The organism is Massilia cellulosiltytica (assembly GCF_047325105.1).
Classification (GTDB): Bacteria; Pseudomonadota; Gammaproteobacteria; order Burkholderiales; family Burkholderiaceae_D; genus Telluria; species Telluria orientalis.
In genome coordinates this window covers 1,137,184-1,194,854 of the sequence record NZ_CP168562.1, presented here as the reverse complement: position 1 = coordinate 1,194,854, position 57,671 = coordinate 1,137,184, and the positions used below count along the sequence as shown (strand labels likewise).

The following is a 57,671-nucleotide window of genomic DNA, read 5'->3' as shown; positions in this document are numbered from 1 at the left end:
CGTCAGGCGGGAGACGGCGACGCGTTTCGCGTCCGGGCTGTCCGACCGCTCCAGGCTCTGCACCTGCAGCTTCAGGGCGGCGAGCGGCGTGCGCAGCTCGTGCGCGGCGTCGGCGACGAAATGCTGCTGGGCGTCGAACGCCGTGCGCACGCGGCCGAACAGCAAATTCAATTCCTGCACGAGCGGGCGCACCTCGTCCGGCAGGCCCGCCTCGGACACGGGCGACAGATCGTCCGCCTGGCGCGACGCCACCTGCTTGCGCACGCGCGCGACGGGTTCCAGCGAGCCGCTGACGACCCACCACACGACCAGCATCAGGATCGGCATCATGACGGCGATCGGCCCCAGCGTGCGCAGCGCGAGATTACTGGCCATGCTGCGCCGCACGGCGAGATCCTGCGCGACCTGCACGGTCTGGTTATCGGTCTGGATCGAGAAGATGCGGTACGTGGTGCCGTTCGCGCGCACGTTGGAAAAGCCCAGCACGGCGCGCTGCGGCAGGTGCGCGTGCGACGCGCTGCGGAACACGCGCACGCCGTCCGGCGACCACACCTGCACGACGAGGTCGTCGTTGCCGCTGATCGGGGTGTCGGCGTCGGCGGTCTCGGTGCTCGTCAGCGGCACGCGCGAACGCAGCGACAGCGCCATCTGCTGCATGTGGTAGTCGAAGATCTGGTCGGCGTCGTTGAGGGCCGTGCGATACGCGATGGACGCCTGCGCGACGGCCGCGATGGTGATCGCCGCCAGCAGGAACCACAGCAATCGCCCGCGCAGGGAATGCGTGACCCGGACTTTCATAAGGATGCCTTCACACCTTCGGGACCATGTAGCCCACGCCGCGCACGTTCTGGATCAAGTCGCTGCCCAGCTTCTTGCGCAGGCCGTGGATATAGACCTCGACCGCATTGCTGGACACTTCGTCGCGCCAGCTGTACAGCTTTTCCTCGAGCTGGGCGCGCGACAGCACGGCGCCGGGACGCGCGACGAGCGCTTCCAGCACGGCCCATTCGCGCGCCGACAGCACGACCGGCTGGCCGTCGACCAGCACTTCGCGCGTGGCGGGATTCACGGCGATGTTCTTGTACTCGAAAATGGGTTCGGCGCGCCCGGCGGCACGCCGCAGCAGCGCGCGGATGCGCGCCAGCAGTTCGTCGAGATCGTAGGGTTTGAGGACGTAGTCGTCCGCGCCGGCATCGAGCCCGGCGATACGCTGGGAGACGGCGTCGCGCGCCGTGGCGACCAGCACCGGCGTGCGGTCCTTGCGGGCGCGCATCGCACGCAAGACCTCGAGCCCGTCCTTGCGGGGCAGGCCCAGGTCGAGCACGACGAGGTCGTAGTTCTGGTTCTGCATGAGGGCCGTGTCGGCCATCTCGCCATCCTTGACCCAGTCGACGGCGTAGTGCTCGGCCCTCAGCAGGTCGAGCACTACTTCGCCGATCATCGTATCGTCTTCCACCAGCAGCAGCCGCATCCAATCCCCCGATTCTTTGAAACCAGTGCCGATATCAGACGTTACGATCCATCAGCTGATCGGCACCGGGATGAAGATCTTCTCATCCCCGCGCTGAACCAGCAAGGCCACCGACTTGGCGGACTTCTTCACCACGTCGCGCACCTGGGCCACCGACGCCACCGGCTTGCCGTTCACGGCCAGCACGACGTCACCCGGCTGCACCCCGGCCACGGCTGCCGCGCCGCCCGCATCCTCGACCACGAGACCTGCCGCGACGCCGACCTGGCTGCGCTCGGCGGGATCCAGCGGACGCAGGGCCAGGCCCAGCTTGGCGCCGCCGTCGATGCCGGCGAGGTTGTCGCGGCTGGCCGGATCCGCCTTGGCGCTGGCCAGCGTCGCGGTCACCTGCATCTCCTTGCCTTCGCGCCAGACGTCCATCGCCAGCCTGTCGCCCGGCTTGGCGATCGCCACGATGGCCGACAGGTCGCCGCCCGAGATCAGGGCCTGGCCGTTGACCTTGCGGATCACGTCGCCCGCCTTGAGGCCGGCCTTCTCGGCCGCGCTGCCGCGCTCCACGTTCGCCACGAGCGCGCCGTCCGGCGACTGCAGCTTGAACGCGTCGGCGAAGCTCTGGCCGACGTCCTGCAGGCTGACGCCCAGCTTCGCGTGCTGCACCTTGCCGGTCGCGACGATCTGGTCCTTGATGCGCACGGCGACGTCGATCGGGATCGCGAACGACAGGCCCTGGTAGCCGCCCGTCTGGCTGAAGATCTGCGAGTTGATGCCGACGACCTCGCCGCGCGTGTTGAACAGCGGGCCGCCCGAGTTACCCGGGTTGACCGCGACGTCCGTCTGGATGAACTGCACGCCGTTGTTGTCGATGGTGCGGCCTTTCGCGCTCACGACGCCGGCCGTCACGGTCGACTCCAGGCCGAACGGCGAACCGATCGCCAGCACCCATTCGCCGACCTGCAGGTTGCGCGTGTTCCCGAGCGGGACGACGGGCAGGTTTTTCGCATCGATCTTCAGCACGGCGACGTCGGTGCGCGGGTCGGAGCCGAGGACTTTCGCGCGGTATTCGCGGCGGTCCTGCATCTTGACCGTGACTTCGTCGGCATCGCGCACCACGTGCGCATTCGTCAGGATGACGCCGTCCGGGCTGACGATGAAGCCCGATCCGGCGCCGTAAACGAGTTCCCCGCGCCCGTTGCCGCCGCGCGGTTGCTGCGGCTGGAAGCGGCGGAAGAATTCGAAGAACGGATCGTCCTCGTCGAACTGCGGCATCTGGCGCTGCGACACCTTGGTCGTACCGACGACGCGGATGTTCACGACGGCCGGGCCGTTGTGCGAGACGATCTTGGTAAAGTCCGGCAGGGCCACGCTGGCAGGATTGCCGGCCACGGGTGCCGGCGTGGCCGCCACGGGAGCCGGGGTGACGGCGGGGTTGGGTGTGCCAGTGGCGGCCGCTGCGGCGGCGGCCAAGGCGTTATTGTGTTCGACTGCGATCGCGCCGACCGCGCCGCCAATGACACCGGCCGCGCACAGGGCCAGCGTGAGACGTTTTGCGGTGATGGCAGTAACGTTACCGTGGTTAGACATCGACGTGCTCCCAGATTGGAAAAAGTGGTTCTGAAAACTGCTCTTTTCGTAGGGAGTATATTGGCGCAGCAGTCTTAGACGTCCCTTAAGCTGGAGAGCGCCTGCGTTTCGCCGTTTTCGCGAGCGAAGCGCGCAGGCTCACGCTGACGGGGAAGGTGCGCGTGACGGGGCGGTTGAAGCCGTAGCACAGGTTGAGCAGCTCGGCGATGCCGTTCCTGGTCATCTCGCGCCAGGGGATGTGCACGGACGTCAGGCGCGGCGCCGAATACGCGGCGGCGGGCGCGTCGTCGTAGCCGATCACGGACACGTCCTGCGGCACGCGGATGCCCGCTTCGTGGAAGTACGACAGCGCGCCGAGCGCCATCTCGTCGTTGGCGCAGAACAGCGCGGTGAACGGCTGCCCGGACGCCACCAGCTCCATCGCGGCGGCACGTCCCTCGGCCGAGGAAAAGTCGCGTTGCGAGATCCAGATGTCGTCCATGGCGATGCCCGCCCCGGCCAGTTCGTCCATGAAGCCGGCGATGCGGTCGACGTTGTCGGCGGCGGTGCCCGGTCCGGCGATGACGGCGATGTCGCGGTGCGCATGATCGAGCAGCGCCCGCGCCGCCAGCCGGCCGCCGAGCTTGTGGTCGACCGTGAAGCACTGGCCGGGCATGCCGTCGAAGCTGTCGTTCAGGGCCACCACGCGCGCGCGCTTGGGCCCCAGCGCGGCGAGGTCCTCCTCGGTGAGCGGTGACGTGAAGAGGACGACGCCGTCGCACCCGCGCTCGATGAGGAAGTTGACGCCGTCGATGGCCTGGCGCCGCTCGTCCTCGCGGCTGACGCCGAACGCCACCATCATGTGCATGCCGGCGCCGCGCAGTTCCGTATCGATGATCTGCAGGATCGACGTGTAGAAGGTGCCGGACAACAGGGGGATGTACACGCCGATCATGCGCGACGTGCCGTAGAGGAGTGAGCGCGCCGCGTGCGACGGCCGGTAGCCGAGTGCGGCGATGGCCTTCTGCACGCGTTCCATCTTGGCCTGCGACACCGATCCCTTGCCGCGCACGACGCGCGATGCGGTGCCCAGGCCGACTCCGGCCATGCGGGCCACGTCCTTGATGGTTGACACTTGTCTCCCCGGTTGGTCTGGTTTTTGGGCCCAAGCATACTGCAAGCCGGGGCATTTATCCACGTTTGCCGTCGACTCTCCCCGGTCGTCGCGATGCGGCGCGCGCGCGGCGGCACGACGCGGCTGGCGTGGGCCAGCCCGGCTGGACGAGCGGGTTACCGAATTGCCGCGAACACAGCCAAGAAAAAAGGCGCCGAAGCGCCTTTTATTCGAGGGAGACGACGCGATTACGCGGCGTGCTGTTGCTGGCCCGGTTGTTCCAGCACTTGCACGTTGTCGGTGTTGCCGTTGGCATCGGCGATCGCGATCTTGCGCGGCTTGAATGCTTCGGGCACTTCGCGCACCAGTTCGATGGTCAGGATGCCGTTGTCGAAGCCGGCGCTGACGACCTTCACGTGGTTGGCCAGCTGGAAGCGCTGTTCGAAATCGCGCTGGGCGATACCGCGGTGCAGGAAGGTGCGCTGCACGTCATCCTTCTGCTTGCGGCCGGTCACGAGCAGGGTGTCGCGTTCGGAAGTGATCTCGATTTCGCTGCGGGTGAAACCGGCGAGCGCCATCACGATGCGGTATTTGTCTTCCGACACCAGTTCGATGTTGTACGGCGGGTAGCTCGGCGCGCTTTCGGCGCGTTGCTCGAGCAGGTTCACCAGGCGGTCGAAGCCGATTGCGGAACGATACAGGGGGGACAGGTCAAAAGTACGCATGATTCGATATCCTCTAAAAAGTACAAGCGATAAGTTGACGGACCTCATCGTGAGCATCCGTTGGAACCAATCTAATGCCCACCTCGCCCCTTTTCAAGTCGTACAAAATATCTTTTTTAAGACCTGTTTTAAAATTTTATTTGGAACGCTGCCGGACGGAATCTGGACCCATTGCACAGTGCTACACTCGGCCGTTTATGTCTCTCCGCCAGGGTTTCAATCAATGACCGCTTCCAAGTTTGCTTCGTCCGTGTCAGCCGCCGCGCTCGCGCTGGCGCTGGCCTTCCCGGCACATGCCGACGTGCCTGTTCCCGTCGACCAGCCCTACCCCGGCACCATCGTGCTGAACGTCGACGCGACCGATCTGTCGCAGCAGGTCTTCCGCATGCACATGACGATTCCCGTGAAGCCCGGCCCGCTCACCCTGCTGTATCCGCAATGGCTGCCCGCGAACCACGGCCCGAACGGCCCGATCACGCAGCTGGCGGGCCTGAAGTTCACGGCGCACGGCAAGCCGGTCGAATGGAAGCGCGACCCGGTACAGGTATACGCGTTCCACCTGACCGTCCCCGTGGGCGCGACGAGCCTGGAGGCCGAATACCAGTACCTGTCGCCGCTGGAGCCGGGCCAGGGCCGCATCACGATGACGGACGATATCCTCGGCGTGCAATGGATCTCGACGACCCTGTACCCGGCCGGCTACGTCGCGCGCGGCATCAACGTGCAGGCGAACCTGAAGCTGCCCGCGGGCTGGCAGTACGCCACCGCGCTGGAGACTGACAATCGCGCCGGCGACGACGTGCATTTCAAGTCGAGCGACCTGGAGACGCTGATGGATTCGCCGCTGTTCGCGGGCCGCTACAGCAAGCGCTTCGACCTCGACCCGGGCGGCAAGGTACCCGTCCGCCTGAACGTGTTCGCCGACAGCCCGGAAAGCCTGGAGGCGAAGCCCGAGCAGATCGCGGCGCACCGCGCGCTCGTGCAACAAGCGTATAAACTGTATGGTTCGTATCACTACGACCACTACGATTTCCTGTTCGCGCTATCCGACGAATTCGGCGGCATCGGCCGCGAGCACCACCAGTCCAGCGAGAACGGCGTCAAGCCGGGCTATTTCACCGACTGGGCCAAGAGCGAGACCGGACGCGACCTGCTCCCGCATGAATACACGCACTCGTGGAACGGCAAGTTCCGCCGCCCGGCCGGCCAGAACGTCCCCAACTTCAACACCCCGATGGACAACGAGCTGCTGTGGGTGTACGAGGGCCAGACGCAGTACTGGGGCAGCGTGCTGGCCGCGCGTTCCGGCCTCGTCTCGGCCGCCGGCGCGCGCGACGCGCTGGCCGCGAGCGCCGCGCGCTACGACAGCGTCGCGGGCCGCGCATGGCGCGCCGTGCAGGACACGGTCTACGACCCGATCCTCAACGCGCGCCGCGGCCTGGGCTGGCCGAACTGGCAGCGCAGCGAGGATTACTACGTCGAGGGCATGCTGATCTGGCTGGACGTCGACACGCGCATCCGCGAACTGTCGGGCGACAAGCGCTCGCTGGACGATTTCGCGCGCGCCTTCTACAGCGTGAACAACGGCAGCCACCTGCCCGCGTTCTACACGTTCGACGACGTCGTCGCGACGCTCAATCAAGTCCAGCCGTACGACTGGGCGCCTTTCCTGCGCGCGAAGCTGGACGGCCACGGCCCGGGCGCCCCGCTGGACGGCCTCGCCCGCGCCGGCTGGAAGCTGGTCTACACGGACACGCCGACGGACTACCTCAAGGGCGTGGACGACCGCAACAAGGTGCTGGACCTGACGTACTCGCTCGGCTTCACGGTCACGCAGGACGGCGCCGTGCGCAACGTCGTGTGGGACGGCCCGGCTTTCCGCGCGGGCCTGGCCGCCAACACGACCGTCATGGCCGTGGGCGACCGCGTCTACAAGCCGGAACTGTTGAAGGCCGCGATCAAGGATGCGAAGGACGGCAAACCCATTCGTCTGCTCGTCAGGAAGGGCAACGTGCTGCGCACGATCTCGCTCGACTACCGCGGCGGCCTGCGCTACCCGCGCCTGGAACGTATCGAGGGCACGAAGGACCGTTTGACGACGATCTTCTCGGCCCTGAAGTAGGTCATCAAACTGTCATATTTGCCCCGTAAGCTGGACCTGCCGACAACAACAAACAGGGGGGCAACATGAAATGGATCCAGGAACTGCGCGCCGCACGGCTGCGGCGCACCTCGCCCTGGCAGGCCGCACTTGCGGACCTGCCGGCGGGACTGGAGAGTCAATGGCGCGCGAGCGCCCCACGCGAATACGAAGGCATCCGGACGGATGCCTTTTTTTATACCCGTGCGGCGGAAGGCCTGCTGCGCTTCTTCGACGCGGTCCGGCACAGCGGCCGGTCCTGCGCGCTACCGTCGGAGGCGGCGGACTCCGTATGGCACGCGTGGCTGCGCTGGAATCCCGCCTCGCTGGAGCGCTTCTGCCTGCGTCATTTCGGCGTGGTCGTGCCGCACGTCGAACGGGCGGCGCTCGCCGGGAACGCCCTGCTGCACACGTTCGCGGCCTGCCGTGAACGCGACGGCATCCAACCGCGCAGCATGCGCCTGCCCGCGCTGTTCGGCCTGGACGCGCAACTCCGCATGCCGGGCGGGCGCGGTTACTGGAGCCGCGCCGGCGAGATCGTCCACGCGCGCCTGAACGAACGTGGGCGCGGCATGTGGCGCGCGCGGCCGCATCCGGAACTGGCGCTGACGGTGCTGGTTGCGGCGGGCGTCGTCGACCGGCACCTGCTGGCCGCCCACCTGGGCCGGCGTGAAGCCACCGCCGACGGGGGTTCCTGCGGCGGCATGGCCTTCGCGGACGGTGGCGACGCCTGCGCCGATGGTGGCGGCGGCGGCGACGGCGGCGGCGACGGCGGCGGGTGCGGCAGCAGTTGCGGGGGCGGGTGCGGCGGGGACTGAGGGGTTACACCGTCGTTCCCGCGCAAGCGGGAATCCATGCTGAACAACCGAATCCGTATCTTGGCGACATACCGGTGTGCTTGATAGGTCGACTTTGAGGCCTCAGAATGGGTTCCCGCCTTCGCGGGAACGACGGCATCGCTTTCAGCGGATGATCTCCGCCAGCTCTTCCGCCACCTGGCGCCCCAGCAGATGGATGTGCCAGCCGTCGACGAACCCGTGATGCGCCTGCACGGAGAACGGCAGCTGCAGGCCGTCCGGCCCGTCGCGGAAACGGCCCCACGCGAACGACGGGATGTCCGGCGCGGCGATGGACGCCATCGGATGCTGGATCGAGGTGAAATCGAGCCACGGCATGCAGGTGACGAACACCTGGTCCTTCGCGTCGCGCGGCGACATCGTGCGGTATTTGACGTTCAGCTCCGTCATGGTCGACGCCTCTTCCCGCGCCGCCATGCCGCGCGCGACGAATTCGCGCACGTCGTCGGACCAGTCGAACTGCGCGAAATTCAGGTCGCCGTGCTGGTTCATCACGGTGAACGACGGCACCAGGCGGTCGATGCGGATGACCTCACCATCCACGATGCGGTAGCGGAAGTTCTCCACCTTCAGCACCGCGCGCAGCACGGCGCACAGCATCACGTGGAACGGCGCCAGGCCCTGCGCTTTGCACCACGGCCGGAAATCGGGCACGTCGAGCGTGAAGCACAGGTTGACCGCCGGGCTTTCCATGCGGTCGAAAAAATCGAAGCGGTCGCGCCGCCGTTCGAACCCGATCATGCGCCGCTCCCGTCGAGATAGCGCGCGCTCCACGCCGAGATGACGCCGGCCACGTACGCGGCATCCTCGCGCCGCGTGATCAGGTGGTCCATGCCGTCGAGCGAGATGAAACTCTTCGGATGCTGCGCCAGCTCGAAGATGCGGGTGGCGTTGTCCATGCTGACGGTGTCGTCCTGGGGCGCGTGCATCACGAGCAGCGCGCGGCCGAGGGTCGCGATCTTCTCATGCAGCCGGTGTCGGCCGGCGTCCTCGACGAAGTGCTGGCGGATGTTGAAATCGCGCCCGGCCAGTTTTACCCGTGCCTCGCCCAGTTGCGCGATCGTGTCGAGGTGCTCGCCCAGCAGCGTGTTCACGACGTAGTGCGGATCGCTGGGCGCCGCGATCGTCACGATGGCCTTCGCTTCCGGCACGCGCTGGGCCGCCGCCAGCACGGCCGCGCCGCCCAGGCTGTGGCCGATCAGGAGCTGCGGCGCCGCGAATTTCGCGCGCATGGTGTCGGCGGCCGCGACGAGGTCTTCGACGTTGGACGAAAAATTGGTGTCGGCAAAATCGCCGTGGCTGGCCCCGAGGCCGGCGAAGTCGAAGCGCAGCACGGCCACGCCCAGGCTCGCGAGGCCGCGCGAGATGAAGGTGGCGGCCAGCACGTCCTTGCTGCAGGTGAAGCAGTGGGCAAAGATGCCGTAGGCGCGCGGCGTGCCGGTGGGGGCGTCCAGCTTGGCGGAGAGCTTGCCGTGGGGGCCGGGAAAGTCGATACGTTCGGTGAGCATGATGGTTCCGTGTTCGTTGCAGTGGGCATTGTGGAACAAGCCGGCAATCTTTGCTTGAAATCGCGTTCCGCGGGTGGAAATGCGTGAGCTTTCGGGTCCGCGAAGGCGTTATGCTGGAGGCTTACCTGAAGGAGAACCCACATGCGCCTCATCATCGCCCTGGTCCTGCCCTGGCTGACCTTTTTCACCATCGGCCGCCCTATCGCCGGCATCATCTGCCTGATCCTGCAAATCACGCTGATCGGCTGGCTGCCGGCCACCATCTGGGCCGTGTATGCGCTCAGCCAGTTCAAGACCGACCAGAAGATCGAGCGGGCGCTGCGACAGCGGGCATGAACGTACCGGGGCGCCTCCTGCCGTTGCTGGTGCTGCTGACCGCCTGCGGGCAGCCCCTGGCGCCGCAGGCACCGTTGGTGCCCGCCTTGGCAACAGGCTCGGATGCGTACCGCACGGCTGCGGCGTCCGGCACTGCCGTCTACGCAATCGACCCGGGCGCCTCGCTGGTGGCCGTGACGGTACGCCGCGGCGGCCTGATGGCGCGGCTCGGGCATGACCACGTCGTGGCCAGCCACACCTTGACCGGCCATGCCGCGCCCGGCATGGGCCGTGCCGACATCTCGTTCCGCCTCGACCAGTTGACCGTCGACGAACCGCAACTGCTGCGCGATGCCGGCATCGGCACGTCGCCGTCGCCGGAAGCGGTCGAAGGCACGCGCAGGAACATGCTCGGTCCGGTGCTCGACGCCGAGCACTATCCGGTGGTGACGCTGCATGCCGAACTGCCGGCGGACGGCCGGCTGCGCGTGGACGTCACGCTGCACGGCACGACGCGCCGGCTGGAACTGCCGGCCGCGGTGCAGGTCGACGCGGCCCAGGTGACCGCAAGCGGCGCGGCGCGCCTGAAGCAGACCGATTTCGGCATCACGCCATTCGCCGTGGGCGCCGGGCTGCTGGCGGTGCAGGACGAGCTGGAGGTGCGCTTTCACATCGTCGCGCGGCGTTTGACCGAACGCTAGCAGATGGCCATTCGTCGTCTTCGGGTGGGAATGCGTGAGCTTTCGCACCCGCAAAATTGTTATCCTGCGCGCTCCGTTCATTGTGAAATCACGAGCATCCATGCAGAAATACATTACGATCCTCGCGCTTCTTGGCGCCACCGCGACGCTGGCCGGTTGTGGCAGCAAGACCGACGCGAACGAAAAAAACTTCGGCGCCGCGCTGAACCAGTATTTCGACAAGAAAGGCCAGCTGTGCCTCGACAGCCGGAAATGGCCGGTCGATGTCTCCGACATGGATCGGCGTCTCCAGGGCACTTCGCGCGTCGGCGTCGCCAACCGCATGGCCGCACTGGAAGCCGCTGGCCTCGTGAGAGGCGAGGATGCGGAAATCGAGGGGACGGGCTGGGACAGCAAGCCGAACGGCGTCAAGTTCAAAGTCAAACGTTATGTCCTGACGGATGCCGCGAAGCCCTTCGTGCAGGAAAAAGACGTGAGATCCATCGGCCTGGACGGCGTGAAGACCATCAGGCAACCGGATCTTTGCTGGGGCAGGAAGGCAGTCGACAAAGTCGTGAAATGGGAAGGTCCGATGAAGCTCGGCGATTATCAGGAAGCCGGCGTCACCTACACCTACAAGATCGAAAACACTGCCGATTGGGCCCGCAAGCCCGACGTACAAGCTGCTTTCCCGTTCATCAAAACCGTCCTCGACGGCGCGGGCAAGGAAGAAGCCAGGCATGGCGTGAAGCTGACCAGCGTGGGATGGGAAGCGAAAGGGCTGGATTGAATTGAAAGCAATGCGCAGTCTTTACCTTGGCAGGATGGTGGTCGTGGGCGGTCTGGCCGCGGGATGTGCATCCACGCCGAACAGCGACTTCAAGAGCCTGCCTTCATCGGGCTCATCCTATGCGTGCGAGGCAAAGCAGGTGCCGGGAACCACGGCCGTCGGGGAAGGCGTATTCGGCTGCCACTTCCGTTTGCACCATCCCGAATCCCATCGAGTGCTTGCCGACACGTCGTACAGCCTGCATCTGTATGCCGCGCCCGAACGCCCCGGCGAGAAGCGCGAGCCGGTTCTTTCCTTTGAGGGCATCACCGATGCCGAGGGCCGTTCGGTTTACGTGCGCGCTGCCTTTCCCATCACGCCTGACCGCTTGTATTTCGTAGAGAAGATCGGTAACGGCCCCTACAAGCGTTCGCCGCGCCTCGTGCGCGCAACCGACGACTCGGCGATACCGGGGATGCACTACAAGGTGACATGGTGCGGCGCGCCGTATGTCGGTGTAAGTGACGAACGGGGGAATGGCGCGGAATTCCGTAGCGCAGATCCGGGCTGCAAAATCAACGTCCAGTTCTACATGCTTGCGTCGGAACTGAAAAAATGACGTTCCACCGCTCACGCCGATGAAAAGCGCCATCGGCGTGCTGCTCTGGTCGGCCGGGCACGTCGTCAACGTGCTGGCCCTGCTGGCGGCCGGCATGTACGTCCTGTTCTGCGTCGCCTGGCTGCACGCGCCGCTGCTGGACGTCCTGCGCGTGACCGCCACGATGGCGCTGCCGGTCCTCGGGCTGGCCTGGTTGATCCGCCGGGGCGGCCGGCGCCTGTGGAAACCTGCGCCCTCGCCCTCGCCCGTCAGGCGCGGATTGCTGGCCGTGGCCGGCGTCGCCGTGGTCATCGCCTGCGGCTCGCTCGTCCGCACCGGCGTACGGGACTACCAGTGCAGCGTCGACCGGTCCCGGCACGCGGCCGGCACGCGACAGGATGGTGTCGAGCACGTGTGCGCGATCGATCTCGATCGTTACGACATCGGGTTCCAGTCGCTCGCGAGGGCCACCCGCAAGCTGGCGTTCCCGCCGGTCGACCTGGCGCGCACGCCGTTCGCGCAGTTCGAGAGCCTGGGCGGCCGGGCCGAATATGTCAACGACATCCCCTCGCGCCTGTACCGCGGCTTCCGCATGCCGGACGGACACCAGGTCACCCTGTTCGAACACGACATGTCCGCCGACGGCAGCCGCAGCTGGCGCGATCCGAAAGACGAGCCGGAACGCATCAATGGCCTGCCGGCCAGGCTCGTCATCCTGGAAACCTCGTCAGGCAAGGCGGTCTCGGTGCTGTCCTGGTTCGAAGGGCGGCGCGGCTATCAGTTGTGGGTCGATGCCAACGTCGTGCGCGTTCCCTTGCGCGACCGGTTGTTCGCGCTGGCCGCATCGCTGCCGCGCGCCATCCCGGCCTGCCCCAACGAGCCGCCGCGTCCACCGCTGCGCTTCGATGCGGACGGCAATCCTGTCGACGAGCCGATGCCCCAGGTACTGACGCAGGCGCAAATGAATGCAATCGTGGACGGGAGCAAGCGGCCCTGCAAATGAGATCAGATCCTGACCCAGCGCCGCCCCGCGAGCGATGTGAACGCGACGAGGGTGAGGGTGGCGGCCAGGTGCATCGCCAGGTCGAACAATTGCCCCGCCACCGGGTGACACAGCCCCAGCAGCATTTGCGACGTCGCCGCGATCCCCAGGCCCGCGACGGCCAGGCTACGGACCGGATGCAGCGAACGGGTGCGCCGGATCGCGGCAACCATGATCGCGACCATCGGCAGGCCGACGACCATGAGGAAGGCGTAACAATAGATCCCGTCTCCGGCATGTCCGATCTTGTCCAGCGAATTCGTCACACCGGTCAGGCCGATCAGTAACCAGGCAGCGGTCAGTGCGGCAAGGCCGCGCCAATGCCTGATGCGTTGCCCGGCAATGCTGAGGGCAAAGGCCGTTCCAATGGCAAGCATCCCGAGGCAGAACGACGCCACGACCCATAACCCTGCCCACAACGCGCCCGGGCTGGACCAGTCCGGGCGTGCCTGCGGCAGGATCAGGGAGGCGAGAAAGCCGCAGGGCAGCGCCACGAGCATCCATCCTGCCGCCCGGCGCCAGGGCGGTGCGGTCCGCTTCACGGGATGCGCGTCGCGGCACAGCCGTTCGATCAGGGCATCGTGATTATTCATGGTCGGTTTCCTTGTTGCGGCGAAGTGTGGCGAAAGCGCGGTGCAGCAGGGACTTCACTGCCGCCAGCGTCGTGCTGCTGGCCGCCGCGGCGTCGGCGAGGCTCATGTCGGATAAATGGACGAGTTCGACCACCTGCCGTTGACGCGCGGGGAGACGGCTCAGCAAATGATCCACTTGCCGCTGCGCCTGCCCATCCGGGCCGGATTCGTCCGGATGCCCGAGCACGGCCTCGTCGTCGCTCACCTCCCAATGTTCCCTGCGGCCGCGCGCACGCAGCGCGTCGATGGCGCGCGCGGCGACGATGGCGGACAGCCACGGCAAGAAGGGCCGATCGGGATCATAGGTGTGCCGGACCCGGTGGACGGTCAGCAGGACGTCCTGCACCACGTCCTCGACCAACGCATCGTCCTGGTAAATTTTTCGTCGCACGAGCGCGCGGATGGCGGGTACGATCGCCTTCAACAGGCGACAGTACGCCGCCTGGTCGCCGTCCTGGGCGCGGAGCATGAGCTGCGGCCAGGCCGCCCTCGAAGCATCGTTCTCGGTTGCGTTGTTCAAGACTTGTTTGCCGAAGCCTTTTTCAAGGCGGACACCACGATATCCGGACTGAGCAGTTGCGGCAGCAGCACCGGTGCGCCCCCATCGGCCGGATACACGACGTACACGGGCAGTCCTCCCCGGCCGAACTGGTTGATGGCCTGGTCGATCTCCGGATTATATGTGGTGGAGTCGGCGACCATGTAGATCGTGTCCGTCCGGGCCAATGCCTCTTGCACGACCGTGGTGGATAACGCCGCGCGATCGTTGACCTGGCATGTGATGCACCAGGAAGCGGTGAAATTGACGAAGATCGGCTTGCCGTGTCCGCGCTGCGCGGCGACCGCGTGCGGTGTCCACACGACCGGCGTCTCCGCGCGTGCCAGCGTGCCGCCGCCAGCGCTCGTCGCCGGCAGGCCGGCCAGGGACACGCCCACGCCTGCGACAAGAAGCACGGCAAAGCCCAGCAGCGGCCGGTAACGCACGCCGGCAATCTGGCGCCGTTGTGCCAGGCCGTACACCCAGGCGGCCAATCCCAGCACCACGGCCGCCGCGAGCAGCGCGCCCAGTGCGGCGGAGCCGCCCTGGCGGTCGAGGACCCACGCCAGCCATGCCGCCGCGCCCAGCATCGGGAACGCCAGCACGTGCTTGAGCGTCGCCATCCACGCACCGGGCTTCGGCAAGAGCCGCGCGCAGGCCGGTACGAGCGCCACGACGGTGAAAGGCGCGGCAAAGCCCAGCGCCAGCGCAAGAAAAATCGCCACGCCCTCGGCCGGCGGACGCAGCAGCGCGGCGCCGACGGCGCCCGCCATGAACGGCGCGGTGCACGGCGTCGCCACGACGATCGCCAGCGCACCGGTCAACGCGGCCCCGAGCGGCCCCGAGCGGGAGCCGGAGAGGTTACCGAGACGCTGCGCGGCCAGTCCGATCTCGAACACGCCCATCATGTTGAGCGCCAGGGCGAGCATGACGAGCGCCAGCGTGGCAATCAATACCGGCGACTGCAACTGGAAGCCCCACCCGACGGCGGCGCCGCTGGCCCGTGCCGCCAACAGCGTGGCGCACAGCAGGAGCATGGTGACCACGACGCCGGCCAGGAACGCGAGCCCCTCCACCCGCGCCGCGCGCCGGTCGTGGACATGACGGATGAGACCGAACGCTTTCAGCGAGATGACCGGAAAGACGCAGGGCATGAGGTTGAGAATCAGCCCGCCCAGGAAGGCGGCGGCCAGGGTTGCGGGCATGCTCATGCTCATGTTCATTTGGCCGCGTCATGCCATGCCTTGACGGCATCCATGGTTTTCCTGATGTGCTGTTCGGGGTTGGCATCCGTGTAGCTGAGCAGGATCTTGCCGTCGGGTGCGATGACGAAAGAGGTGCGCTCGGACAGCAGGGTGCCGCCCTTGGTCTTGAACTGGGTCTGGTATTCCCCGGCCACCTTGGCGCCGGGATCGGCCGCCACCGCGAACTTGTCGCGGCATTCGAGTTTCGAAAACTCGGCGACGCGGTCGGCATTGCCCGCTGTAACGCCGATCACCGTCGCATTCAGCTTCCTGAAATCATCCGTCGCTTCAGCGAACGCATGCGCTTCCAGCGTGCAGCCCTGCGTGAATGCGGCGGGGAAGAAATACAGCACGACAGGCCCCTGGCGCAATGCTTGCGCCAGCGAGAACGTCATCGGCTTGCCGGCAAGCGCGGCCTGTAATCGGAAATCGGGGGCTTTCGCGCCTTCCGGCAAGGCGGCGAGCGCATGGGATGCCGAAAATGCCAGGATGGTTGCCGCTTGTGCCAGATAGGTGCCGAATCGTGCCATTGTGAACTCCTTGAAAGGTTGGTTGGCGATCCTCTTGATCGCCCTACCCCCCAGTTCGCCGACGGCAGCCTGAAAGTTGCGGTCCACCATAAAAAATTTTTATCATCCGAACAACCCGTGCAAGAACCACTTCGGCCCATCCTCGCCCATGCCGATCCGCTCCCGATACACCCAGTACAACGTGTGATCGAGTCCCTCGGCGATGAAATAGTCGCGCGTCTCCGGCCCATCCCACCAGCCGGCCTCGATACGCTCCGGATTCGACGCCATCCGCAGCGGTGAGCCATAGAACGGCCGGTGATCGCGCATCAGCAGCGCGATCGGCCGCGCCAGCAGCCACGTGGGACGCGGCAGGCTCAGGACGTCGGGCGGCAGTTGCGCGTCGCGGGCCCTGGCGCTGACCTTTTGCTGCACCGGCACCCAGACGTTGGCCTGTTCCGGGCGGTAGTCGGCCAGCGGCAGCGGTTGCAGGACGTTTTCCGGGCCCAGGCGCGCGGCCAGCAATTCCAGCATGCGCATGCGGTCTTCCTCGCTGCCGCCCGGCTCGGGGAACAGCGACGCGTTCGGCGGCGCCATCGGCCGCACCTGCAACGCTTCCAGCGCAAGGCCGATCACGGGCGCCTCCAGCGTCAGCCGGCCCAGGCGCTCCTTCAGCAGGCGCACGAGGTGCTCGTCGCGCCACGTCGGTTCGGCCAGCACGATCTCGACGCTGGTCGGCGGGCGCGCGACGCGGCCCCGTTCATGCTCCAGCTGCAGGGTAATGCGCTCCACCGCCAGCTGGCGCGCACACAGCCACCCCGTCAGCTGCAGCAGCAGGCATTGCGCGCCCGCCAGCAGCAGCTCGGCGTCGTCGATGCGGTCGTAGAGTTCCAGGCGCGCGCGGAAAGTTTCCGGCGGCGCGATCCACTCGTACAGTTCCGGCACGAGACCGTAGGCGGCGTCGAGCAGGTCGAGCAGTTCGCGGCCGCAGCGCCGCTGCAGGCCGGGGCGCGGCAGGCGGCGCAGGTCGCCCAGCGTGTGGCAGCCGATGCCGTCGAACCACGCGGCGTACGGCCGGGCCGACGGCATCAGGAGTACGGCCAGCCGGTCGAGCCGGCGCAGCAGCGCTTCCATGCGCACGGCGCGGCCTGCATTCGCGCGCGCCAGCATCCACGCACCGCGCGCGGTGGGCGCGCACGCGAGCGAGGCCGTGAAGCCCAGCGCGCGCACGTTGGCGCGCACGCGCCGGCACAGCGCGCGGATGCCGCCGAACAGGCGCAGGCTCGCGCCCACGTCCATCAGCAAGGTCGATTCCTCCCCTTCCGCGACCTGCGGCGTGTACTGCAGCAGGGCCAGCGCCACCGCCTGGCGCGCGTCCGCCTCCAGCGCCGGCGCCCGCTCGTGGATGCGCGCGTCCGGCAGCAGCATCAGCACGCCGCCGCGGCGCATGCCGGTGCGCACGCCGGCGTCCTGCGCGTATGGCGAGGCCACCAGTACGCGCTCCTGCTCGAGTACCACGGTGCCAACGTCAGTGCCCGTGTCAGTGGACCAGCTCGGTGTGAACACCTCCAGCGGCAACCGGGGCAGGTGCAGTGCGATCCACAGGCGCATGGCGATTGGGCAGGTAAGAGTTCAAGGGAAGGAACAGCGTCGCGTCACGCTGCGGCCCGCGGCGTTTGACGAAACCGATCTCGATGCCGCCCGCCTGCGGCCGCAGGGACAGGCGCAGCGGCGCCGGCGAGGCGTCCTGCCCGGCCGCCAGCGGACGCATCATGAAGAACAGGGTTTCCCCCGCCTGCGCGGCCAGGTGCAGGCGGCGCAGGTTGTCGGCGCGGATATTGTTCTGCCAGAACAGCAGCACGCCGCAACTGCCGCTGCGCAGCACTTGTTCCGCGGCCCACAACGCGTCCGCCGTGCGGGTCGCGCGCAGCCAGATCAGTTGCGAGGGCGGCACCCCGAGCGCCGCCATGGCCAGCGCCTGGGGCGGATGCGGCGGCTGCAGCAGCACGATGCGCCGCTGCGCCACGGCCGCCAGCGCGGGACGCAGCAGGCGCATCTCGCCGATGCCGGGCTGTTGCAGCAGCAGGTCGACGAGCGTCCCGGTCGGCCAGCCGCCGCCCGGCAACTGGGCCGACAGCGTGGGATGGCCGGTATCGATGCAGCGCGTGTCGCTACGCGCCAGCTGCGAGGCAAGCCAGAGCGACGGATGCAAGGCCTCCGGCGCCGCAGATATTAAACCTGAGCAATTCATGTATGATGCGAAGAAATACTGTATGAACATACAGTACTATTCTCATCAGGTTTTGGCAAGGTTAATCTTCTTGAATGCCAGGTTGACAGGTCCGGATCGTGCTCACGCCACCGGCTGGGCACCGTCACTTTGCCCGTCTTTCTCATCTACTTCACGGCCAGCCATTGGCGCACCTGTAGCGCGGTAAAAGGTGCGCCACAAAATAAGAAAGTTGGCCACAACGGCAGCCGGCGCTTGGAACGCGTCACTCCTATCGGCCGAGGCTGGGTAAAAACGCGAAGCCGGAGCCTGGGGCTCGGTTGCACGAGCCAGGGATAACGGTTTTTGGCGAGCGCGAGTTTGCCAACACCGCCTTGCTCATCGGCTAAGAGTTGAAGATTATCAGTCCGGATCTCGTCTATCGATTTCGTGCTTGATCGTAATCACATCAGGTCAGCGCGACTATTGGAAAAGAGCCCTTTTCCGCTGCCTCCGATGATCCGAATACACCACACTGTATTTTTCGACCGCCTGCGCCAGACCGGGACAGGCCGCTATACGCTCTTTCGCCGGCGGGCAGGCGCCGGCATCAGCGAATCGCGATAGGTCATACTGATCTGAAAGTTGCGTTCGACCGGACGGTGCATGTCATAACAGTCATTGAGCAAGGCATTGACACCATTGAGGATCACCTCCTGCCAGGGAATATGCACCGTCGTCAGACGCGGCGCCGAAAATTCGGCAATCGGCATATCGTCGTAACCGATCACGGAGACATCGCGCGGCGCAGAAACGCCCATCTTCTGAAAATAGGAAAGTGCCCCGATCGCCATTTCATCGTTGGCGCAAAAAAGCGCCGTGAACTGATAGCCGGACGCCAGGAGCTCGCAGGCGGCGTCCCATCCGCCTTGTGCGGAGAAATTGCGTTCCGCTATCCACATCTTCGAAGTATTTATGCCAGCGGCTGCCAGTTCGCCAAGGAAGCCGTTGATGCGCTCAACGTTGTCCGAGATCGTCGAGGGACCGGCAATGACAGCGATCTTGCGATGGCGATGGTCCAGCAAAGCGCGCGCAGCGAGTACACCGCCCTGCCGGTGGTCAATTGTGAAGCACTGGTCGGGAATGCTCTTCAAATATTGGTTCATCACCACCATGTGGCAATGCCGCTTTTTGAGACCGGGAATATCTTTGTCCGACAAGAAATTGCTCAAGACTACGACACCATCACAGCCGCGCTCCATCAGCAGCTCGATACCATCGACCGTCTGACGGCGCGCATCGCCCGCCCCTGCGCCGAACGCGACCACCATGTTCAATCCAACTTCGCGCAGCACCTGTTCGATCGACGCCAGAAGGGGGGTGAAGAATGTGCCTGCCAGCCCCGGAATATAGACGCCGATCATCTTGGTCGAACCGGACATCAAGGATCGCGCCGCGTGCGAGGGGCGAAAACCCAGTTCCTCGATCGCTTGCTTCACGCGCTCGACCTTGGCCGGCGACACGGACCCCTTTCCGTTCACGACGCGCGATACGGTTCCCATACCAACGCCCGCGAGCTGGGCGACATCTTTGATAGTGGTCACATTTTCCTTGTTATTGGTCAGTGAATTCATTACGCGCGACATCGTCTTCCCGCGCCGTGGAAGCGTTGCCAAATTGGAAAGGGCATTATATCAGCCATATCTTTCGCGTCAATCAAGGTGCCGGCCTGGCCCCTGGCGGTCTCACGTGCGGGCGAACAGGACCGTTATGTGCCGTGCGCCTCCCGATAAGTCGAGCGAAACAGCATGGCATTTCTCGTTCTGTATTTTTGGCGCAGCCATCGTGCGGCAGCACGGGGCTGTACCCTTATGCCGCCGTCCGACGCGTTTGCAATCGGTTGCAAACGAATGAGTCCTACGCGGCGCGCGCCATTTTCATGTCTCTTTAATGGTACACGTTAAACATAACGAAATACAATGCAACCGATTGTAATGCGCGGAGCTTGCTCCAATAATGAAGTGAGCCGTAACATCCTTGCGAGAGCCGCCTCAGTGGCCGTACAAGATGCAGAACGCTGCCTGCAGGAGACAATATGCAACAACCCAAGCGGATGCTGTCGTTTTCGCAAATCGTGAACATGAATATCGGCTTCTTTGGCATCCAGTTCAGCTTCGGTCTGCAACAAAGCAATATGAGCCCGATCTACAGTTATCTGGGAGCTCACGAAGCAAGCCTGCCTATTCTGTTGCTGGCCGGCCCCGTGACAGGTCTGATCGTGCAACCCATCGTCGGCGCCATGAGCGACCGCACCATCTCACGCTGGGGCCGGCGCACGCCCTACTTCCTGGTCGGCGCCATCTTGTGCAGCATTGGCCTCCTGTCCATGCCCTTCAGTCCGACCTTGTGGATGGCTGCCAGCCTGCTGTGGATACTCGACGCCGCGAACAACATCACGATGGAGCCGTATCGCGCCTTTGTCAGCGACAAGCTCAATCCGGAGCAGCACACGTTCGGCTTCCTGACCCAAAGCGCGTTTACCGGCCTGGCCCAGACCTTGGCCTACATGACGCCGTCGCTGCTGGTGGTGTTCGGCATGAACAAGGATACGGTCAACGCCAGCCATATTCCGCACATTGTGATCAGCGCTTTCTTGATCGGTTCGCTGTTTTCGATCGCCACCATCGTGTGGACGGTGACGACGACCCCCGAGGACCGCCTGCGCCCGGAGCAGTTGCGGCAGATCCGCTCACGTCCGGCCGGCTGGCAACATACCTTCAACGAGATCCTCGCCGCCGTGCGCGAGATGCCATGCGTGATGAAGCAGCTGGCGCTGGTCAAGCTGTTCCAGTGGTATGCCATGGTCTGCTACTGGCAATACATTACGCTCAGTCTGGCGCATACCGTGTATGGCAGCGACAATCCGGCCTCGCAGGGTTTTCGCGATGCGGGCCTACTCACCGGCAAGCTGGGCGCCTTTTACAATTTCATCGCCTTCCTCGCCGCCTTCGCGCTCGTGCCCTTCTCTCGCCGCTTCGGTCCGAAGCTCACGCATGGCGTCAGTCTCACACTGGCAGGCATTGGCATGCTCAGCATTCCAATGATCGCCAATCCTGCGCTGCTGCCCATTCCGATGCTGGGCATCGGCGTTGCATGGGCCAGCATCATGGGCAATCCCTATGTCCTGCTGGCAGGCTGCATCCCGCCCGAGCGAACGGGTGTCTACATGGGCATCTTCAATATGTTCATCGTGATACCGATGATCATCCAGGCGTTTACTTTACCGCTGCTGTATCGGACCTGGCTCGGTGGCAGTCCCGAGAATGTGATCCGCCTGGCAGGCGGGCTGTTGTTATGCGCATCGGTCGCCGTTCTGTTCGTAAAGGTCAAAGCACCCAGGAACATGGCGAGCCTGCCGCTGAGCGAGGCTAACGGGTAGACGCGGCAAGTGCGCCGCGAGCGGTCAGGATGTCGCCCTGGATGTGTGACGTCAATGGTGATTGGCGAGATGGTCGTCCAGCAATGCGGACACGCCAAGAAAAGCCGGGTATTCCTCAGTGATCAAAAAGGTGGGAATCTTGGCCATATAGGGGGCCATGCGCCCCTTCGCCTCGAAGCGGGCGCGGAACTGCGAGCGCTCGAACAGGACGCCAAGGCGGCCGACGATGCCGCCGCCGATATAGATGCCTCCCGTCGCGCCCAGCGTCAAGGCGAGATTGCCGGCTACCGTGCCAAGCACCGCGCAGAAGCAGGCAACCGTACGGTCACAGGCGGCGCTGTCGCCGGCCAGCGCGCGACCGGTGATTTGCGCAGCGCTCAAGGTTTCGCCGGACATCGCACGGTGGATCGACTCCAGGCCCATGCCCGACAGCAGGCGCTCTGCCGACACATGGCCGTATTCGCTCCATAGCGCTTGCAGCACGCCCAGTTCGGTGAAGTCGCCCGGAGCGAAGGTGGCATGCCCGCCCTCGCTCGCCAAGGGGATCCAGCGCTCGCCCGCCGGCATCAGGCCGGACACGCCCAGGCCGGTACCGGGGCCGAGCAGACCGATCGGCCGGCCCGGCTGTTCCAGGCCTCCACCGATCTTCTTGCGCTGGTCATCCGCAAGGCGCGGCAGCGCCATGGCCAGGGCGGTGAAGTCGTTTACCACCAACAGCGTGGTCAGGCCGAAATGAGCACGCAGGGCGGCGATCGAAAAAGTCCAATGGTGGCTGGTCATGCCGACCAGGTCGCCATCGAGCGCGGTGGCGATGGCAATGGCCGCGTCGTGGATCGGCCCGCGGTGCACGGACTGTACCGGTGCACTCGCCAAGTAGTGCTCGATGGCCGCCGCCAGGCTGGCATAGTCGGCGCAGCGCAACACGCTGAGCGCCTCCACACCTTTCCCTGGTGTTTCCAGCGCAAAGCGTGCATTGGTGCCGCCGATATCGGCCAGCAAGCGGTAGTGATGCGGCATGTGATGTGGGTTAAGGTTCATGTCGTGTCTCCTGAAGGCAGGACGTCGGCGCAGTCGGCACCCGACGGTACATTGTTGATGAAAGAGGCCGTCCATGACTTCCGGACGACGAGAGCGACCGCCCCGCCGATACAGGCCGGACTAATTGGAAGCGCTTCCAATATCGACCGCAATTGTGTAGCGATATGATTTTCGCGTCAACGAAAACCAGGCTGCAAGCCGATGTCTTGTCATCGCACCGAAAAAAATACGACGTTTCGCACTTCAGAAAATGCCATGCATGATTTCTGTTGATCTTTCCATCCCCGACGATTACAGTTCTCTTTTTTGGAAGCGCTTCCAAGGGAGTAGAACCTTGGTCCAGCGACGCTCTTCCAACGTGAAGTTCGCCGACCTGTATCGCGCTAAATGATGTCAACGACATTCCATTGGAGACCTGCTTGAAAATAACCCCTCTCACCCTTGCGGTATGTGCCGCCGTGTTGTCTGGCCGGACTTACGCGCATGGCGCCGGTGCCGCGCCAGCGGCCTTTTTGGAAGGAAAGACGATCAGCGTCTACACCACTGCCAAGGAGGTCGCGGCGCGCATGGCGCTGAGCGACACCTTGACCTTCGAGCCATCGCGCCAACCGCTGGAGGCGGAGGTATCGGTGTTCGTCAACCCGGGAAAACGCTTTCAAACCCTGCTCGGCATCGGTGGCGCCATTACCGACGCCAGCGCGGAAGTCTTCAGCAAACTGAGTCCGGTCAAGCAAAACGAATTCATTGCCGCCTACTACAACAAGGACAGCGGCATCGGCTACAGCCTGGCGCGCACGACCATCCATAGTTCGGATTTCAGCACCGGCAGCTACACGTATATCGCCGACGGCGACAAGGCGCTGTCGACCTTCTCGCTCGCGCATGAACGGCAATATCGCATTCCGCTGATCAAGAAGGCCATCGCCGCGGCCGGTCAATTGACGTTGTTCGCCAGCCCGTGGAGTGCCCCGGCCTTCATGAAGGACAACCATGACATGCTAGGCGGCGGCAAGCTTTTGCCCGAGTATCGCGATGCATGGGCGCGCTACTTCGTCAAATTCATCAAGGGCTACGAGGCCGAGGGCATTCCGGTGTGGGGCGTGACGCTGCAAAACGAACCGATGGCGGTGCAGCGCTGGGAGTCGATGATCTTCACGGCGGAAGAAGAGCGCGACTTCTTGCGCGATCACCTGGGACCGGTGATGCACGCGTCCGGCCTGGCCGACAAGAAAATCCTCGTGTGGGACCACAATCGTGACCTGATGTCGCACCGCGCCAGCGTGATCTTCGGCGATCCGCGCGCCGCCAGGTATGCCTGGGGCATGGGCTTTCATTGGTATGAATCCTGGGGAGGCAGTGAAGCGATGTATGCCAATGTGGAAGACGTTCATCAGGCCTATCCGGAAAAACATCTGATGTTGACCGAAGCGACCGTGGAGAAATTCGACCCCGAGCGCTACCAGTATTGGCCCAATGCGGAGCGCTACGGCAGCGCCATGATCAACGATTTCAATCGGGGATCGGTCGCCTGGACCGACTGGAATGTCCTGCTCGATGAGCGCGGTGGACCGAATCATGTCGACAATTTTTGTTTCGCGCCGATTCATGCCGACACCCGGACCGGGGAACTGATCTACACGCCGAGCTACGCCTACATTGGCCATTTTTCGAAATTCATTCGCCCGCGCGCGCAACGCGTGAGTTCGACCACAAGCCGCAGCAGCTTGCTGACGACCTCCTTCCGCAACCGGGACGGGCGCGTGGCAACGGTGGTGATGAATCAAGGCGACCAGGACATCGCCTACACCCTTCATGTGGGACAGGTGCAAGCGAAAGCCAGGATTCCGGCGCATGCAATTCAAACCCTGGTGTATTGATGTCTGCGTGAAAGGGAACAACAGACAAGGCCGGTCCGGTTGCGAGGTTCGGTACCCCGATCTCGCCGTCCGGACCGACCGTGTCGTCGCAGGCCGAATTATTTTCGGCGGTTGAACCAGCCAGGCTGAATGCTCGATTCTGTGGACTGGCGCAACCTTGACGAGATGAATGGCTAGCGCGCGTAGACAAACCTGGATTGAAGACGAATGTCGGCCGAGGACGCGCCGATCATCAAATCGAAGTCGCCCGGCTCGGCATTCCACTGCAGCGCCGCATTGAAGAAGGACAGGCTTTCCTTATCGATCGTAAAGTCGACCGTCCTGGTTTCACCGGCCGCCAGCGCGACCTTTCGGAAACCCTTGAGCTCCTTGACCGGACGCACCACCGACGCGACGCGATCGCGCAAGTAAAGCTGCACCACCTCCTCGCCCGCCACCTTGCCCGTATTGGTCAGCTGTATGCTGACCTTGATCTTGCCATCGCCGCGCAGGGTCTGGCGGTCCAGCTTCAAGTCCGCGTAGCGAAAGGTCGTATAGCTCAGACCAAAGCCGAATGGGAACTTGGGCAAGTTGATCAGGTCGGTGTAAGCCGACACCCATTCGGTCGCCGTGGGATTGGGCGCCGGGCGGCCCGTATTGAAATGGTTGTAGTAGATCGGAATCTGGCCCACGCTGCGCGGAAAGGTCATCGGCAGCTTGGCGCTTGGGTTGACGTCGCCGAACAGCACATCGGCCACCGCGTTGCCCGCTTCACTGCCCAGCCACCAGTTATACAGGATCGCAGGTGCGTGGTCGGCCGTCCAGTCGAACACCAGCGGGCGGCCGGCATTGATCATCACCACCACGGGTTTGCCGGTCGCAACGATGGCCTTGATCAGTTCTTCCTGCACACCCGGCAAGTCCAGCTTGCTGCGGCTGCGCGCTTCGCCGCTCATGTCCCAGCGCTCGCCGACGCCGATGACCACCGCATCGGCTTCGCTGGCGACGCGCACGGCTTCGGCAAAGCCCGACCGGTCCTCGCCTTCGATGTCGCTGCCTTTGGCGTACAGCAAGGTGGCGTCCTTGCCCAACTTGGCGGCGATGCCGTCCCACGCCGACACCGCCTGGTGCGCGTAGTCGACCTCGGGCACGGTCACGGACCAATAGCCATGGTTTTCCACGCCCAGCTTGATCATCGGCCCGATCAGGGCCAGCTTCCGGATCGATTTGGATAGCGGCAGGACCGCCCGGTCGTTTTTCAGCAGTACAATGCTTTTCGCCGCGACTTCGCGCGCCGCTTGCCGGTGCTCCGGCTTATTGAGCATGGCGCGCTCGCGCTCGGGGTCGATGAACTTGTAGGGATCGTCGAACAGGCCCAGCTCGAATTTCTTGCGCAGCACGCGGCGCACGGCGTCGTCGACATCGGCCAGCGCCACTTTCTTTTCGTGCACCAGCTGCGCCAGATTCTCGCGGTAGACACCGCTTTCCATGTCCATGTCGTTCCCGGCGCTGAGCGCCGCCTGCGCCGCCTCCTTGTTGTTGGCCACGAAGCCATGGGCCGTCATCTCTTCGATCGAGCGCCAGTCGGACACCACGAAGCCGGTGAAATGCCATTTGCCTTTGAGCGTATCGCGCAGCAGATAGCGGCTGGCCGAGGCCGGGATGCCGTTCAGGTCATTGAACGAAGTCATGACCGTTGCCGCGCCGGCGTCGAGCGCCGCCTTGAAGGGCGGCAGATAGGTTTCCCACAGCATGCGTTCGCTCATGTCCACGCTGTTGTAGTCGCGTCCGCCAACGGCCGCTCCATACGCGGCGAAATGCTTGACGCACGCCATGACGGCGTCGGTGTCGCCGAGTTGCCGCCCCTGGAAGCCTTTCACACGCGCTGCCGCAATGCGCGAGGCAAGGTAGGTATCCTCGCCGGCGCCTTCCATGACGCGGCCCCAGCGCGGGTCGCGCCCGATATCCACCATCGGCGCAAACGTCCAGTGAATACCGGCAGCGGCAGCTTCGATGGCGGCAACGCGGGCACTGCGCTCGATGGCCTCAAGGTCCCAGCTGGCCGCTTCGGCGAGGGGGATCGGAAAGGTCGTCTTATAGCCGTGGATCACGTCCAGACCGAACAACAGCGGTATCTTCAGGCGCGATTGCAGCGCGAGGTCCTGGTACTGGCGAATGCTCCTGGTGCCCTTGGCACTGAAGATCGAGCCGATCTGGCCGCTGCTGATGCCGTCGCGCAGGCTCCCCTTGACCGCCACCGGGCCGGTCGGGTCGGCGTCCCCCGAGTATTGGGTGAGCTGGCCGACTTTCTCTTCCAGCGTCATTCGCTTCATTAACTGTGTCACCCGCTGGTCGATGCTCAGCGGTTCGGCACCCTGTGCCGCGTGCACGCATGCCGCCAGCAACAGCGAGAGGATCGTCCTGGTCTTGAGTGTTGTGGTTGTCATTTTTTGTACAAATCAGCGTGGGCCAATCCGAAGTAGAGGATGAAGATATAGCAGGCAGCCGGCACGAAAAACGACCATTGCACGCCGATGCTGTCGGCCAGCGCGCCTTGCGCGAACGGCACCAACGCGCCGCCGACGATCGCCATGCACAACACGCCGGACGCGTGGCCGGTCAGCTTGCCCAGGCGATGCAGCGCCATGCTGAAGATGGTCGGGAACATGATCGAATTGAAGAGGCCGACGGCGAGGATGGCCCACATTGCGAGCTGTCCCTTGCCGAAAATCGCCGCCAGGATGAGGATGAAGGCGCACGCCGCATTGCAGACGAGCGTCTTGCCCGGGCTGACGCGGCGCATGACCGCAAAGCCGATGAAGCGGCCGATCATCGCCCCGCCCCAGTAATAGCTGACGTAATGCGCCGCCGCCGCCGGGGTCAGCGCGGCGACCGTGTTCTCGCCGAGGAAATTGATCAGGAAGCTACCGATGCTCACCTCACCGCCGACATAGAGAAAGATCCCGATGGTGCCGAGTACCAGGTTGCGGTGCGCCAGCAGCGCGCGCAAGCCGGTCTCTCCCTTGTCGTCGTCCTGGTGGACGATCCTGGGCAGGCGGGCGAAGGCGAACAGGACGGCCAGCAACAGCAGCGCGCCGGCCAGGGCCAGATAGGGGCCCTGCACGGTCGCCGCTTCCTTGGCGCGGTAGACGGCCTGCTCCGCTGCGGACAGCAGACGGATCTGATCCGGGCCGAGGGTGCTGCTGGCCGACAGGATGAGCACGCCGCCAAGGGTCGGCGCGACCGTCGTGCCGAGCGAATTGAACGCCTGGGTCAGGGTCAGGCGGCTCGACGCCGTCGCCGGATCGCCGAGGACGGTAACGTAGGGATTGGCCGCCACTTGCAAGGTGGTGATGCCGGCCGCGAGCACGAAAAAGGCAAACAGGAACAGCGCGTAGCCGCTGGTGGCGGCCGGATAGAACAAGGCACAGCCGGCGGCGGCAATGACCAGGCCGGCAACGGAACCGCTCTGGTAGCCGATCCGGCGGATCAGCATGCCCGCCGGTAGCGAGACGATGAAATAGGCGCCGAAGAAGCAAAATTGCACCAACATCGCCTGCACGTAGGTGAGCGTGTAAACGGCTTTCAGGTGCGGAATCAGCACGTCGTTCAGTGAGGTCAGCAGTCCCCACATGAAGAACAGGATGGTCACGATGACCAGCGGCCCCGTTTGTTTTGCCCCCCTCCCGGTGACGGCATGCGGGGGCGGCGCGGCGGCCGATGTATTCGATGCGAAACCCATAGATGAAGTCCTTGTCAGTGATTGCGCCTGTCATCCAGGCTGCTGGTTATTTTGCCTGGTCGCAGCGCAGCGCAGCCTTGTCGCTGGCGGCCCCGCCGACAATCTGGATATTGGTGAATGCGGCAGCGAATGTGCTGTCGGTCGACACGCTGAACGGCGTATCCACCTTGCTCAAATCGGCCGCCCCTTGGGCAACGAAACAGGCAAGCGGGATCTTGACGGTCGCTTTCGGCACGCTTGCCAGGCGCTTGAACAGCGCCGTCACATCGATCTCGCCCGCGCATTTTTCGCCGCAGGCAATCCTCATCGTGACCTTGCCGTCCGGCGCCGTCCTGACTGCCGTATCGAACACGAGCGCACCGTCCCTGGTCGCGAACGCAGGCAACGCCATTGCATACGAGGCCTTCGCTTCGACGCGCCCTGCCCCGGACCAGGTCACCAGCTTGGCGTCCTGCTGCGTGTTGACTTGCACGGTTTCCGCTTTGATCGCCGGGAGCGAGACGGACTTGTTCAGGTCGGACCCGAGAGCCACGCGGTCGGCGCCGGCGGCCAGGTACAAGGGCCAGGTCGCATGATCGGCCTGGGTAAAAATCGGATAGGCCGTGGTGGTGCCGCAGGACATGGTCGCAGCGCTGGTCTCAAGCTTGCCCAGCGTCTTCTTGCTACCGTATGTCAAACCATAGCCGCGCGCAAACAGTGTCGCATAGCCCTTGCCGGCATCGACGCTGGCCAGGCAAGCCGCTTTCGGCCACGAGAAGGACAGGGTGCCAGTGAAATCGTGGACCACCTTGCCCCTGGCATCGCGCAGCAACACATCGGCAAGGCCCTTGCCTTCGGTACCGGGCAGCCATGCCATGACAAAACTGTCCGACAGGTTCATCAGGTCGTTGACGTAGAGGGGACGGCCGGCGACGAACACGGTGATCACCGGCTTGCCCTTGCCCGCCACCGCCCGCAGCAGCGCCAGGTCTTCCGGATAGCGGCTGCTGTGGCGCAGCGTACCGGAGGCGCCGATGTCGCCGGCGCCTTCCGCATACGGCGTCTCGCCAATGACGGCAATCACCGCATCGAAGCGCGACACGTCCACGCCGGCAGCATCGGCGCTGTACGTTACTTGCGCGCTGCCGGCAGCCTCGACGAATCCGGCAAGGATCGTATCGCCGTTCGGAAAATCGCTGTTCTTGTTGTCGGTACCTTGCCAGGTGAGGGTCCAGCCACCGGTCTGGTTGGGCAGGCTGTCGGCACTCTTGCCGACCACCAGAATTTTCTTGCCACGCGCCAGCGGCAACACGCCGCCGTCGTTCTTGAGCAGAACGAGCGACTTGCGTACGGCTTCGCGCGCAAGCGCCCGTGCCTGCAGCGCTTCCTGCTTGCCGGCGTAGCGGTTGTGCGACGGCTTCTTGCCGAACAGGCCGGCGCGCAACTTCACGCGCACGATGCGGCTGACCGCGTCGTCGATGCGCGATTGTGCGATCTCGCCGCTCTTGACCTGGGCGATGGTGTTGACGATGAAAGCTTTCCAGTCGTCCGGCACCATCACCATGTCGATGCCCGCGTTGATCGCCTGGGCGCAGCTGGCGTTACTGCATCCGGGCACCTGGCCGATGCCGTTCCAGTCCGAGACCACGAAGCCGTCAAAGCCCATCCTGGTCTTCAGCACGTCGGTAAGCATGACCCTGGACCCGTGCATCTTGCCGTAGTCGGTACCGGCGCCGACGTCGTCCCAGCTGTTGTACGACACCATCACCGTCTGCGCCCCGGCGGCCAGCGCACCGTAATAGCCCTGGCCGTGGATATTGATCATCTGCGCCTTGCTCGACTTGTTGACGCCCTGGTCCTTGCCGCCATCGGTGCCGCCATCGCCAATAAAGTGCTTGGCGGTCGCGACGACGTTGCCATCCGCCGCGAACCGCCCTTGCAAGCCAGTCACATAAGTCCTGGCATAGGCGTTCACCAGCGCGCCGTCTTCGGAAAAGCTTTCGTAGCTGCGGCCCCAGCGGACATCACGTACGACGGCCAGGGTCGGTGCGAACACCCAGGCGATACCGGTGGCGCGGGTCGCCCTGCCGACCGCTTCGCCAATGCGGCCGACAAGCTCGCTGTCATGCGCCGCGCCGAGACCGATGTTGTGCGGGAACTGGGTGGCGCCAAAGACGTTACTGTTGCCGTGAATCGCGTCGATGCCCCAGATGACGGGAACCTTGTCCTTCATGTCGGTGGACATCGACGCGTCGTAGTAGGCGTCGGCCAGGGCGAGCCATTGGGCCGCCGTGGCATGCTTGTTACCGCCGGGCCAGCTGCCGCCGCCGTTGAGGACCGAGCCGAGGTAGTAGCGGCGCACGTCGTCCGGCGTCGCGGTCTTGATTTCAGGCTGGGTCATCTGGCCGATCTTCTGTTCGAGCGTCATGCCCGAGACGATGGCCGCGACCCGGGCTTCGAGCGCCGGGTCGGTGCGGATGACGCTTTGCACGTGAGGCCAGTCCGCAAGCTGGGCGGGCGGCGAAGCGGCGACTGCGAGGCTGCTACCCCCGCCAGCGAACATCAGTGTTGCAGCGAGAATGGTCAGTGGTGTTTTCATTGTTATAGGCAACGAGATAAGTGACTGCGTGCCGATGCGCGCGGTGACGCGCATCGGTACGGGGAAAAGACTAGCCGAGCGCCCTAGGCGGGCACGCCGGCTCGCTCGGCAGGCTCTGCCTGGCGACAAGCGGCAAGGAAATCCTGGTGCATCGGCATGCTGGCAACGCAGCGCTGCACCACTTGGCGGATATCGTCCGCGAACTCCTGCACTTGCGATAGCGGCCGAACATCGCAGAGAGGGTGATACGCTTTGGGCAACAATCCCTGGCCGAGCATGACTTGCGCCCAGCTCGGCTCGCGAAAGAGTTCCACGTCGACCAGGTCGATCCGCGCGTTGCTGGCGAACAGCTCCATTTTTTCGGTCAAACTATCCGGAATGGGCATTTGCCGGCAATAGTTCCAGAATGGCGAGTCAGTGCGCGTGGTGAGCTTGTAGTGGAGCACGATGAAGTCGCGGATGCGTTCCAGATCGAACTCGGTCTGGCGGTTATAGGCGGCAATATCCGCCGCATCCAGGCCGGCGTGGGGGAACAGGTTCATCAAGCGCGTGATGGCCAACTGGACCAGGTGTATGCTGGTCGATTCCAGTGGCTCGACAAAGCCGCTCGACAGGCCGATCGCTACGCAGTTGCCGATCCATGCGCGCTTCCTGCGGCCGGCGGCAAAATGGATCAGGCGCGGCTCGGCCAGCGCCTTGCCGTCGAGATTACGCATCAGCACATCGCTCGCCTCGCCATCGTGCATGAATTGGCTCGAATACACATGGCCGTTGCCGATGCGGTGCTGCAAGGGGATGCGCCATTGCCATCCCGCCGAACGCGCACTCGCTCGCGTGTATGGCAGCAGCGGCGCGGTCGATTCCGACGGCACGGCGAGCGCCCGGTCGCAGGGCAACCAGTGCGACCAGTCTTCGAATCCGGCCTGGAAGGTCTGTTCGATCAGCAGCGCGCGCATCCCGGAACAATCGATAAAGAAATCTCCGTCCACCACGCGTCCGTCGGTCAGGCGCACACTGGCGATGTTGCCGTTTTGGGGATGGCGCAACACTTCCTCGATGCGGCCTTCAGTGCGGGTGACTCCCTGTTGCTCGGCGCGCTTGCGCAGGAAGGCGCCGTACAAACTCGCATCGAAATGAAAAGCATGCCCGATTTCGCTGAGCGGCGAGCGCGCCATGTCCGGCCGCGGCCGCATGAATCGGCCCTGGAGCGGTGCCACCGAGTTGATCGAATAATCGCCGTAGTCATGCGCCAGCCCGGCCTTGCGCAAGCGCAGCCAGTAATGATGGAAGGTGATCCCGTCGATCGGTTGCCCGACATCGCCGAAGCCGTGGAAATACTTGCTTCCCAGCGCACTCCAGTCGGCGAACTCGATACCGAGCTTGAACGTGCCCTTCGTCTCGCGCAGAAACTCATCTTCACTGATGCCGAGCGCCGTGTTGAAAGCCTTGATGGCGGGGATCGTGCCCTCGCCGACGCCGACAGTGCCGATCTCTTCCGACTCGATCAGCGCGATGGTCCAGTGTTCGCGTCCGTTATCCCGCAACAAAAGCCGAGACAACGCGGCCGCGGCCATCCACCCCGCTGATCCACCGCCGACGATGACAATGCGTCGCAAATGATTCAATGACATAGTGCATTCCTCCCAAGCAGGTTGACCGTCCGTCCGCGAGCTCTGGGCGTGCGGGCAGACGGGTAGCGGTACGACGCTTATCAGTGGAACTTGTAGCTCATACCCAGGAGAAATTGCCTACCGTACTTACTGTATTCCTTCGGCTGCGCAATGCCGCCATAGCCGGTACCGTCCTGAATACTACGATCCGGCGCATTCGCGACATTGCCGACCTGAAACTGGAACTGCAGCCCCTTGGCGGGTCCGCCTTGCACTTCATAGCTCGCTTGCAGGTCGATCCTGTTCGAAGCAAGTGTCCGGAACAGGGTCGTGGAACCGAACAGGTAGGCGACCTCCCCGCGATAATCGGAACGGTAGCGATCATTGATGCGGAACGAGTAGCCGCCACGTTCGTAGAAAAGGGTCAGGCCGGCGACCCGTTTCGACAGGCCGGGCAGCGTTTGCCAGGAATCCGTCGAATCCGGACCGCTCACCTTGATGGAGCTGTCGGTATAAGAAGCCGAGAAGATCGCGCCAAAACCCGCCAACGCAGGATGCAGCAAATCACCGTCGAGCGTTGCGCTCAGCTCGGCGCCACGCACCCGGCCGCCGCTGCCGTTCGTCTGGGTCCCGTAGGTCCCGATGTTCGAGATTGGCACGATCGCCGGCGTCGGATTGATGTAGCCGCTGAAGTCGTACTGAATAGAGGAATTGTAGATGTAGCTGTCGAGCTTCTTGTAGAACAAGGCGCCGGCCACATAGCTGCGCTTTCCGAAATACTGCTCGAGCGACAGGTCGGCCGATTTGGCGCGCCATGGTTGCAATTTCGGATTGCCGCCCCCACCACCCCACAGGCGCGTAATCGGGTCGACTCCCACTCCTGCGGACGCATTCATGTCGTCGATCCGCGGCCGGGCCATCGTTTTAGCCAGGCCCAGGCGCAACTTGCGGTCGCCGCCGATGTCCGCGCCCAGGTTCAGGCTCGGCAAGTAGTCGGTGTAGCTGGTACCCGGATCGATGGTGCCGATAACGTATCCGGGGCCGTCGAATGCAAATGCGGTCGAGTCCTGCCGGGTGCGTATCGCTTGCACGCCAACATTGCCGGTCAACGGAATCTTGGCGACCGTGGTCTCGATGTCCAGCTTGACGAACGCGGTGGTGACCTTTTCATGAACGCCGAACGTCTTGCCCAAGTCGCCGCCCGGCCCCAGGCTCTCGTTCAGTTTCATGGTGTAAAATTTTTCCGTCACCGCGTTGACGTCATAGCTCAACACCGACGGGATGCCGACGAACCCGAGGGAGGTCGGGGTCGTCAGGACGGACGATGGCAACTGCCGCGCCAAGACGCCGTCCGCGCCCACCCGCGCGAAATCGGTGTGGAAGTCGCGCGTCTTGTCGCGTTTGGAGACGTTGACGCCGACATCGATGTGGCTGAACATCCCCCAGTCGAGGTCCCTCGTCCCGTGCACCTTGAAGGAGCGAATGGTGTCGTTCTGCGTATTGTATTTCTTGCTACCCAACTGTGGGTTGTCCGGGCCGCCCCAGCCGGCCGGATCGCTGAGCAGGATGGTTGCGGGGTCGGACAGCGATTGCTTGAAGGTGAAGGTCGGGAATCCGGGGCCCGTGGGCGTCACGAGATCGAACGTCGGCGACGTGCGCGCACCGGCGTAGGTTTCGTAGATGGTCTCGGCGCGGCGGGCGCTGGAGTAGCCAAGATCGGCGATCGCGTGCCACGCGCCGATCTTCTTGTCGATGTTCCATCCGGCCGATTTCAGGTCGTCGTCGCGCGTGTTGAAGTCATTGCGAACGATCCCATTAACGACGAAGTTGGCCGTCATCGAGGTGACGATCGAATTGCCGCCGCCGACGCTGGTCGTGCCGATATTGCTGAACGTACTGCTCGGGGCGCCCCAGCCATCACCGATGCTCCCCATCATGCCGCGCATCACTTCGACGTTCTTGAATTTCGAGTAATACAGATCCAGCGTGCTGCGCAAATCACGGTTCGGCTTGTATTCGAGCGTGGCCATGACGCCATCCCGCTTGTCGCTCCGCGAAATCGCTTCCGCCTGGAAGCCAGCCAAAAACGACGAGTTCCCTGGGCTCTGGCCCTTGATGGGACGGCAGCCCCAATCGGTCTGATGCGCGATACAGAAATCTTCGCCCGGCCGCCATTCCCAGGCCTGATACTGTTGCTGCTGCCCCGGTGCGTCAAGATGCGCAAAACCAAGGGCAAGGCCGATGGTGCGGTCCGCAAACTGGTCGATATACGCAACGCTGAGGCGCTTGCCGTTGGCGGACGTGCCGCCATAGCCGTGATTTTGATCGCCCAAGCTATTATGCTCGCCGCGGATGTTCACCGCGACATTACGTTCACGGAATGCGAGCGGCCGCACCGTATTGAGATCGACCGTGCCGGACAAGCCTTGGCCGAGCAAGGAGGCGTCCGGCGTCTTGTAGACAACGACCGCTGAGATCAACTCGCTGGGGTACTGGTCGAATTCGACGCCGCGATTCGTGCTGGTCGACGCCTGCTCGCGGCCATTGAGAACGGTGCCGGCGAAATCGGGGGCCAGGCCGCGAATGGCGATCACCTTCGCGCGCCCGTTGACCTGTTGCGCAGCCAGACCGGGCATGCGCGACATGGCCTCCGCAATACTGACGTCGGGCAGTTTGCCGATATCTTCGGAAGTGATCGCTTCGACGATCGAGTCGGAATTCTTCTTCTTGCTGATCGAACCTTCGATACCGGCACGGATACCGCTGACGACGACGACCTGCACGTCCGAGCCATCCTGAGACGGCACGGTCACGTTGTCGGTTTGTTGCGCCTGGACCGGAGCCTGCGCCAAGGCGCCTCCGATCAGGGCGATGCACACGGCCGCGATCGGGCGCAGGCGGAAGCTTGCAGGTGCGGCAGATCTGTCGGCTGCCTGACGCGCTGTGGCGTGCATGGACGCACGACCCCGTTTACTTTGCATATCTTGTCCCCCTGATGTTTTTTATAAGATGTGGCAAATGCAACTTCACCGGATTTCTGGAAGCGCTTCCAAAATAGTTTGGAAGCGCTTCCAGATTTATCGAAAGTATATTCATCGTATCTGTACAGTGTCAAACGATATTATTGCGAGGCGTCGTTTTTTGGGTCGACGATCGGCCGGGTCTTGCGCCGCGGGGCCAGGGCCAGCGAATCACGATATGTCATGCTGATTGGCAGGTCGCGCTCGACAGGCCGCCGCATGTCATAACAGCGGTTGAGCAAGGCGTTGACACCATTGAGGATCATGTCGCGCCATGGAATATGCACCGTTGTCAGGCGCGGCGCTGAAAATTCGCCGCTCGGCGTGTCGTCGTAACCGATCACCGAGACATCGCGCGGCGCCTGCAGGCCGGCCTTCTGAAAAAAGGACAGCGCACCGATCGCCATTTCGTCGTTGGCGCAAAAAAGCGCACTGAACTTGTAGCCGGACGCCAGCAGCGCGCTGGCGGCCTTCCATCCGCTTTCGGGGGAGAAATCTCCTTCCGCTATCCACAGCTTGGACGTATTCACCCCATTGGCGGCCAGTTCGTCGAGAAAGCCATTGATACGCTCGACATTGTCCTGCGCCGCCGAGGGCCCGGCGACAACGGCGATCCGGCGATGACGATGTTCCAGCAGGGCCCGCGCGGCGAGGATGCCGCCCTGCCGATGATCGATTGCGAAGCATTGATCGGGAATGCAGTTCAAGCGGTGATTCATCACCACCACATGGGATTGCCGCGCCCCGAGCATGGGAATATCCTCGTCCGATAATGCGTTGCTTATGAGGATGACACCGTCGCAACCGCGCTCCATCAGGAGGTCGACACCATCGATCGCCTGGCGCCGCGCATCGCCCGCCCCCGAACCGAAGGCGACCACCATGTTCAAACCGACCTCGCGCAACACCTGATCGATCGCTGCCAGGATCGGTGTGAAGAAGGTGCCTGTCAATCCAGGAATATAGACGCCAATCATCCTTGTCGACCCGGACATCAAGGACCGCGCCGTATGCGACGGGCGAAAACCCAATTCTTCGATCGCTTGCTTCACGCGCTCGAGCTTGGCGGGCGACACCGAGCCCTTCCCGCTCACCGCACGTGATGCCGTCCCCAGCCCGACGCCCGCGAGCCGGGCTACATCTTTGATAGTAGCCACGATTTCCTTGAAAGTGGGTCGTCGCGCGCCCCGTCGCCGTTATTTGGAAGCGCTGCCAAATAGAATAGGCGCGATTATAGCAGGCACATATTCAATATCGTGCGCCCTCGCGCGATGTAACCAATTTCACATCGTGCACCTGCATGCAATTTCGAGAAATCGGTGTCGATCAGAACGCATGCCGTATCCCGAGGTCCACCGCCCCGTTCCCCGATCCCCCTTCGATGGCGCTGCCCACCGTATAGCTGGCGCCATGCCGGTTCACGATGTGCGCGATCGAGGTGTACAGCTCGGTCCGGCGCGACAGCGCATAGCGGTAGCCCAGCGCATACTGGCTCGCATCCTGGTCGAGCGCGCCGCGGTCGTCCTTGTGGATCCACGACACCATCCACGTGTGCGGGCCGGACGGGATCGTCGCGCCCAGCAGCACGTCGCGGCTGTCGCTCGATGCAACCGGCGTGCCGGGCCGGCCGTACGGGTTCGCCGTGTTGCGCAGCAGGGAACTGTTCAGGCCCTTGTCGACGCCGTACGCGACGTGCGCCTTCACGACGCCGAAGTCGTAGACCGCGGCCAGCACCGTGTTCTTTGCGCTGCCCGCGTTTTTGATCACCGCGGTGTCGTTGTTGCGGTTGTGGTAGCCGAGCCGCACGCGCAGCGGGCCGCTGGTGTAGTCGAGCGCACCGCCGAACTGCCGCCCGGCTGCACTGTCTCCCGTCACCTCGCCGGCGCCATACACCAGTTCCGCGCTCACGCCGCCGACGGCGGGCGATACGTATTTCAGCGAGTTGTCCATGCGGCTGGCCGAGTTGCCGGTCGGGGCCATCAGGTTCTTCGTATCGCCCGCGTAGCCGGATGCGAACGGATCGGCCATCACCACCGTCAGGTATTGCGGCGTGTACTGGCGGCCCGCGGTCAGCGTGCCGAAGCCGCCCTGCAGCCCCGCATATGCCTGGCGCCCGAACAGCAGCCCGCCCTGCCCCAGCGCGCCGGTGTCGGCCTGGAAGCCGCTCTCCAGCAAAAAGATGGCGGCGATGCCGTTCCCCAGTTCTTCGCGGCCCTTGAAGCCGAGCCGCGAGCCGGCGCCCACGCCGCTCGTGAGCTTGGTGACGTCGCCGCCGCTGCCGCCCGTTTCGCGGACGAGCGCGACGTCGACCAGGCCATACACGCTGACCGACGCGCCATCCGCAGCGACGGCATTCATGCAGAGCGCGCCCAGCGCGCCGGCACACAGGATTGTTTTCATCGTTGTCCCTTTCTCGTTGTGGTTATTCGTGGTTCGCGGCCGGCGCATACCCGCCGCCGCCTGGGGTCTCGACGACGAACACGTCGCCCGGCTGCACGTCCGTCGTCGCCACGAAGCCGAGTTCCTCGACCCTGCCGCCGGCGCGCACGACGTAGTTGCGGCCGCACTTGCCGGGCTCTCCGCCCGCCATGCCGAACGGCGGGACGATGCGGTTGTTCGACAGGATCGAGGCCGTCATCGGCGCGAGGAAGCGGATCCTGCGCACGCCGCCATTGCCGCCATGCCAGCGTCCGCGGCCACCGGAGTCGTGCGCGATTTCGTAGCTGTCCAGGCGCACCGGATAGCGCCATTCGAGCACCTCCGGATCCGTCAGGCGCGAGTTCGTCATGTTGGTCTGGACGACATCGGTGCCATTGAAACCCTCGCCCGCGCCCGAGCCGCCCGCGATGGTTTCGTAGTACTGGTAGTCCGCATTCCCGAACGTGAAGTTGTTCATCGTGCCGGGCGACGACGCCTGCACGCCGAGCGCGCCGTACAGCGCGTTGGTGATGCAGCTCGACGTCTCCACGTTGCCGGAGACGACGGCGGCCGGGTAGCGCGGATTGAGCATCGAGCCTGCCGGGATGATCACGTTCAGCGGCTTCAGGCAGCCGGCATTGAGCGGAATGTCGTTGTCGACGAGCGTGCGGAACACGTACAGCACGGCCGCCATGCAGATCGAGCTCGGGGCGTTGAAATTATTGTCGAGCTGGGGCGACGTGCCGGTGAAGTCGATGTCGGCCGTGCGCGCCGCGTGGTCGACGCGGATCGCCACCTTGATCACGGCGCCGTTGTCCAGGCAGTACGTGTAGCTGCCGTCCTTGAGCGCGCGGATGACGCGGCGCACGGCTTCCTCGGCGTTGTCCTGCACGTGCCGCATGTAGGCCTGCACGACGTCGAGCCCGAACTGGTCCACCATCTTCAGCAGTTCCTCGACGCCCTTCTGGTTCGCGGCCACCTGCGCCTGCAGGTCGGCGATGTTCTGCGCCGAGTTGCGGCACGGGTAGTCGCCCGACAGCAGCAACGCCGTCGTCTCGCGTTCCAGGAAGCGTCCTTCGCGCACCAGTTGGAAGTTGTCGATCAGGACGCCCTCTTCCTCGACCCTGCGGCTGTCCGCCGGCATCGAGCCGGGCGCGATGCCGCCCACGTCCGCATGGTGGCCGCGCGACGCGACGTAGAACAGGATGTCCTTGCCCGCGCGGTCGAACACGGGCGTGATCACGGTGATGTCCGGCAGGTGCGTGCCGCCGTGGTACGGGTCGTTGAGCATGTAGACGTCGCCCGCCCGCATGCGGCCGCGGTTCGCTTCGATCACGGTGCGGATGCTCGCGCCCATCGATCCCAGGTGGACGGGGATGTGCGGCGCGTTGGCGATCAGGTTGCCCTCGGCATCGAACAGCGCGCACGAGAAGTCCAGGCGCTCCTTGATGTTCACCGACACCGCCGTGTTCTGCAGCCGCAGGCCCATCTGCTCGGCGATGCTCATGAACAGGTTGTTGAAGACTTCGAGCATGACCGGATCGGCCTCGGTGCCGATGGCCTTGCGGCGCGCGCGCGGCGCCACGCGCTGAAGCACGAGGTTGTCGTCCGCCGTGACTTCCGCGATCCAGCCCGGTTCAACCACGTTGGTGCCGTTCGCCTCGACGATGATCGCGGGTCCCGCGATGCGGTCGCCGGGTCGGGTCTGCGCGCGCAGGTACAGCGCGCTGTCGTGCCACTGGCCGCCCGAATACACCGGCACCGTCTCGTGCGGCGCCAGCTGCGTGGCGCGCGGTGCGGGGTTGAAGGCGGGGCCGGCGCCCGCATCCGTGGCGCCGATCGCTTCCACCGAAATCGCCTCGACGACGATCGCCTTGTCCGGCATGAGGAACGAATAGCGCTTGCGATACGCTTCCTCGAACTGCGCCTGCATCGCGGCCACGCTGCCGTGCTGCACGATGATGACGGAGTCCGTGCCCTCGTAGCGCAGGTGCGCCCGTTCGACGACCCGCACGGCGTCCGCCGCGATGCCCTGCGCGCCCAGTTCCGCTGCCGCTTCGTCGGCGAGCGCGTCGAGCGCGGCGCGCAGCCCGCCGTCGGACAGCGCCGTTTCCATGGTCCGCTCGCGCATCGCGGTCTGGCTCGCGAGGCCCATGCCGTATGCGGACAGCACGCCGGCGAACGGGTGGGCGAAGATGCGGGTCATGCCGAGGGCGTCGGCCACCAGGCACGCGTGCTGGCCGCCGGCGCCGCCGAACGTGGCCAGCGTGTAGTCCGTCACGTCGTGGCCGCGCTGCACCGAGATGAACTTGATGGCGTTGGCCATGCTGCCGACCGCAATCTCCAGGAAGCCTTCGGCCACCTCTTCCGGCGTGCGGCGCTGGCCCGTCTCGCGTTCGATGCGCGCGGCGATCTCCGCGAATTTTTCGCGCACGATGGCCGCGTCCAGCGGCTCGTCCGCGTGCGGGCCGAACACCGCCGGGAAGTGCGCGGGCTGGATCTTGCCGAGCATGACGTTGCAGTCGGTGACCGTGAGCGGACCGCCGCGGCGGTAGCTGGCCGGGCCGGGATTCGCGCCCGCGCTGTCCGGGCCGACGCGCAGGCGGCTGCCGTCGAAGTGCAGCACCGAGCCGCCGCCCGCCGCCACCGTGTGGATGCTCATCATCGGCGCGCGCATCCGCACGCCGGCCACCTGCGTCTCGAATTCGCGTTCCAGTTCGCCCGCGTAGTGCGACACGTCGGTGGACGTGCCGCCCATGTCGAAGCCGATCAGCTTGTCGAAGCCGGCCTTGCGCGCCGTGCCGACCATGCCGACGATGCCGCCGGCGGGGCCGGACAGGATCGAGTCCTTGCCCTGGAAGCGGTGCGCGCCCGTCAGGCCGCCATTGCTCTGCATGAAGAGCAGGCGCACGCCTTCCATCTCGGCCGCGACCTGGTCCACGTAGCGGCGCAGGATCGGCGACAGGTAGGCATCGACGACCGTCGTGTCGCCGCGCGAGACGAGCTTCATCATCGGGCTGACCTGGTGCGAGACGGACACCTGCGTGAAGCCGGTTTCCGCGGCGATGGCGGCGATCGCGCGCTCATGGCCCGGATAGCGGTAGCCGTGCATCAGCACGATCGCCACGGAACGGAAGCCGGCGGCATGCAGGTCGGTTAGTTGCATACGTACGGCAGCCGTATCGAGCGGCACGATCACGTCGCCGTGCGCGCCGACGCGCTCGTCGACTTCGACGACGCGCTCGTACAGCAGCTGCGGCAGCACGGGATGGCGGTCGAACAGGCGCGGACGGTTCTGGTAGGCGATGCGCAGCGCGTCCCTGAACCCTTTGGTGATCAGGAGCGCGGTGCGCTCGCCCTTGCGCTCCAGCAGGGCGTTCGTCGCGACCGTCGTGCCCATCTTGACGGCTTCCACGAGGTCGGGCGTGATCGGCGCGTCGGGCGCGATGCCGAGCAGGCGGCGGATGCCGGCGACGGCGGCGTCACGGTACTGCTCGGGATTCTCGGACAGCAGCTTGGCCGTCACCAGCGCGCCGTCCGGCTTGCGCGCGACGATGTCGGTGAACGTGCCGCCGCGGTCGATCCAGAACTGCCAGCGCTGGCGCGGCGTGTTGTCGTGGTTGGTCTGTGGGTACATGGTCTTGCCTCTTCAAAAATCGGGGCGCGCACAGGCACAGCGGTGCCCTCGCGCGCCGCGCGTGAAATCGTCGTGTGTGAAATCAGGGAAGGATCAGGATTCGAGGCGCTTGCCGCGGGTCTCGGGCAGGGTCAGCGCGGCCAGGACCATGATCCCGTAGGCGCCGGCCGCGAACAGGCCGATGGCGTGGCCCAGCGGGAGCGTCTGGCCGACCGCGCCGATCGCGAACGGGAACAGCGAACCGATCGCGCGGCCCATGCTGTAGCAGAAGCCCTGGCCGGAACCGCGCATGCGGGTCGGGAACAGCTCGGTAAGGAACGCGCCCATGCCGCTGAAGACGCCGGACACGAGGAAGCCGAGCGGGAAGCCGAGCACCAGCATCACATTGTCCGTCACGGGCAGCCGGGTGTAGGCCAGCGCGATCGCCAGCGAGCCGGCGGCGAACAGGATGAAGTTGCGCTTGCGGCCCAGGCGGTCCGTCAGGTAGGCGCTGACGATGTAGCCGACGTACGAGCCGGCGATGACCATCGCCAGGTAGCCGCCCGTGCCCAGCACCGTCAGGTGGCGCTCCGTCTTCAGGAACGTGGGCAGCCAGGTCGTGATCGCGTAGTAGCCGCCCTGCGCGCCGGTCGTCAGCAGCACGGCACGCAAGGTCGTCGACAGCATGCGCGGCGAGAAGATCTCGGTGAACTTCGCCTGCTCCGCTTGTGCGCCGCGGCGCTGCTCGGCCAGGAACACGTCCGGCTCTTCCACGAAGCGGCGGATGTAGATGACGAAGATGGCGGGGATGATCCCGAGCAGGAACAGCGAGCGCCACGCCAGTTCGGCCGGCAGCAGCGAGAACATCAGCGCGTACAGCAGCGCCGAGACGCCCCAGCCCAGCGCCCATCCGGCCTGCACCATGCCGACCGCCTTGCCGCGGTCCTTCGCGCGGATGACCTCACCCATCAGGATCGCGCCGGCCGTCCATTCGCCCCCCATGCCGAAGCCCATCAGGCCGCGCAGCACGAGCAGCTGGTTGAAGGTCTGGGCAAAGCCGCTCAGCACCGTGAACAGCGCGAACCACAGGATCGTCAGCTGCAGCGTCTTCACGCGGCCGATGCGGTCCGACAGGATGCCGGCCAGCCAGCCGCCCAGCGACGACGTGAGCAGCGTGACGGTGCCGATCAGGCCGGCGTCGCCTTTCGACAGGCCCCAGGTCGCGATCAGCGTGGGGATGACGAAGCTGAGGAATTGCGTGTCCATCGCGTCCAGCGCATAACCGACCTTGCAGCCGATGAATGTGCGGCGTTCCGTTTTCGTGAGTTGGCGCAGCCAGCCGAAATGGCTTGTATCCTCCACGCGCTCCTGCGCGAGTTCTTGTGTGTTCATGTCGTCTCCGTTTGGTTTGTTTTTACAACGTCGCGAGCGATGCATTCGGGATGTCGGTCACCAGCATGTAGCCCGGGCGATGGGTGATCACGACCGGCAGGCGCGCCGCCCGGATCGCCTCCTGCGGCGTGACGCCGCAGGCCCAGAACACGGGCACCTCGTCCGCCATGACCTCGACGGCGTCGCCGTAGTCGGGCCGCGCGAGGTCGGCGATGCCGATCAGGCGCGGGTCGCCCAGGTGCACCGGCGCGCCGTGGATCGCGGGGTAGCGGCTGGTGATCTGGATCGCGCGGATCGCGTCCTTCGCCTTCAACGGGCGCATGGACACGACCATGTTTCCGCCGAACGGCCCCGCCGCCGCGTTCGGGATGTTCGTGCGGTACATGGCGATGTTCCGGTCCTGCTCGATGTGGCGCAGCGGGATGTCGGCGGCCAGCAGCATCTCCTCGAACGAGAACGAGCAGCCGATCGCGAACGCGACCAGGTCGTCGCGCCACAGTCCTTCCAGCGATACCGGCGCTTCCGCCAGCTCGCCGTCGCGGTACACGTAATAGCCCGGGACGTCGGTACGCAGGTCGAGGTCCGCGCCCAGCGCCGGCACGCTCCACGCGCCCGGCTCGCCGACCGCGAGCAGCGGGCAGGCCTTCGGATTGCGCTGGGCGAAGCGGAGGAAATCGTGGGCCTGCGCGTCCGGCAGGATGACGAGATTGGCCTGGGCATAGCCGCCGCAGACGCCGGCGGTGGGCTTGCGGAATTCGCCTGTGCGGACCAGGTGGCGGAACTGGATCGGGTTCATGATTTCTCTGCTCGGTAATGACATGTAATCAAGCATAGGGGCACCATACGATTCCGCCAAACCACTTATTTTTATCGCATGTGTTAAGTTTTCCTAAACGCGCTTTTGCTCCATTCCACTTAGGCTTAAAGTATTCTTGACGCCATGAATACACGCTTCCTCGAAACCCTGATCACCCTCGCCCAGCTGCGCAGCGTCCGCGCGACGGCCCGCGCCATGCATGCGACGCCGGCGGCGATCTCGTTGCGGATCAAGGCGCTGGAAGAAGAACTGCAGACGGAACTCATCGACCGCAGCACGCGCGAATTCCGGCTGACGCCGAACGCGGACTACCTGTTGAACCACGCGAAGGCCGTAGTGGACGCGACCCGGCGCCTGCGCGAGGCGGCGCGCACGGAAAGCGCGGTGCGGGGCCGGCTGCGGCTGGGGGTGATCGAGACGGTGGTGCACAGCTGGCTCGCGCATTCCGTGCGCCAGCTGAACGCCAGTTTCCCGGAGCTGGAAATCGATCTCGTCGTGGACATGAGCACGACGTTGGAAAAACGTTTACTGGCGGGAGAGCTCGACCTCATGGTCGGCATCGAGGGCGTGAACAGCAGCGAGATCACGTCCGAGCCGCTGGCCGTGTACCCGGTGCGCTGGATAGCGCGGGCCGGATTGCTGTCGGCGCAGCGCGAGGGCCTGGCCCAGCGTCTGCTGCAGTTCCCGATCCTGACGTTCGGCCGCGGCACGGCGCCGCACCGGATGCTGGAAGACATCGTCACCCGGCTCGCCAACCTGAGCGCGGTGCCGCTGGAACAGACGCGCATCACCTGCTCGCCGTCCGTGGCCGCCATCATCCAGCTGATCCGCAACGGCTTCGGCGTGGCCGCGATTCCCTGGCTGTTCGTCAGCAGTCATCTCGAGAACGGCGAGTTCGTGGAGGTGCCGCTGCAGCCCGTGCCGCCGCCGATCATCGTGTCGATGAGCCGGCGCACGAACGCGCCGGTGGCGGTGCATGCGGCGGCGTCCGCCGTGCGCGCGGCCTGCGCCGAGTATTGCGCGCAGGTGGACGGGCGGTATATCGAAAGCCTGGGCTGAGCGCGTCCGTCAGGCCGGACGGCGCTGCGACAGCGTCATTGCTGGCGCTTTTTCTCTTCCTTCTTGACTTTCTTGTCCGCTTTCTTTTCCTTTGCGGTCTTGGCCGGTTCCTTCTTCGTGGACTTTTTCGCGTCCTGGCTTTTACTCATTGTTTTCTCCAGTCAAATTAATGGATCACGGATCCGCGCAGCTTCGGCAGAGGCTGGAGGGCGGTGGCGACTTCACCTTCGGGATCTTCCTCGGTTTTCAACTGGATCCATGCCAATACCTCGGCAATACTGGCCAGGCCGCTGTGCAGGGATGCGCGCGCTTCGAAAAATTCGGACACTTCCGGGTTGCCGGGTTCCGGCACGAGGAGAACGGAATGCCCCAGTGCACGGATACGCGTTTCCAGCTCTTCCAGATCGGACGCCAGCGCGTCATGGAGTGCTTCGATGGCCGCCACTGCATCATCCATATCGTAGGATTCTTCATTCATCGCAGTTCTGTTTCAGCCTTATGGTTGTCTTGGTGATACGCGGCACGGAGAAGTCGCCCGTCCCATCGACCGGGTCGTGCAACGGCAGCAAAGCTTGATGACGGAAGAGAGCTAGACAGGACCGCCCCGAAGGGCATGGCAAGGAGGACAACAATCCGGACGCGTGCACACACGATACAGCAATTATGCAAATGCCGCTCAGGCGTTGCTGGACGGGGCATCGGTCAACCGCCGATCCTGTCCGCGCCGCGGCAGCGTCACCGTGAAGGTCGTGCCGTCCTGCACGTTCGACGCGACATGGATCTGCCCGCCATGGGCGTGCACGATTTCGCGCGCGATGAACAGGCCGATCCCGAGGCTGGTGTGCTCGGCCTGGTCGCTGCCGATCCGGGCGGCGACGCGGACGAGGGGCTCGAACACGGTCGACACCTTGTCGGGCGGGATCGGCGGGCCCTGGTTATTGATGGCAAGGATGATATTGTCGTCAGTGGCGGTCAGGCTGATCCGGATCGGGGCATTCTTGTCGCCGTACTGGATGGCATTGCCGATGAGGTTGGACAGCATCTGCGCGACGCGGCCATCGTCGAACACCGCATCCAGCAGGGGCGGCACGTCCAGTTCGATCCATCGCTCCGGATGGAAGGTGCGCAATTCATCGACCACCTGTCGGCACACCGACACCATGCTGCCCTGCCGGACGCGGATCGGCATGCCCGGCCCCAGGTGGGTGCGGGTGAAGTCGATCAGGTCGTTGACCAGCTTGCTCATGCGTTTGGCGCTGCTGAACATCCGTGTCGCCACGAGGATGTACTTCGGCGGGATATCGGTTGCCTGCATGACGAAACTCGCCCCGCTGACCAGCGTGCCCAATGGATTGCGCAGGTCGTGGCCGAGGATCGCCAGGAACATGTTCTGCGATTGCTTGACCAGTCGCTCATACCGCGCCACCGACTCGGCCAGGGCCTGGTCGACCGCCTCGTTGAAGCGCACCATGTCATCCATATCCGTGGCGAGCGCCCCGGGCGCGGCGTCCCGCCACAACGCCAGCACGCTCGAGCGCAGGGCGCGGTACTCGGACACCAGTTGCACGACGGTATAGCCGGACAACAGGCGGGCCTGGGCATGCGCTTCGGCGGCCGTTTCCTGGCCGTCGTGCTTGCTCAATCCCCTCGATTTGGCGATGCGCTCCCGGTCCGACTGGTAGCAGCCGAGATCGTCCGCAAAAGCGAGCAGCATCAGGCGCGCGTGGTCGCGCAACTCTTCATCATCCATCGTCAGGGCCGGCGGTTCAATGGTGCGCGCAAAATCTTCCCATTCCTGCAGGATCGCGTCCATATTGTCGCGTATAAAATCGGCAAGCCGGGATTGCTGCATTGTCATAAAGAACCTTGTATTACCCGATTCCGCGACATTCGCTTCGAAGGGGTAAATGATAATAACAGCGCCATTCCCCATCCAATGGATAATTCGGCAAAACCCGCCTTTGAAAATAAATCCGAAATAATTAGGAAAATTCGGGAAAGTCCTGTATCTTTCTTCTGGCACTACATCAAGTCGTTGTTATTGTTGGTCTTTCTCTCCCGTTCGCCTCCCGGCGGTCCTGTTTGATTTCCTCCTTACTCTCTTGGTCGTACTGCATTCCGGGCGTCTTGCCCAAAGCATCCATAAGGACTGAAACAAAATGACTACTCAAACCGGCACCGTGAAATGGTTCAACGATTCCAAAGGCTTCGGCTTCATTACGCCTGACGCAGGCGGCGGCGATCTGTTCGCCCATTTCCAGGACATTCAATCGGAAGGTTTCAAAAGCCTTGCCGAAAACCAGCGCGTTTCGTTCGTGCGCTCGACCGGCCCCAAGGGCGAAAAAGCCGGCAATATCCGCGCTATTTAATTGGTCTGATTAATTGCCGAAATGCACCACGCAGATAGCGTGGGCGTTTCAAAAGCGATAAAAGAAAACGGATTCATGTAATGTGAATCCGTTTTTTTATGGCTGTGTTCGCGGTAGTTCGGTAACCCGCTCGCCTAGCCGAGCTGGACCGCAGCGCACAGCAGATGAGCCGGCTTCGTGAGCCGACGATCGTCCAGCACGCGCTGCCATCCCGAGTAATGGATCAGGTAGCGGCTCGCCACGCCGCGAAACCGCACGAGCCAGCTTTTGAACCGGCTGTGCCAGCTGTTCACGTTTTGAATGTGGATCGCGCCGCGCGCCCGGTCGCCGGCTTTCACGTTCACCGCTTCATGCGTGATGCCAGCCTGCTCCGCGAAATGTTGATAGACGATGGCGCCGTCGGTGATCAAGAGGGCGTCGTCTTGCAGCACGGGTTTGAGGCACTCATGCAATTGCCCCACCGTCACCTGGCCGCGCCCCGTATGAAAATCGAGTGTCCGGCCGCTGCGGTCGCGCGCGATGAGCAGGCAATCGTGTTCCCGACTGATACCCCGCCGCTTGGCGACGCCGCCACGTTTTCGGGGTGGCCGCGTCAGGTTGCGTGCGCCCTTCTGCGACTCCAGCCGGTAGGTTTCGTCGGCCTCGACGATGGCCGACAACGTCGCCGGCCGGTCGCGCATCGCACCGGGCACGAACCGGTGGCGCCATCGGAAGCTGGTCGTGCGATGCACCCCGACAACTTGCGCGGCATCGCGCACCGTGCGCGATTCGAGCACGCATTGTAGGTAAGGCAGCCAGAGCTCCTTCTTGCGCAGCCGTGCCAGCGGCGTACCGGTCAATGCATTGTGGCTGTGCCCGCAGCCGAGGCAGCGGAAGCGCTGCAGTCCGCTCGCCTGGCCGCAGCGGTGCTTGCGGGCGCAGCGGCAATGCGGACACGGCCGGCCCGCCGCCGCCTGCTCGATCAGGGCAATGCACTCGGCCGGATCCGCGATGCCGGCGATCCATTCCCGTAGCCGAGACAGGTCGTCTGGCGACAACTGCACCGCCAACAGCATGGCGAACAATTCGTCGAACGTCAGGCCGCGCATCGTCACTCCTCATGAGTTAACTCGACGATGCGTCTGACCTCTGCAACGAATTTCAGTTCACATAAATATCGCGAACACAGCCTTTTATGTTGGATGTCCGAGACGCGGCGCCGCGCGCGCAAACGCCACCAGCCGCTCCCGCACCCAGCGCTGCGCCGCATCCCCATGGTTGCGGTTATGCCAGGCCATGTGGATGGCGAAGCCGGGTACGGGCAGCGGCGGCGCCAGCACGCGCAGGCGGTTTGGGCGCCCTTCCACCAGGCGGGCCGGCACGAGGGCGACGAGGTCGGAGCGTTCGACCAGGTCCAGTACCGAGTGGAACGTCGACGCCGACACGACGACGCGGCGCCGCAGGCCCTGCGCGTCGAGCACCTCGTCGACCGGCGTCGTGAAACTGCCGCCGCGCGGCGAGACCATCACGTGTTCGAGTTCGCAGAACCGCTGCGTATCCAGCGGCCGGCGCAGCGCCGGGTGGCCGCGCCGCGCGATGAAGACGTAGCGCTCCTCGAACAGCGGACGCGAACGGAGAGACTCCGCGATGCCTTCCGGCGTCAGCACCGCGAGGTCGGCGTCTCCCTTTTCCATCTGCGCTTCCAGCCGCGTGGAATCGGCCGGACGCAGGGCGATGCGCAGGCCCGGCGCGTCGCGGCGCAGCGCGAGCGTGAAGTCGAGCAGCAGCGCCGCTTGCACGTAGTCCGAACACGCCACGTGGAGCGTGAACTCGTCGCGCGCGGGATCGAAGGCGCGGGCCGACGTCACCACGTCGCGCAGCTGCGCGAGGGCCGCCGCCAGCGGCGCCTGCAGGCCCAGGGCCAGCGGCGTGGGCGTCATGCCGCGGTGGCTCGGCACGAACAACGGGTCGCCCAGCATCTCGCGCAGGCGCGCCAGCTGGGCGCTGAGCGCAGGCTGGCTCAGGTTCAGGCGCTGCGCGGCGCGGCTCACGCTGCGCTCGGCCAGCAGCGCGTCCAGGGTCACGAGCAGGTTGAAATCGATGCGCTTGATATCCATTTTTTGGATACTACCCCAAAAGCCGGCTGGCATTCCCAAGCGCGGTTTGCATGCCCAGAATGGCCTTCATCACATTCAAGGAGCACGAAGATGAAGACCGTTTTACTGGTACACGCCCACCCCGACCCGCATTCCCTCACCGCGCAGATGGTCCAGGCCGCGCGCGCCGAACTGCGCGCTCAGGGCCATGAAGTGATCCAGTCCGACCTGTACGCAATGGGCTGGAAGGCCGTCTACGACGAACACGATTTCCCCGACCGGCAGGATCGCGAGCGCCTGTCGTTCGTGGACGAATCCGGCCACGCGTTCAGCACCGGCACGCAGCCGGACGACGTGCGCGCCGAACAGGCCAAGCTGATGGCGGCGGATGCCGTCGTCTTCCAGTTCCCGCTGTGGTGGTTCGGCATGCCGGCCATCATGAAGGGCTGGATCGAGCGCGTGTACGCCTTCGGCCTCGCCTACGGCTACCAGGGCGCCGGCAACCGCCACCGCTACGGCGAGGGCGGCCTCGCGGGCAAACGCGCCCTGCTGTCCGTGACGACGGGCGGACCAGCCGCCGACTACGGCCCGCGCGGCATCAACGGCCAGCTCGACGAACTGCTGTTCCCGATCACGCACGGCGTCCTGTTCTACCCTGGCATGGACGTGCTGCCCACGTATGCCGTGCATGGCACGAGCCGCATCGATGCCGAGGGCGTCGAACGCGCGAAGGCCGGCCTGGCGGCGCGCATGCGCACCCTGTTCACGGATGCGCCGATTCCCTACCGCCCGCAGAACGGCGGCGACTTCCCGGACCGGCACGTGCTGGCGGACGACGTCGCGCCCGGCGTCACCGGATTGCGCGCGCATCTGCGTTAATACAGCCCCTGTCGTGGGACAATGGCAGAGATAACCCACGACAGGAGACCGAATGAAAAAGACGCTGGCCGGCTTGCTGCTGTCCGCCCTGGCCTGGTCGGCCCAGGGCGCCGATATCGTCCTCGACGCGCCGCTGCCGCGGATCGTGTACAAGGACGGGCGCCATGCGCTGCTGGTGGACGGCAAGCCGTTCTTCATGCTGGGCGCGCAGGTGAACAATTCCAGTGCCTGGCCCGCGCAGATGCCGCTCGTCTGGCCGGCCATCGACAAGCTGGGCGCCAATACCTTGGAAGTGCCCATCGCGTGGGAACAGATCGAAACAAAGCCGGGCGTCTTCGACTTCGGCTACCTCGACCTGCTGCTCGCGCAGGCGCGCACCCACAACGTGCGCCTCGTGCTGCTGTGGTTCGGCGCGTGGAAGAACAATGGACCGAGCTATACGCCGGCGTGGGTCAAGCTGGACAACGCCCGCTATCCGCGCGTCGTCGATGCGACGGGCGAGTTGCGCGATTCGCTGTCGCCGGTCTTCCCGGCCACGCTGGACGCCGACCGCAACGCCTTCGTCGCGCTGATGCGCCACATCCGCGGGAAGGATCCGCAGCGCACGGTCATCATGGTCCAGATCGAAAACGAGACGGGCACCTACGGCAGCGCGCGCGACCACTCGCCGGAAGCAAACAAGCTGTTCGCGGGCCCGGTGCCCGCGCCGCTCCTGACGGCGCGCGGACGCACGGGCGGCACGTGGGCGGAGGTCTTCGGCAAGGACGCCGACGAAGCGTTCCACGCCTGGTACATCGCGCGCTTCGCCGACGCCGTCGCCGCGGCGGGCAAGGCGGAGCTGGACCTGCCGATGTACGTCAACGTGGCGCTGCGCGATCCGTTCAAGCAGCAGGAACCGACGTCGTACTCCGCCGGCGGCCCGACCGACAACGTGATCGACGTGTGGAAGGCCGGCGCGCCGCACATCGACGCGATCGGCCCGGACATCTATTTTCCCGAGACGCCGAAATACCACGCCGTGCTGAAACTGTACGACCGCCCGGACAATCCGCTGTTCGTCCCCGAGACCGGCCACACCTTCGCCTACGCGCGCTACCTGTTCGACGTGATGGGCCGGCGCGGCATCGGCTTCTCGCCGTTCGGCGTCGATTTCACGAAGGAGGCGAACGACCCGGCCGCGATTCCAAAAAGCGCGTGGGACATGCTGGAGCCGTTCGCCAGCAACTACCGCCTCGTGGCGCCGATCATGCGACTCTGGGCGCGCCAGGCGTTCGAAGGCCAGGTCTGGGGCGCGAGCGAACCGGACGACCGCAAGCCCGTCGACCTGGACCTGGGCAACTGGAAGGCGCGCGTCCACTACGACAAGGGCACGTTCGGCGCGTCGGACTGGACGTGGATGAAGCCGCGGCCCGCGAATCCGCAGGGGCCCGAAGGCGGCGTGCTGGTCGCGGCGCTGGGCCCGGACGAATACCTGGTCACGGGCCGCATGGCGCGCATCGATTTCACGGCGCCGGAGGGCAGCGGCAAGCGCGCCATCCTCGCGCGCGTGGAGGAAGGCCGCTACGACGACGCCGGCAACTGGGTGCTGCACCACGTATGGAACGGCGACCAGACCGATTACGGGTTAAATTTCACCACGGTGCCGCGCGTGCTTAAAGTAAAACTCGGAAGCTATCCGGCCCGCCAGCCCTAAGACCGTCGCCCCTGCGAAGGCAGGGGCCCAATTTGCAAGCGTTTCGATGGCGCATGCAAAATTGGGTCCCCGCCAAGGGGGACGCCTAGTCCGGGGACGACGGGGTGATTGAAAAGGAACTCGTCATGACCACGACCATGCACAAGATCGCCCTGATCCTGTTCGTGCTCGCCCTGCTGCACACGTTTGCGACGCGCCTGTTCGAAGGCCTGGCGCACCGCCATCCGCGCCACGCCGGCCTGTTCCACCTGCTGGGCGAGGTGGAGGTCGTCTTCGGCTTCTGGGCCTTCGTGCTGATGCTGGCGCTGGCCTTCGTCGACGGCAGCGCCGCCGCCATCGACTACGCCGAATCGCGCCATTACACGGAGCCGCTGTTCGTGTTCGTCGTGATGGTGGTGGCCGCGTCGCGGCCCGTGCTGGAGGCGGCGCGCGCGCTCGTGCGCCTGCTCGCGCGGCTGCTGCCGCTGCGCACGGAAGTCGCGCAGACGTGGCTGGGCCTCGCGCTCGTGCCGCTGGTCGGCTCGCTGATCACGGAACCGGCCGCGATGACGATCGCCGCGCTGATGCTGGCCCCGTCCGTGTTCCGTCCCGGCATGCCGGAATGGCTGAAGTACGGGGCGCTGGGCGTCCTGTTCGTCAACGTGTCGATCGGCGGCACGCTGACGTCGTATGCCGCGCCGCCCGTGCTGATGGTGGCCGGCGCGTGGGGCTGGGACAGCATCCACATGCTGACGCACTTCGGCTGGCGCGCGGCCATCGCCGTGCTGGCCAACGCCAGCGTCGTGACGTACCTGCTGCGCCCGCACCTGCGCCCGTTCGACATCTCGATCGAGGGCGAGGCGCCCGTGCGCATGCCGATCCTCGTGACCTTAACCCACCTGGGCGTGCTGACGGCGATCGTGCTGCTGGCCCACCATCCCGTGCTGTTCACCGGCATTTTCCTGCTGTTCCTCGGCATCACCCAGGCCTACCCGCGCTACCAGGACCCGCTGATCCTCAAGGAAGGCCTGCTGGTCGGCTTCTTCCTCGCCGGCCTCGTCGTGCTGGGCGGGATGCAGCAATGGTGGCTGCAGCCCATCGTCGCGAAGCTGGAACCCACCGCCCTGTTCTTCGGCGCGCTGGGCCTCACCGCGATCACGGACAACGCCGCGCTGACCTACCTCGGCTCGCTGATCGCCGGCCTGTCCGAACGCGCGCAATACATGCTGGTGGCGGGCGCGGTGGCGGGCGGCGGCCTGACCGTCATCGCCAATGCGCCGAACCCGGCCGGCGTGGCGTTGCTACGGCGCGGCTTCAACGACGAGTCGATCGGGGCCGTGGGCCTGCTGCTGGGTGCCCTTGCGCCCACTTGTGCGGCGGCTGTGTTGTTCTTGTTGTAACGTATTGACTGGAACGGGACCCTCCACGTCCCGCAGCGAGGGAACAACATGGATCACGACCTGCTGGTCAGCAAGACGGGCACCATCGAGCGCTGCTGCAAGCGTGCCCGCGACGAATACGAGAAGGACCCGACGACCTTCGTCGGCGACATCACGCGCCAGGACGCGGCGACCCTGAACGTGATCCGCGCCTGGGAAGCGGCCGTCGAGATGGGCGATTACGTGCTGGCCGACCGCGGCCTGGGCCCGGCGCACGACGAGCGCGAAGTCATCACGCTACTGGCGGACAACGGCTGGATCGAGCCGGCACTGGCCGAGGACCTCAAGCGCACGGGCGAATTCTGCCGCGCCGAATGGGACCACCAGGCCGCGCCGCTGCCCGCGCTGGTGACCATCATCAAGCGGGGACTGGACGATTTCGACGTGTATGCACGTGCGCTGCTGGCGGGCAGCACGACAGATGATCCGGCGGCGGATGCTGTCTAACTGGTATCATGCGCCCTTTCTGAACCACGCACCAGACACCACAAGAACATGAGCCAACCGACCAACCTGCCATCCTTCTGGAGCCGGCTGTCCCTTGCCTTCGGCGCCTTCTTCAAGACCCTGGGCGACGCCGAGTTCGCCGCGCGCGTGCGCGACGACCAGGTCGGCCCGATCGCCGCACCTGCGCCCGCCCCGGCACCAGCACCGAAGCCCGCGCCGGCTCCGGCCCCCGCATCGGCCCCATTACGCATCGCCACGCCGGACGCCGCCCTGCAATTGCTGGGCCTCCTGCAGCGCGAAGCCCGCCTGATCGACTTCGCCAACGAAAACATCACGGTCTACGCGGACGCCGACATCGGCGCCGCCGCCCGTCTCGTGCACGAAGGCTGCGCGCGCGTACTGCGCGAGCACTTCACCATCGAACCCGTGCGCGGCGAGCTGGAAGGCACGCGCATCACGCTGCCAGAAGGCTTCGATGCCGCCAGCGTGCGCCTGACCGGCAACGTCGTCGGCAAGGCCCCGTTCACCGGCACCCTGTCGCACCGCGGCTGGCGCGCCCGCGACGTGCGCCTGCCGCAACTGGCGGATAAACACGACGCCAGCGTCATCGCCCCGGCGGAGGTGGAACTGTGAGCGACATCCAGACCAACGACGCCCGCTACGCCATCGGCATCGACCTCGGCACGACGCACAGCGCGCTGTCGTACGTGGACCTGCAGGCCAGCGACGGCGAGAAGGCCGACCAGGGCGTGCTGGGCATCCCGCAACTGAGCGCGCCCGGCACCGTCGAGGCGCTGCCGCTGCTGCCGTCGTTCCTGTACCTGCCGCACCCGGACGAACTGGCGCCGGGCGAACTCGCGCTGCCGTGGACGAACGGCCAGGCCGCGCCCGTCGTCGGTGAAATGGCACGCAGCCGCGGCGCAAGCACGCCGATCCGCCTCGTGTCGTCCGCGAAGAGCTGGCTGAGCCACCCGAGCGTCGACCGCCGCGCCGCCATCCTGCCGACCGATGCGCCGGAAGAAGTCGAACGCGTGTCGCCGCTGGCCGCATCGACCCGCTACCTCGAGCACCTGAAAGCCGCGTGGAACGCGACGCATCCGGACGCGCCGTTCGAACAGCAGGCCGTCACCGTGACGATCCCGGCGTCGTTCGACCCGGCCGCGCGCGAACTGACGGCGGAAGCCGCGCGCAGCGCCGGCTACGGCAACCCGACCTTGCTGGAGGAACCGCAGGCCGCGCTGTACAGCTGGATCGAAGGCAGCGGCGGCGGCTGGCGCAAGCAAGTGAAGGCCGGCGACATCGTGCTGGTCGTCGACGTGGGCGGCGGCACGAGCGACTTCTCGCTGATCGCCATCCTCGAACGCGACGGCAACCTGGAACCGCACCGCGTCGCCGTCGGCGACCATATCCTGCTGGGCGGCGACAACATGGACCTCGCGCTGGCCCACCTCGTCGCACGCAAGCTGCAGGCGAACGGCACGCAGCTGGACGCCTGGCAGATGCGCGCCCTCACCTACGCCTGCCGCGGCGCCAAGGAACACCTGCTGGCGGACGCCGACGCGACCACGTGGCCGATCGTCGTGCCGAGCCGCGGCTCGAAGCTGATCGGTGGTTCGATCCGCACGGAGCTCACGCGCGACGAAGTCACCACGTTCATCACGGACGGCTTCTTCCCGCGCGTGGAAGCGTCCGCACGCCCCGCGACGCGCACGCGCGCCGGCCTCACGCAAGTGGGCCTGCCGTATGCGCAGGACGCCGCCATCACGCGCCACCTCGCCGCCTTCCTCGGCCGCCAGGCCGGCGCGACGGCGGAGCTGGAAGGCTTCAACGGCAAGGTGAATGCCGAGCACACCTTCCTGCACCCGAGCGCCGTCCTGTTCAACGGCGGCGTGTTCAAGTCGGAGATCCTGGCCAAGCGCGTGATGGACACCATCAACGACTGGCTGTACATGGAAGGCGCCGAACCGGCCCGCATGCTGGAAGGCGCGGACCTGGATCTCGCCGTCGCGCGCGGCGCCGCCTACTACGGCTATGCGCGCCGCGGCGGCGGCGTGCGCATCCGCGGCGGCACGGCCCGGTCGTACTACGTCGGCGTCGAGTCCTCGATGCCCGCGATCCCGGGCTTCGAACCGCCGCTGGAAGCGCTGTGCGTGGCGCCGTTCGGCATGGAAGAAGGCAGCGAGCTGGAACTGCCGGGCCAGGAATTCGGCCTCGTCGTCGGCGAGCCCGTGCACTTCCGCTTCTTCGGCTCCACCGTGCGGCGCCAGGACCAGATCGGCACCGTGCTGGAATCGTGGAGCCCGGACGAGCTGCAGGAATTGAACGAGATCCAGGCGACGCTGCCGGCGGAAGGCCGCACGCCGGGCGACGTCGTGCAGGTGAAGCTGCATGCCGTGGCGACGGAAGCGGGCACGCTGGAACTGGTGGCCGTGGCCCGTGAAGGCCAGCGCTGGAAGGTCGAGTTCGACGTCCGCAGCACCGAGCAGTGACCCGCACCAGACCAGCCCTCGTCGGCATCGACCTTGGCACCACCAACACGGTGCTGGCGTATGCCGGCGTGGGGTCCGACCAGGTCGCCACGTTCGATATTCCGCAGCTGGTGGCGCCCGGCGAAGTGGGCACGGCGCCGCTGCTGCCGTCGAGCCGCTACCACCCGCTCGACGGCGAACTCGCGGCGGATGCGCTGCAACTGCCGTGGCAACAGCCGGACGTGGGCGGCGTGGAAAGAGTCGCCATCGGCCGCCTCGCGCGGAGTCTCGGCGCCGCGTCGCCGGGGCGTCTCGTCGCCTCCGCGAAAAGCTGGCTGTCGCATCCGGGCGTGGACCGCACGGCACCGATCCTGCCGTGGGGCGCGCCGGACGACGTGCCGAAAGTCTCGCCGCTGGCCGCGAGCGCCAGCTATCTCGCCCATCTGCGCGCGGCGTGGAATACGCGGCACCCCACGCAGCCGCTGGAACGGCAGCAGATCGTCCTCACGATCCCCGCCTCGTTCGACGAAGGCGCGCGCGCCCTCACGCTGGAAGCGGCACGTCTCGCCGGCCTGCCCGACGTGCGCCTGCTCGAAGAACCGCAAGCGGCCCTGTACGACTGGCTGCAACGCCACCGCACGACCCTGGCTACCGACCTCGCGGACGCGAAGCTCGTGCTCGTGGCCGACGTGGGCGGCGGCACCACCGACTTCACGCTCGTCAAAGTCGAACTGAAAGACGGAGAACCGGCGCTGGCGCGCATCGGCGTGGGCAACCACCTGATCCTCGGCGGCGACAACATGGACCTCGCCCTCGCCCACCTGGCCGAATCGCGCCTGGGCGAGAGCCAGCGCCTGTCGGCCGGCCGGCTCGCGCAACTGACGGAACGCTGCCGCGCCGCGAAGGAACAGTTGCTGGCGCCGGACGCGCCGGATGAAACGACCGTCACCCTGCTCGGCAGCGGCTCGCGCCTCATCGGCGCCAGCCGCTCCGCGACGATCGCGAAGGCCGACGTCGACCGCATCGTGCTGGACGGTTTTTTCCCTTTTAACGACACGCAGGAAGGTCCGCAGCGCGCCCGCGCCGGCATCGTCGAATTCGGCCTGCCGTATGCGAGCGACCCGGCCATCACGCGCCATCTGGCGGGCTTCCTGCGCCAGCACGCGCAGGCGGCGCGCGCGGCGCTGGGCATCCCCGATGACGACCGCCTGCCCGTACCGGATACGCTGCTGCTGAACGGCGGCGTGTTCCGCGGCGAAGCGCTGGCGCAGCGGCTGGCCGGCGTGCTGTCCGCGTGGCGCGGCGACGCCATCCGGGTGCTGCACAATGCCGATCCGGACGTCGCCGTCGCGCGCGGCGCCGTCGCCTATTCGCTCGCGCGCGCCGGGCTCGCGCCCGCCATCGAAAGCGGCTCGGCGCGCAGTTATTACCTGATCCTCGAGGGAGGCCAACGCAAGGATGGGAAACTGAGCGCCGTCTGCGTGCTGCCGCGCGGCGCCCGTGCCGGCGTGGAGATCACGCTGGCCGAACGCAGCTTCGCGTTGCGCGTGGGCCGGCCCGTGCGCTTCCACCTCGTGTCCGCCATCGCCGATACGGCCGCGGCAGGCGATCTCGTCGACCTCGATCCCGCCGACGTCGTGCGCCTGCCCGCGATCGCCACCGTGCTGCGCGCGCAGGATGCGAAGACCGCATCCATCCCCGTGCAACTGGCGGCCGCGCTGTCCGAGCTCGGCACGCTGGAGATGTTCTGCGTGGCCGAGGATGGCAGCGGCCAGCGCTGGCGCCTGGAATTCCAGCTGCGCGGCGAAGAAGAGGCGCCGGCCAGC

At 65.3% G+C, this 57,671-nt stretch carries 47 protein-coding genes (2 of these 47 only partly in view); 18 read left to right on the top strand and 29 right to left on the bottom strand.

Annotated elements, in window-relative coordinates:
* The 5 genes from ACEN9H_RS05320 to ACEN9H_RS05300 all read right to left on the bottom strand — a co-directional run.
* Positions 1–798, bottom strand: the 5' portion of a protein-coding gene (locus tag ACEN9H_RS05320) for an ATP-binding protein (RefSeq protein WP_413674011.1). The gene continues 531 nt to the left of window position 1, outside the view; 798 of the gene's 1,329 nt are visible here — the first part of the coding sequence; its start codon is at positions 796–798; its stop codon lies beyond the left edge, outside the window.
* 10 nt (positions 799–808) lie between these two features.
* Complete coding sequence (locus ACEN9H_RS05315; RefSeq protein WP_056136559.1) at positions 809–1,471, bottom strand: response regulator; 663 nt, start codon at positions 1,469–1,471, stop codon at positions 809–811.
* 51 nt (positions 1,472–1,522) lie between these two features.
* Positions 1,523–3,052, bottom strand: coding sequence for a Do family serine endopeptidase (locus tag ACEN9H_RS05310; protein ID WP_371767655.1), 1,530 nt, complete (start codon positions 3,050–3,052; stop codon positions 1,523–1,525).
* Positions 3,053–3,137: 85 nt separating this feature from the next.
* Positions 3,138–4,166, bottom strand: coding sequence for a LacI family DNA-binding transcriptional regulator (locus ACEN9H_RS05305; protein WP_413674010.1), 1,029 nt, complete (start codon positions 4,164–4,166; stop codon positions 3,138–3,140).
* 227 nt (positions 4,167–4,393) lie between these two features.
* The gene (locus tag ACEN9H_RS05300; protein ID WP_056136553.1) at positions 4,394–4,870 is read right to left on the bottom strand and encodes an Hsp20 family protein; all 477 of its coding nucleotides are present in this window, start codon (positions 4,868–4,870) and stop codon (positions 4,394–4,396) included.
* A gap of 223 nt (positions 4,871–5,093) precedes the next feature.
* Here ACEN9H_RS05300 and ACEN9H_RS05295 point away from each other — a divergent pair, with 223 nt between their 5' ends.
* Both ACEN9H_RS05295 and ACEN9H_RS05290 read left to right on the top strand, forming a co-directional pair.
* Complete coding sequence (locus tag ACEN9H_RS05295; RefSeq protein WP_413674009.1) at positions 5,094–6,992, top strand: M61 family metallopeptidase; 1,899 nt, start codon at positions 5,094–5,096, stop codon at positions 6,990–6,992.
* A 65-nt stretch (positions 6,993–7,057) separates the two neighbouring features.
* On the top strand, positions 7,058–7,828 hold the full coding sequence (locus ACEN9H_RS05290) for a hypothetical protein (protein ID WP_413674008.1): 771 nt from the start codon (positions 7,058–7,060) through the stop codon (positions 7,826–7,828).
* Between the two features lie 144 nt (positions 7,829–7,972).
* On the opposite strand, the gene ACEN9H_RS05285 is transcribed toward ACEN9H_RS05290, so the two are convergent.
* Both ACEN9H_RS05285 and ACEN9H_RS05280 read right to left on the bottom strand, forming a co-directional pair.
* On the bottom strand, positions 7,973–8,608 hold the full coding sequence (locus ACEN9H_RS05285; protein ID WP_413674007.1) for a CatA-like O-acetyltransferase: 636 nt from the start codon (positions 8,606–8,608) through the stop codon (positions 7,973–7,975).
* Positions 8,605–9,375 carry an alpha/beta hydrolase family protein gene (locus ACEN9H_RS05280; protein WP_056136546.1) on the bottom strand — a complete coding sequence of 257 codons (771 nt, stop codon included), beginning with the start codon at positions 9,373–9,375 and terminating at the stop codon, positions 8,605–8,607. Before ACEN9H_RS05280 ends, ACEN9H_RS05285 begins: the two co-directional genes overlap by 4 nt.
* A gap of 141 nt (positions 9,376–9,516) precedes the next feature.
* Here ACEN9H_RS05280 and ACEN9H_RS05275 point away from each other — a divergent pair, with 141 nt between their 5' ends.
* From ACEN9H_RS05275 to ACEN9H_RS05255, 5 genes are all read left to right on the top strand, one after another.
* Positions 9,517–9,711 (top strand): YqaE/Pmp3 family membrane protein, encoded by a 195-nt coding sequence (locus tag ACEN9H_RS05275; RefSeq protein ID WP_056136544.1) that lies wholly within the window; start codon positions 9,517–9,519, stop codon positions 9,709–9,711.
* Complete coding sequence (locus tag ACEN9H_RS05270) at positions 9,708–10,391, top strand: YceI family protein (RefSeq protein WP_413674006.1); 684 nt, start codon at positions 9,708–9,710, stop codon at positions 10,389–10,391. The genes ACEN9H_RS05275 and ACEN9H_RS05270 overlap by 4 nt, the downstream gene beginning before the upstream one ends.
* 100 nt (positions 10,392–10,491) lie before the next feature.
* Positions 10,492–11,160, top strand: a complete 669-nt coding sequence (locus ACEN9H_RS05265) for a hypothetical protein (protein ID WP_413674005.1) — start codon at positions 10,492–10,494, stop codon at positions 11,158–11,160.
* Positions 11,161–11,203: 43 nt separating this feature from the next.
* A complete protein-coding gene (locus ACEN9H_RS05260; RefSeq protein WP_413674004.1) occupies positions 11,204–11,758 on the top strand; it encodes a hypothetical protein in 555 nt (184 codons plus the stop codon).
* 19 nt (positions 11,759–11,777) lie between these two features.
* Positions 11,778–12,740, top strand: coding sequence for a hypothetical protein (locus ACEN9H_RS05255; protein ID WP_413674003.1), 963 nt, complete (start codon positions 11,778–11,780; stop codon positions 12,738–12,740).
* Positions 12,741–12,742: 2 nt separating this feature from the next.
* Here the strand turns inward: ACEN9H_RS05255 and ACEN9H_RS05250 are convergent, their stop codons facing one another.
* From ACEN9H_RS05250 to ACEN9H_RS05220, 7 genes are all read right to left on the bottom strand, one after another.
* On the bottom strand, positions 12,743–13,372 hold the full coding sequence (locus tag ACEN9H_RS05250; RefSeq protein ID WP_371770080.1) for an NrsF family protein: 630 nt from the start codon (positions 13,370–13,372) through the stop codon (positions 12,743–12,745).
* A complete protein-coding gene (locus tag ACEN9H_RS05245; protein WP_413674002.1) occupies positions 13,365–13,931 on the bottom strand; it encodes a sigma-70 family RNA polymerase sigma factor in 567 nt (188 codons plus the stop codon). Before ACEN9H_RS05245 ends, ACEN9H_RS05250 begins: the two co-directional genes overlap by 8 nt.
* Positions 13,928–15,154, bottom strand: a complete 1,227-nt coding sequence (locus ACEN9H_RS05240; protein WP_413674001.1) for a protein-disulfide reductase DsbD family protein — start codon at positions 15,152–15,154, stop codon at positions 13,928–13,930. Before ACEN9H_RS05240 ends, ACEN9H_RS05245 begins: the two co-directional genes overlap by 4 nt.
* A 14-nt stretch (positions 15,155–15,168) precedes the next feature.
* Positions 15,169–15,723 (bottom strand): peroxiredoxin, encoded by a 555-nt coding sequence (locus ACEN9H_RS05235; RefSeq protein WP_056136532.1) that lies wholly within the window; start codon positions 15,721–15,723, stop codon positions 15,169–15,171.
* 102 nt (positions 15,724–15,825) lie between these two features.
* On the bottom strand, positions 15,826–17,313 hold the full coding sequence (locus tag ACEN9H_RS05230; protein WP_413674000.1) for a Y-family DNA polymerase: 1,488 nt from the start codon (positions 17,311–17,313) through the stop codon (positions 15,826–15,828).
* Positions 17,243–17,953 (bottom strand): translesion DNA synthesis-associated protein ImuA, encoded by a 711-nt coding sequence (gene imuA / locus ACEN9H_RS05225; protein ID WP_413675553.1) that lies wholly within the window; start codon positions 17,951–17,953, stop codon positions 17,243–17,245. The genes ACEN9H_RS05230 and imuA overlap by 71 nt, the downstream gene beginning before the upstream one ends.
* A 533-nt stretch (positions 17,954–18,486) precedes the next feature.
* A complete protein-coding gene (locus ACEN9H_RS05220; RefSeq protein WP_413673999.1) occupies positions 18,487–19,545 on the bottom strand; it encodes a LacI family DNA-binding transcriptional regulator in 1,059 nt (352 codons plus the stop codon).
* Between the two features lie 461 nt (positions 19,546–20,006).
* Between ACEN9H_RS05220 and ACEN9H_RS05215 the strand changes: the two genes are divergently transcribed.
* Positions 20,007–21,350 carry an MFS transporter gene (locus tag ACEN9H_RS05215; RefSeq protein WP_413673998.1) on the top strand — a complete coding sequence of 448 codons (1,344 nt, stop codon included), beginning with the start codon at positions 20,007–20,009 and terminating at the stop codon, positions 21,348–21,350.
* 51 nt (positions 21,351–21,401) lie between these two features.
* Here ACEN9H_RS05215 and ACEN9H_RS05210 read toward each other — a convergent pair whose 3' ends face one another.
* Positions 21,402–22,388 (bottom strand): glucokinase, encoded by a 987-nt coding sequence (locus ACEN9H_RS05210; protein ID WP_413673997.1) that lies wholly within the window; start codon positions 22,386–22,388, stop codon positions 21,402–21,404.
* A 419-nt stretch (positions 22,389–22,807) separates the two neighbouring features.
* Between ACEN9H_RS05210 and ACEN9H_RS05205 the strand changes: the two genes are divergently transcribed.
* Positions 22,808–24,265 carry a glycoside hydrolase family 30 protein gene (locus ACEN9H_RS05205; RefSeq protein ID WP_413673996.1) on the top strand — a complete coding sequence of 486 codons (1,458 nt, stop codon included), beginning with the start codon at positions 22,808–22,810 and terminating at the stop codon, positions 24,263–24,265.
* Positions 24,266–24,438: 173 nt separating this feature from the next.
* Here the strand turns inward: ACEN9H_RS05205 and bglX are convergent, their stop codons facing one another.
* The 10 genes from bglX to ACEN9H_RS05155 all read right to left on the bottom strand — a co-directional run bounded on the left by bglX (position 24,439) and on the right by ACEN9H_RS05155 (position 43,416).
* Positions 24,439–26,691: a beta-glucosidase BglX gene (gene bglX, locus ACEN9H_RS05200; RefSeq protein WP_413673995.1), complete on the bottom strand. Its 2,253-nt coding sequence runs from the start codon at positions 26,689–26,691 to the stop codon at positions 24,439–24,441.
* Positions 26,688–27,986 carry a sugar MFS transporter gene (locus ACEN9H_RS05195; protein ID WP_413673994.1) on the bottom strand — a complete coding sequence of 433 codons (1,299 nt, stop codon included), beginning with the start codon at positions 27,984–27,986 and terminating at the stop codon, positions 26,688–26,690. Before ACEN9H_RS05195 ends, bglX begins: the two co-directional genes overlap by 4 nt.
* Positions 27,987–28,032: 46 nt before the next feature.
* Positions 28,033–30,564: a glycoside hydrolase family 3 N-terminal domain-containing protein gene (locus ACEN9H_RS05190; protein WP_413673993.1), complete on the bottom strand. Its 2,532-nt coding sequence runs from the start codon at positions 30,562–30,564 to the stop codon at positions 28,033–28,035.
* Between the two features lie 83 nt (positions 30,565–30,647).
* Positions 30,648–32,195 carry a tryptophan halogenase family protein gene (locus tag ACEN9H_RS05185; protein WP_413673992.1) on the bottom strand — a complete coding sequence of 516 codons (1,548 nt, stop codon included), beginning with the start codon at positions 32,193–32,195 and terminating at the stop codon, positions 30,648–30,650.
* 80 nt (positions 32,196–32,275) lie between these two features.
* On the bottom strand, positions 32,276–35,128 hold the full coding sequence (locus tag ACEN9H_RS05180; protein WP_413673991.1) for a TonB-dependent receptor: 2,853 nt from the start codon (positions 35,126–35,128) through the stop codon (positions 32,276–32,278).
* Positions 35,129–35,295: 167 nt separating this feature from the next.
* Complete coding sequence (locus ACEN9H_RS05175) at positions 35,296–36,351, bottom strand: LacI family DNA-binding transcriptional regulator (RefSeq protein WP_413673990.1); 1,056 nt, start codon at positions 36,349–36,351, stop codon at positions 35,296–35,298.
* A 169-nt stretch (positions 36,352–36,520) separates the two neighbouring features.
* Positions 36,521–37,594, bottom strand: coding sequence for a porin (locus ACEN9H_RS05170; protein WP_413673989.1), 1,074 nt, complete (start codon positions 37,592–37,594; stop codon positions 36,521–36,523).
* Positions 37,595–37,616: 22 nt separating this feature from the next.
* A complete protein-coding gene (locus ACEN9H_RS05165; RefSeq protein WP_413673988.1) occupies positions 37,617–41,249 on the bottom strand; it encodes a hydantoinase B/oxoprolinase family protein in 3,633 nt (1,210 codons plus the stop codon).
* A 93-nt stretch (positions 41,250–41,342) separates the two neighbouring features.
* Entirely contained in the window at positions 41,343–42,620 is a 1,278-nt protein-coding gene (locus tag ACEN9H_RS05160; RefSeq protein ID WP_413673987.1) for an MFS transporter, read from the bottom strand.
* 22 nt (positions 42,621–42,642) lie between these two features.
* A complete protein-coding gene (locus ACEN9H_RS05155; RefSeq protein WP_413673986.1) occupies positions 42,643–43,416 on the bottom strand; it encodes a putative hydro-lyase in 774 nt (257 codons plus the stop codon).
* Positions 43,417–43,560: 144 nt separating this feature from the next.
* On the opposite strand from ACEN9H_RS05155, the gene ACEN9H_RS05150 reads away from it, so the two are divergent.
* On the top strand, positions 43,561–44,496 hold the full coding sequence (locus ACEN9H_RS05150) for a LysR family transcriptional regulator (protein WP_371770088.1): 936 nt from the start codon (positions 43,561–43,563) through the stop codon (positions 44,494–44,496).
* 166 nt (positions 44,497–44,662) lie between these two features.
* Here ACEN9H_RS05150 and ACEN9H_RS05145 read toward each other — a convergent pair whose 3' ends face one another.
* Complete coding sequence (locus ACEN9H_RS05145) at positions 44,663–44,974, bottom strand: hypothetical protein (RefSeq protein WP_156403725.1); 312 nt, start codon at positions 44,972–44,974, stop codon at positions 44,663–44,665.
* Positions 44,975–45,172: 198 nt separating this feature from the next.
* Positions 45,173–46,309, bottom strand: coding sequence for a sensor histidine kinase (locus tag ACEN9H_RS05140; RefSeq protein WP_413673985.1), 1,137 nt, complete (start codon positions 46,307–46,309; stop codon positions 45,173–45,175).
* Positions 46,310–46,655: 346 nt separating this feature from the next.
* Between ACEN9H_RS05140 and ACEN9H_RS05135 the strand changes: the two genes are divergently transcribed.
* Positions 46,656–46,865 carry a cold-shock protein gene (locus tag ACEN9H_RS05135; RefSeq protein WP_056136492.1) on the top strand — a complete coding sequence of 70 codons (210 nt, stop codon included), beginning with the start codon at positions 46,656–46,658 and terminating at the stop codon, positions 46,863–46,865.
* Positions 46,866–46,999: 134 nt separating this feature from the next.
* On the opposite strand, the gene ACEN9H_RS05130 is transcribed toward ACEN9H_RS05135, so the two are convergent.
* The gene (locus ACEN9H_RS05130) at positions 47,000–47,953 is read right to left on the bottom strand and encodes an IS1595 family transposase (RefSeq protein WP_413673984.1); all 954 of its coding nucleotides are present in this window, start codon (positions 47,951–47,953) and stop codon (positions 47,000–47,002) included.
* A gap of 84 nt (positions 47,954–48,037) precedes the next feature.
* Entirely contained in the window at positions 48,038–48,961 is a 924-nt protein-coding gene (locus ACEN9H_RS05125) for a LysR family transcriptional regulator (protein WP_413673983.1), read from the bottom strand.
* 90 nt (positions 48,962–49,051) lie between these two features.
* Here ACEN9H_RS05125 and ACEN9H_RS05120 point away from each other — a divergent pair, with 90 nt between their 5' ends.
* The 7 genes from ACEN9H_RS05120 to ACEN9H_RS05090 form a co-directional block, all read left to right on the top strand.
* Positions 49,052–49,819 (top strand): NAD(P)H-dependent oxidoreductase, encoded by a 768-nt coding sequence (locus tag ACEN9H_RS05120; protein ID WP_413673982.1) that lies wholly within the window; start codon positions 49,052–49,054, stop codon positions 49,817–49,819.
* 52 nt (positions 49,820–49,871) lie between these two features.
* Positions 49,872–51,512 carry a DUF5597 domain-containing protein gene (locus tag ACEN9H_RS05115; RefSeq protein WP_413673981.1) on the top strand — a complete coding sequence of 547 codons (1,641 nt, stop codon included), beginning with the start codon at positions 49,872–49,874 and terminating at the stop codon, positions 51,510–51,512.
* Between the two features lie 125 nt (positions 51,513–51,637).
* Positions 51,638–52,891: a putative Na+/H+ antiporter gene (locus ACEN9H_RS05110; RefSeq protein WP_413673980.1), complete on the top strand. Its 1,254-nt coding sequence runs from the start codon at positions 51,638–51,640 to the stop codon at positions 52,889–52,891.
* A gap of 48 nt (positions 52,892–52,939) precedes the next feature.
* Complete coding sequence (gene hepT, locus ACEN9H_RS05105; RefSeq protein ID WP_056136482.1) at positions 52,940–53,377, top strand: type VII toxin-antitoxin system HepT family RNase toxin; 438 nt, start codon at positions 52,940–52,942, stop codon at positions 53,375–53,377.
* Positions 53,378–53,425: 48 nt separating this feature from the next.
* The gene (locus ACEN9H_RS05100; RefSeq protein ID WP_160410238.1) at positions 53,426–54,010 is read left to right on the top strand and encodes a DUF2760 domain-containing protein; all 585 of its coding nucleotides are present in this window, start codon (positions 53,426–53,428) and stop codon (positions 54,008–54,010) included.
* Positions 54,007–55,866 carry an Hsp70 family protein gene (locus ACEN9H_RS05095; RefSeq protein ID WP_413673979.1) on the top strand — a complete coding sequence of 620 codons (1,860 nt, stop codon included), beginning with the start codon at positions 54,007–54,009 and terminating at the stop codon, positions 55,864–55,866. The genes ACEN9H_RS05100 and ACEN9H_RS05095 overlap by 4 nt, the downstream gene beginning before the upstream one ends.
* Positions 55,863–57,671: the 5' portion of an Hsp70 family protein gene (locus ACEN9H_RS05090; RefSeq protein ID WP_413673978.1), read on the top strand. 993 nt of this gene lie beyond the right edge of the window; only the first 1,809 of its 2,802 coding nucleotides appear in the window; its start codon is at positions 55,863–55,865; its stop codon lies beyond the right edge, outside the window. Before ACEN9H_RS05095 ends, ACEN9H_RS05090 begins: the two co-directional genes overlap by 4 nt.

Bases quoted from the DNA above. Each gene is read 5' to 3' on its own strand.
- ACEN9H_RS05155 (WP_413673986.1), bottom strand. From the start codon at position 43,416: ATGAACCCGATCCAGTTCCGCCACCTGGTCCGCACAGGCGAATTCCGC.
- ACEN9H_RS05165 (WP_413673988.1), bottom strand. From the start codon at position 41,249: ATGTACCCACAGACCAACCACGACAACACGCCGCGCCAGCGCTGGCAG.
- ACEN9H_RS05315 (WP_056136559.1), bottom strand. From the start codon at position 1,471: ATGCGGCTGCTGCTGGTGGAAGACGATACGATGATCGGCGAAGTAGTG.
- ACEN9H_RS05120 (WP_413673982.1), top strand. From the start codon at position 49,052: ATGAAGACCGTTTTACTGGTACACGCCCACCCCGACCCGCATTCCCTC.
- imuA (WP_413675553.1), bottom strand. From the start codon at position 17,953: ATGAATTGCTCAGGTTTAATATCTGCGGCGCCGGAGGCCTTGCATCCG.
- bglX (WP_413673995.1), bottom strand. From the start codon at position 26,691: ATGACAACCACAACACTCAAGACCAGGACGATCCTCTCGCTGTTGCTG.
- ACEN9H_RS05185 (WP_413673992.1), bottom strand. From the start codon at position 32,195: ATGTCATTGAATCATTTGCGACGCATTGTCATCGTCGGCGGTGGATCA.
- ACEN9H_RS05285 (WP_413674007.1), bottom strand. From the start codon at position 8,608: ATGATCGGGTTCGAACGGCGGCGCGACCGCTTCGATTTTTTCGACCGC.
- ACEN9H_RS05215 (WP_413673998.1), top strand. From the start codon at position 20,007: ATGCAACAACCCAAGCGGATGCTGTCGTTTTCGCAAATCGTGAACATG.
- ACEN9H_RS05115 (WP_413673981.1), top strand. From the start codon at position 49,872: ATGAAAAAGACGCTGGCCGGCTTGCTGCTGTCCGCCCTGGCCTGGTCG.
- ACEN9H_RS05220 (WP_413673999.1), bottom strand. From the start codon at position 19,545: ATGAATTCACTGACCAATAACAAGGAAAATGTGACCACTATCAAAGAT.
- ACEN9H_RS05145 (WP_156403725.1), bottom strand. From the start codon at position 44,974: ATGAATGAAGAATCCTACGATATGGATGATGCAGTGGCGGCCATCGAA.
- ACEN9H_RS05140 (WP_413673985.1), bottom strand. From the start codon at position 46,309: ATGGACGCGATCCTGCAGGAATGGGAAGATTTTGCGCGCACCATTGAA.
- ACEN9H_RS05135 (WP_056136492.1), top strand. From the start codon at position 46,656: ATGACTACTCAAACCGGCACCGTGAAATGGTTCAACGATTCCAAAGGC.
- ACEN9H_RS05255 (WP_413674003.1), top strand. From the start codon at position 11,778: ATGAAAAGCGCCATCGGCGTGCTGCTCTGGTCGGCCGGGCACGTCGTC.
- ACEN9H_RS05150 (WP_371770088.1), top strand. From the start codon at position 43,561: ATGAATACACGCTTCCTCGAAACCCTGATCACCCTCGCCCAGCTGCGC.
- ACEN9H_RS05230 (WP_413674000.1), bottom strand. From the start codon at position 17,313: ATGCGCCTGTGGATCGCACTGCACCTGCCCCGGTTGCCGCTGGAGGTG.
- ACEN9H_RS05110 (WP_413673980.1), top strand. From the start codon at position 51,638: ATGACCACGACCATGCACAAGATCGCCCTGATCCTGTTCGTGCTCGCC.
- ACEN9H_RS05290 (WP_413674008.1), top strand. From the start codon at position 7,058: ATGAAATGGATCCAGGAACTGCGCGCCGCACGGCTGCGGCGCACCTCG.
- ACEN9H_RS05100 (WP_160410238.1), top strand. From the start codon at position 53,426: ATGAGCCAACCGACCAACCTGCCATCCTTCTGGAGCCGGCTGTCCCTT.
- ACEN9H_RS05295 (WP_413674009.1), top strand. From the start codon at position 5,094: ATGACCGCTTCCAAGTTTGCTTCGTCCGTGTCAGCCGCCGCGCTCGCG.
- ACEN9H_RS05125 (WP_413673983.1), bottom strand. From the start codon at position 48,961: ATGGATATCAAGCGCATCGATTTCAACCTGCTCGTGACCCTGGACGCG.
- ACEN9H_RS05195 (WP_413673994.1), bottom strand. From the start codon at position 27,986: ATGGGTTTCGCATCGAATACATCGGCCGCCGCGCCGCCCCCGCATGCC.
- ACEN9H_RS05235 (WP_056136532.1), bottom strand. From the start codon at position 15,723: ATGGCACGATTCGGCACCTATCTGGCACAAGCGGCAACCATCCTGGCA.
- ACEN9H_RS05180 (WP_413673991.1), bottom strand. From the start codon at position 35,128: ATGCACGCCACAGCGCGTCAGGCAGCCGACAGATCTGCCGCACCTGCA.
- ACEN9H_RS05275 (WP_056136544.1), top strand. From the start codon at position 9,517: ATGCGCCTCATCATCGCCCTGGTCCTGCCCTGGCTGACCTTTTTCACC.
- ACEN9H_RS05170 (WP_413673989.1), bottom strand. From the start codon at position 37,594: ATGAAAACAATCCTGTGTGCCGGCGCGCTGGGCGCGCTCTGCATGAAT.
- ACEN9H_RS05300 (WP_056136553.1), bottom strand. From the start codon at position 4,870: ATGCGTACTTTTGACCTGTCCCCCCTGTATCGTTCCGCAATCGGCTTC.
- ACEN9H_RS05130 (WP_413673984.1), bottom strand. From the start codon at position 47,953: ATGCGCGGCCTGACGTTCGACGAATTGTTCGCCATGCTGTTGGCGGTG.
- ACEN9H_RS05270 (WP_413674006.1), top strand. From the start codon at position 9,708: ATGAACGTACCGGGGCGCCTCCTGCCGTTGCTGGTGCTGCTGACCGCC.
- ACEN9H_RS05160 (WP_413673987.1), bottom strand. From the start codon at position 42,620: ATGAACACACAAGAACTCGCGCAGGAGCGCGTGGAGGATACAAGCCAT.
- ACEN9H_RS05240 (WP_413674001.1), bottom strand. From the start codon at position 15,154: ATGCCCGCAACCCTGGCCGCCGCCTTCCTGGGCGGGCTGATTCTCAAC.
- ACEN9H_RS05250 (WP_371770080.1), bottom strand. From the start codon at position 13,372: ATGAATAATCACGATGCCCTGATCGAACGGCTGTGCCGCGACGCGCAT.
- ACEN9H_RS05310 (WP_371767655.1), bottom strand. From the start codon at position 3,052: ATGTCTAACCACGGTAACGTTACTGCCATCACCGCAAAACGTCTCACG.
- hepT (WP_056136482.1), top strand. From the start codon at position 52,940: ATGGATCACGACCTGCTGGTCAGCAAGACGGGCACCATCGAGCGCTGC.
- ACEN9H_RS05190 (WP_413673993.1), bottom strand. From the start codon at position 30,564: ATGAAAACACCACTGACCATTCTCGCTGCAACACTGATGTTCGCTGGC.
- ACEN9H_RS05265 (WP_413674005.1), top strand. From the start codon at position 10,492: ATGCAGAAATACATTACGATCCTCGCGCTTCTTGGCGCCACCGCGACG.
- ACEN9H_RS05280 (WP_056136546.1), bottom strand. From the start codon at position 9,375: ATGCTCACCGAACGTATCGACTTTCCCGGCCCCCACGGCAAGCTCTCC.
- ACEN9H_RS05210 (WP_413673997.1), bottom strand. From the start codon at position 22,388: ATGAACCTTAACCCACATCACATGCCGCATCACTACCGCTTGCTGGCC.